Origin of the sequence: Allolucifera butyrica (assembly GCF_900476375.1) — a bacterium.
Classification (GTDB): Bacteria; Bacillota; Negativicutes; order Sporomusales; family UPPP01; genus Lucifera; species Lucifera butyrica.
Genome location: NZ_UPPP01000087.1, coordinates 1 through 41,411, shown reverse-complemented (window position 1 = coordinate 41,411; position 41,411 = coordinate 1). Strand labels below are relative to the sequence as shown.

Here is a 41,411-nt window from a genome sequence, read left to right as displayed (position 1 = left end):
TAACGCGAGAATCTATGTAAATATCTATGGCTAGACGTAAGTAAATGCTGCTATGAAGAGCCGGATGCCTTAATAGGGCAAGTCCGGTTCTGTGAGGGTTGCGCGTCGCAAGGCGCGTTTCTACTCGACCTGACTCGTCCGTCCCCTGACTCGTCCTTGACTCACTGAAAGCAAATCGACCGCTTGCAATTCTGCAAGCGGTCAGATTTTGATATCTTTAAGCAAGTCGGGGGAATGTCGAGAGAATACGAAGGGTAATCTTATGGAAAACTACTTGTTATGGGCGTTGTGTATGAATTCTATTATGACGCAAGCATAATAACGTTCTTTTTATTCCTCTGGGAGGCTATTTATGGCTAAGCCACCGTCGAAAGATTCCATACTCTTGTTCAATAAGTTCTCATTTAAAAGGAAAATTCCAATTTTGCTTATTATTGCATTGATCTGCGTTATAAGCATTGTTCATTTTTATCGTAATTCCCCGGGAATCGAGGTAAAACCGATGTCTCCTACCGTTACTTTACCGGGGCAGTTTTCCGTTACCTTTCCGAAACAAGGAGAATCCGCCATTGGTACGAGCAAATTCGGGGTGATCGCTGCTTCCTCTGACCAAAGTTCAATTCCCATCGCTAGCGTAACGAAAATCATGACGGCTTACCTGGTTCTAAAGGTGCACCCTTTGCGGCCTGGTGAAGACGGCCCTGTCATAACTATGACTGCGAAAGACGTTTCCAATTACCTTAACGATGCAAGTCATGGAGACTCGACTGTAGCAGTTTCGGAAGGGGAAAAGCTAACAGAGAGACAACTCCTGGAAGGTTTGATGCTGCCATCGGGAGATAACATTGCGAGTACTTTAGCACGATGGATTTCTGGGTCGGAAACTGCTTTCGTAACGAAAATGAATGAGACTGCTCAATCCCTGGGTATGACGGAAACTCACTATGAGGATGCAAGTGGGGTAAATCCCGCATCCGTAAGTAATGCAGTGGATCAAATAAAAATTACTCAAGTCGCCATGGAAGATCCGGTTTTCCGCCAAATCGTTGCAACGCCCAAAGTTACCTTTCCTATAGAAGGAACTATATATAACGTAAATAAAATGCTTGGGTATCATGGAATTGCAGGGGTTAAAACGGGTTCTTCGTCGTCGGCCGGCGGCTGCTTCGTGTCGGCAGCCACTATAGATGTTGGAACAGAACCGCATTACATTATTGGAGTGGTGCTAGGCCAGTGGACTGACCATCCATTGGCTAATGCCATAAACGAGAATGCAAAAATGTTAGATGAGGTTAGATCCGAGTTTAAGTTATATCCCATAACACCCCCGCCAGCCGGTTTTGGACAGGTAATAAATGCCTGGCATAGTAACAGTGCCTTATATTCTTCTGAGCCTGTACAGATTTTTGGTTATCCCGGAATGACTGCAGCTCTTTCTATTAATCTTTTGAAGAATCAATTACCAATTCCGCAGGGTGAAAATATAGCAACTTTAAAAATTCAGTCAGGCCAATACGTTAAGGAATTCCCACTGCAAAATTCAGTGCAAATCAATCCGCCGAACGTTCTATGGCGATTATTCCGAAATTGGATTTAAAAATGCAATTTTTTATGAATAAACTTCTGCCCCAATATGTAGAATTTGGCAGGAGTTTTTATTTTTTTATGGGAAATAAAGGGTGTTGTAGGCGTTTTGAGATGAACGGAATGGTCATTCACATTATTATTTAGCGAGCGGGATAAAAATTCATTATGACGGTTTTTAAGATCCCTTTACCGCTATTAAAGTAAGCATGTTTGGTAGAGGCACTAAAAGCAATGGTATCATCAGCATGTAAAATAAAGGTCTCATGGTTTACTTCCAGAGTTAATTCACCTTCTAAAACCATTAAATATTCCTCAGACTTTTCAGAATGTCCGACAGAAGTATATCTGCATCCTTCATTAAGTTCCATTTGAAACAACTCAAAATTACGATGAGGTGTATTGGAATAGTAACAATAAAGACGATATTGTCCATCATCAGTAAATTGAGAAACTATGTCTGACTTTTTTATAACATGAGCATTCTGTTCTTGCTGCTCTAATAATGATGTATAGGGAACATTCAATCCAATCGCTATTTTCCAAATAGTATTAATTGTTGGATTGGTTTCGCCTCTTTCTATTTGAGAAAGCATCACTTTACTAACATCGGACAGTTCAGAAAGCCGGCCTAAGCTCAAATTTCGCTCATTGCGAAGTCTCTTTAGATTATCAGCAATAATCAAATTAATGTCCAATTAATTATTATGCCTCCTTTATTACTGTTGACAATTATATTTAACGATAGTAAAATATGACTAACGTTAAATATACTTTCCAATCGTAAACTACAACTGATAGTATAACGTAATTATTCTAAGGAGGCAAGAATGATGAGAGCAACAAAAAGGAAGTACATATTTTTAGGCAGAAATATTGAACTGTGAGATGATGATAAATGTTTGCAAACATGTACTCAAAACTGCAACTTGAAACATTGAAAGCAGCATTTACGGTAACAATCCCTGTTTTATTTGGTTACATATCTACAGGGATTGCCTTTGGACTTTTACTAAACGGCCTTGGCTACTCCTGGGTCATTGCGCCAATTATGAGTGCGCTCATTTATGCGGGTGCGATACAATTTATTGCCATAAACTTTTTTATAAATAACATTAGTTTTATGGAAATAGCTATCATAAGTTTACTTGTGAATTTTCGACATGCGCTATATGGCCTTTCGTTATTTGATAAGTTTAATGCCACGGGTAATATCAGGCCATATATGATATTTTCACTTACCGATGAAACGTATGCGCTACTTGCTACCCTTAAGGAGCCTGAAGGAATAGATAATAGAAAGTTTTATTTCTATATAGCAATACTAAACCAGTTTTATTGGGTAGCGGGAAGTCTAATTGGGGCCATTGCTGGTAATTTTATTACGATTAGTACAAAAGGACTCGATTTCGCCCTGACTGCTTTATTTATCGTTTTATTATTGGAACAATTCAAGAGCTTTAATACACGCATCCCATTTTTAATTGGTGGTTTTTGTGCGATTTTTTCCAGCCTTTTAATCGGAAAAGAAAACATGCTCTTACTATCCGTGCTTTCATCCATACTGATATTATTGTTATTTAAAAAGAGAGTGGAGAAAAATGAATATAACTGATATATATTTATCAATTTTAATCATTGCGGCAGTAACCTTTTTCACAAGAGCGTTTCCTTTCCTATTCTTTCATAATAGGAAGCCGCCAGAAATCATCCTATTTGTAGGTAAACACATCCCACCCATTATTATAACTATCTTAGTTATATATTGTTTGAAAGATATCCACTGGAATCAAGCACCTTATGGTCTCAATGAATGTATTGCAGTCGCCCTGGTCATAATTCTTCATCTTTGGCGACGAAATTCTCTTATTAGTATTTTTGGAGCTACCATAGTATATATGTTTTTGATACAAAGCAACTTTTTAACAAATCTAATACATTGAAAATGAGTCGGGGGACGGTTCTTCGACTCATTTTGTCCCTGTCATCATTCGGATTGCCCGTAGATGATAGCGGATTTTATTTTGAGGTTGCCGTTTTCGCACAGTCTGACATTCTTGCGCGTCTCCCAAAAGCAGGTATCACAGTAATACTGTTGAATTTAAATATAAATTGTATTAAGACCGGATATTGAAAAGCACTGTATTAACAAAAACAATTCAAGGGGGATTCTTTATGAAAGATCAAAATTGTGCTTACTGTATGAATAATGAATTGGTCGATGCCTTTGGTATTAAGATTTGTGACTTGCCTAGCAGTCAATTATATCTTTTTAAGGAGCAGTCCCATAGGGGACGTGTGATTGTGGCGCACAAAAATCACGTGAGTGAATTAGTTGACTTAACTGATGAAGAGAGAAATGCCTATTTCGCCGATGTTGCTCACGTTGCGAAAGCATTACATAAAGTTTTTCGACCTAAGAAGATAAACTATGGCGCTTATGGTGATACGAGCTGTCATTTACATTTTCATTTGGTACCTAAATACGAGGAGGATGAGTTCGAGTGGGGCGGTATATTTGCAATGAACCCGAATCGCAAATACTTGACAATGGAAGAATATAATGTCTTGCTCGATATGATTCAAAAGGCGTTATAATCTAGAAGATTATCTTCCATGGAATCCGGAAACCAATCAAAATGTACATTGAGCAAATTGAGTATGAGTATACATCATAAATGGATGCCATCCTGTGACAAGCTTACAGGATGGCATATTTTTTGAGGGTGCCATAAAACAATGCTATAAATAAATTTGATTATTGGTAAAAAGCGCTTATTGAAATACCATTGGCCAAAGTTCCCATAACGAAATCTCGTTGATTCAAGAAGTGAAACAATACCGTTTTGAATATCCATTACCAACAGGGCGGTTTTATTAGTTTGTTTTTGCACGGTTGTAAACTCCTTTGCTGTAGGTTATTATTAAGTGGAGAGCTCTCCTCATCATATTGAACGGAGATGTCTCCACTTGTCTGATCTCCTTTTCGAAGATATTAATGAATACTTGGAAGCGAACCGGAAAAATACGCCGGATCAACGATTAAGAGGAATACTTCAGCTATTTATCCGTAATACTACCGGTCAGAATTATCCTAACAGTGTCTTTAGAATGGATATGTTGCTGATGGCTTTAAGTAAAGATTTCTATCAGTTCCAAAGAAATATGCGGGGTTATACGCCGGAAATGTTTTTGGAACAGCTATACTTGACGTTTATTGATTGAGTGGAAAAACGATTAATGATAAATAAAATTTAGGAGGTACAATGACTGTGCGCATCATTACATTGGAAGAGCATTTTGCCTCTCCGGGTCTTATGGATAGATTCGGGCGGCAATCCTTTCATAACAAGGGGGAGCAACTGTGCGATCTCAACGAACGGCGGATCGCTGAGATGGACGCCGCCGGTATTGACATGCAGGTGCTCTCGCTGACCTCTCCCGGTACGGAGTCGTTAGCTGCGGAGGAGGCAGTGAAAATCGCCAGCAGTGCCAATGACTTCCTGGCAACGGCGATAGAACGTCATCCCAGCCGCTTCGCGGGCTTTGCCGCCCTGCCGACAGCGGCTCCCGACCTCGCCGCCGATGAACTGGAACGTATGGTTTGCCAACATGGTTTCAGAGGTGCGGTGATCAATGGTCACATTCAAGGCCGCTACCTGGACGACCAATTCTTTTGGCCCATCCTGGAACGGGCAGAAGCGCTCCAGGTTCCCGTCTATCTGCATCCGGCGCCACCGCCGCAGGCGGTGATCGACGCCTACTACACCGGCAACTTCTCACCGGAGGTGACCCGCATGCTTTCGACGGCAGGCTGGGGATGGCACATCGAAACCGCTGTCCATATCCTGCGCCTTATTCTCAGCGGAGCATTCGACCGCTATCCCAAACTGCAGATCATTATAGGCCACCTGGGCGAGGCTCTGCCGTTCATGCTGCCAAGGATCGATTTAGTCCTGCAGCCGAATCTAACCAAGTTGCAGTGCCCGATGGCGGCCTATCTGAGAGAGAATATTCATTACACGTTCAGTGGCTTCAATTTTACCGCTGCCTTCCTTGAGCTGTTGCTGCAGGTTGGTGTTGACCGCATTATGTTTTCGGCAGACTATCCCTATGGCTCGATGGAAAAAGGGCGTGATTTCCTTACTCAGTTGCCTGTCAGCAGTGCTGACAGGGAAAAGATCGCTCACGGCAATGCCGAACTGCTCCTGCGTTTGTAAAGAAAACTTATTTTAGAAGAAGAGTAGATAATTCTGCTGTTAAAGTGTGCCATATCACGATAAGAAGCAAAGGAAACGTCCCTTTGCTTCTTCTATTTCTTTTAAAAACCGGGTGGATTTGCATGGCCACGGATCGCCGCATCGAACCCTTATCCAAATTACGCGGCAATAAGCGTTTATATCTTGTCTGAGTTTGATATTAATTATTTGGTGATATTATACAAATGAAATTACTATAATTCGACAGGGTTTTTAATAATATCGTCGAATTAATTTTTTTGTAAGTTATTACTTACTTATTATGGAGGTGAAGGATATGAGCAATAATCAAGATAAAAAGTTATCAGTCATACATGCTGCTATGGGACTTATTATTGAAAACGGAATTAGTGAACTTACTACCGCTAAGATAGCTGAACAGGCTGAAACTGCTGAGACGGTAATTTATCGCTATTTTAAAAATAAACAGGACATTCTTCAATACTGCATCCAAGCATGGAAATAATCGTAAGCCATATTTGATACATTAAAATTAATAATAGGAGAGTTGTCGGAATATTTGCAAAGTAACGCATTATAAACCCAAAGGGTAGTCATTGATTGACGCCATAGGCAAAAAACAAGCAGGTTAAGCAGACGGTCTAAATGTTAGAAACATGACAAAGAGGAGCAAGAATAGAATGACCAAACTTAAATACAAACTAATTTTAGCCATTGTTTCTGCAAGCTTTGTATCACTGTTCATATTAAGCTGTTACAATATTTTTGATACCGTTCGTAAAAATGACAGCGACGTGCAAGAATACAGGAAAATTTTATTGCAGCAGTTCGACAGAAATATCAAACTTGAAGTGGAAACAATCCATGCCATGATTCAGACTATTTATAACCAGCAGCAAGCCGGCTTGCTGACAGAAGAAGAGGCGAAAAAGAGAGCGGCGGGTTTGGTTCGAAACATACAATATGATAACGGCAACTACTTTTGGATAGATACGACGAAAGGCGTTACCGTGGCCTTTTTAGGGAAAAGTCAGGAAGGAAAGAGCCGCTTTGACGCTGTTGACTCCAAGGGCGAAAAATATATTCAGAAGATCATTAAGAATGCGATGAACCCTAAAGGTGGCTATACCGACTACTGGTTTCCAAAGCCTGGGCAAACGGAGCAATTGCCGAAACGAAGCTATTCTTTACTATTCAAGCCTTACAAATGGGTTATTGGGACAGGCAACTGGATCGACGATATTGATAAACTTGTTGCAGTGAAAGCCAAAGAGAATCATCGTAAACTGACGATGAATATCGCTTTTGCGGTGTTGATTGGTTTGGCTGGATTAATAATATCGGCTCTGATGGCTATGTATATGAGCAAAAAAATATCCGATCCGGTTGCTGCAATGGCGGTGAGTGTTCACCAATTGGCGGATGGCGACTTCACTCCTGAGGATTTGGCTATTACAACTAAAGATGAAATAGGAGTTTTATCAACCTCATTTAATGAAATGAAAACCAATCTGCGGGATCTTATTAAGCAGGTTGCAGGCATGGCGGAGCAGGTAGCTTCATCAAGTGAAGAACTCACGGCCACATCCGATCAGTCAGCTAGGGCATCTAGCCAAATTGCATCTTCTATCACGGAAGTAGCGGCCGGTGCGGCTGGGCAAGTAAAAGAAGTATTTGAAACCTCGTCGGTAATAGAACAGATGTCCGCAAATATTCAACATGTAACCGATAACGTTAAAGAGGTGGCGGCCGTATCCGATAAAACTGCAACAGCAGCGCAAATAGGGGAAAAGGCGGTAAATACTGCTATTTCTCAGATGGCAAACATAGAGAAGACGGTGACTGAATCTTCACAGGTCATTACCAAACTAGGCGAACGCTCCAAAGAAATTGGTCAGATTGTTGATACTATTTCTGGGATAGCCGGACAAACAAACTTATTAGCACTTAACGCGGCAATCGAGGCGGCACGGGCTGGCGAGCAGGGACGCGGCTTTGCCGTTGTGGCCGAAGAGGTGCGGAAACTTGCCGAACAATCTCATGAAGCATCAAAACAAATTACTGATCTTATTAGAGAGATACAGGTGGATACCAACAAAGCTGTTATTGCGATGGATACAGGGACCCGTGAGGCTAGAGTTGGAACTGAAGTAGTGGGTACTGCTGGCGGAGCTTTCAATGAAATTGCGTCGTTAGTTGACCAAGTATCTACCCAGATAAAAGAGATTGCCGCAGCTGTCCAGGAATTAGCTGCAGGCAGTCGACAGATTGTTTCTGCAGTACGTGAGATTGACAAAATAACGAGAACTACTGCTAGTGAAACGCAAACTGTATCGGCCGCGACCGAGGAGCAGTCGGCTGCGATGGAAGAAATTGCCGCAGCTAGCCAAAGCCTTGCTCATCTGGCGCAAGATCTGCAAAATGCCATAATCAAGTTTAAAGTATGATTTCATGGCCTGTTTTAGTGAGACTAAATCATCCGGATAAACTTCTGCCCCATATGTAGAATGTCGATAACCCCGTCTCCGATGAATTATAATTTACGGTAATTTAATCCGTAAAATCGACGGTTGGTGCATCGCTTTTAATTTGACTTCTCTACGATATATTGATGCTACATTCTCTCTACAATGATAGCTATACCCTGACCGCCGCCGATACACAAAGTTGCAAGACCGCGCTTTAATGACCTCTGTTTCAAAGCATGCAACAAGGTAACCAGAATTCGGGCTCCGCTGGCGCCGATCGGATGGCCTAAAGCAACTGCGCCGCCATGTATATTCACCCGCTTTTTATTAAAACCAAGTTCCTTTCCCACCGCCAAAAATTGCGAGGCAAAGGCTTCGTTGGCTTCAATTAGATCCATATCGCCAATCGTAAGACCTGCTTTTTCAAGGGCTCTGCGAGTCGCAGGCACAGGTCCTATCCCCATAATACTAGGATCAACTCCACCCGAGGCATAAGCACGAATGCGGGCTAACGGCATAATGCCAAGTTCCTTAGCTTTATCAGCCGCCATAATGACCAATGCCGCTGCTCCATCATTAATGCCGGAAGCATTTCCCGCCGTAATTGTGCCATCATTTTTGAATACAGGCTTTAATTTTGCAAGTTTCTCCAGACTGGAATCAGCTCTTGGCCCTTCGTCAACCTCAAAAACATATTCTTTCTTTTTAGTTTTAATGGTAAGCGGTAAAATTTCTTTTTTAAATGCACCGGTTTCAATTGCCTTTAACGCCTTTTGCTGCGATTCAAAAGCCAATTGATCCTGCATTTCGCGGGTAATACCGAATTTTTCCGCAACGTTTTCTGCTGTAATGCCCATATGGTAATCATTAAAGGCACACCATAAACCATCTTTAATCATCGAATCTACAATTCGGGCATCACCCATACGATAGCCCCAGCGGGCCTTATCAAGCACATAGGGCGCATTTGTCATACTTTCCATGCCGCCGGCCACTATAATGTCTGCATCTCCCGTCAAGATAGCCTGTGCTGCCAAAGTTACAGCTTTGACACCCGACCCGCAGACTTTATTAATGGTATAGGCGGGTACTTCAACAGGCACGCCCGCTTTGACGGAAGCCTGCCGGGCGGGATTTTGTCCGAGTCCTGCCTGCAATACGTTACCCATAATGACTTCGTTAACAATGGTTTTCTTTACGTCAGCCCTTTTGAGCGCTTCATCAATTACTGCGCTGCCCAGTTCAACCGCATCGAGCGAAGCCAGTGCGCCATTAAAGGTGCCAATTGCAGTTCTAACTGCACTGGCAATAACTACTTCTTTCACTTGAACACTCTCCTAACTATAATCACCTTGCATAAACAAATAAAAAATTGCTTTATCGGTTCTGCCCAAAGCATACCTGGACCAAACCTCAGCATAATTGCGGAGCGCAATTTCCCGGAGAATCAGGAAATATTGCGCTCCGCAAAAGGATTTGTAAAAGCTATTGACGAAGTACCGCTGTTCTCATGTTATAGTTAACACTTCAGAACGGGAAGACGCCGATTATTGCACAGGTAATTGTCATAATTATTGTTGCACCCCACAAATAAGGAATGGAAAACTTCTGATGATCACCTAATTCAACACCGGTTAGACCTACGATAAGAAAGGTTGCCGGAGTCAGCGGGCTAACCGGAAAACCAACGGTCATTTGGCCCATTAAAGACGCCTGAGCAATCTGGATAGGGGCAACGCCCAACATTTTGCCCACCGTCGCAACCACCGGCATTACGCCAAGATAATAAGAATCCGGATCAAAAATCATACTTAGCGGCATTGAAATAATGCCAAGACCGAACGGGATGTGATGCGCCAAACTCTTTGGTACGAAAGAAACAGCAACCTTAGCCATTGCAGTAGTCATTCCGGTACCGCCCATAATGCCGATAAAGGCGCCGGCAGCCAGCAGTATGCTAGCCATCATCAAGGCGGCTTTCGCATGGGCATCAATCCGGGCCTTTTGTTGGTCTACATTAGGATAATTGGCTATCATGGCAATAACGGTGCCGATCATAAACATCGGTGCCGGATCAACCTTGCCGCTAATCATGATTCCCATGACAATCAAAGCTAGTATACCGTTAAACAGAACCAGTTTAGGACGCCGCAGAACTTTTTCTTCATCCGTAAGTTCACGCTTCAGTATCACATCAACAGTTGCGCCGTTATCCAGCCCTAAGCGCCGCGCTTCTCTTTTTCCTAACAAGTACGCAACGGTGAATATATATATCAAACCGACTATTTGGGGAATTACGAGGGGCGTAAAAATGGCCGTTACGGGCATATGCATTACTAAAGCAGCTCTTATTGTAGGTCCTGTCCAAGGTAGATAGTTCACCCCGGACGCCATCGCCACCATTAAACACAACAACCGTTTGTCCATCCCCAGGCGTTCATAAATCGGTAACATCGCCGGAATAGTAATCAGAAAGCATACTGCACCCGAACCGTCAAGATGAATAAGCAGGCCCAGCAGGGTTGTGCCCATCAGGATCCGGGTAGGTTTGGCGCCAACTGTCCTCAGTATGACATTAATGATCGGATCAAAGAGACCCGCATCGCTCATAATCCCGAAGAAAAGTATAGCAAAAACAAACATGGTAGCGACCGGAGCAACTTCTTTTATGCCATTCAAAATAAATTTACTGGTGGATAGGCCGAACCCGGCAAGCAGCGAAGCTACAATGGGGATAAAAATTAACGCTACCAGAGGAGACAACTTTTTTGTTATTATTGCTGTCAAAAGCACCAGGATAGTGACTAGACCAAGTAAAGCGATCATTTTACTCCTCCTTAAATCTTATAAGTTTGAGTCCAAATCCAATAGTATTACAATCATCATTCTGTGAGCTGAAACATTTCTTTCGATAAATCAGATAATTGGGCAGCCATTACAGCAATGGCCTGACTGGCTTTAGCCATCTCGTCTATCCCGGAGTTTTGGTTGCCAATATTTTTGTCAACCTTGCTAATCTCTTGTGATAAATCCTTAACTATTTGCTGAATATCCTTTAACGATTGACCGATGCGATTTACTGCTTCACTGCTATCAAGTGCAAGTTTGCGGATTTCCTCGGCTACCACGCTGAAACCGCGCCCGGATTCTCCAACACGGGCAGCTTCAATAGCGGCGTTCAGTCCCAACAAGTTAGTTTGGCTTGCCACATTTCTGATAAATGATACGATTTCATCAGTTTGCGTAGTTGACACCAATAATTCCTTCCCAATCTGTTCAAGACGAGTGGATGAATTACCAACTACAGAAGTACTAACGGCTAATTCCTCCATTCCGGCCGAAAGTTCTTCACCTGAGGCCGCCAGTTCATCGGCAGTTCTGGATACCTTTTCCATTGAATTTATGCTTTGTGTGGTTGTTATACAGCCTACAACTTGATCCCCGTCCTTCACAGGCGTGGCGCACGCAACATAAGGAATTCCAAAAGCCGATTTTTCGCGCGATATAATCCTTGCCGTCCGCTTTCCGGTTTCAATCGCCTGCTTGGTAGCGCCGGATAATACCGGCTGACCAACTGGCGTTTTTAAATCAAAGTGTTTACCCGGAACATACGCTGCGTACTTTCCATCCACGGTAATCGAAATACCCACATCCACTGCAAGAAATTCGTTGTAATACGGGGCTAACTTCAGCATCATTTCTAACACTTCGGCTCCGGCCAAATTTTCCAAAAAAGCACTTCCTTTCTGCTTTTATAGGCCGTACGCAGCGACAGTCTGTCTCTTGCCAACCAGCAAAGCTTCACTGAATACTCTGATTCTTATCTGCGGGGCTGATATTTGTTTTGGGTTGCAACAATCTTGCTATATAAGGCAATTATGTCAATTTCCCCATTGTAGAATCATTATTTACCAATGATATAACTGCACTTATATAGCAACATGACATTTTTAAAAGGTACTACTCAAAATGATCAATTTGATCCGAAGACATTTTTAATAGATTTGCCAAAACATCTTTTGTATCTTTTCCCAGAGTCGGCGCTTTGCTATAGTTAAACTGAGCCGATTCCGTAAATTTAATAGGACAACCGGTGATTTTCATCTTGCCGTCGACCGGATGATCGATTTCACAAATCATCTCTCTTGCCTTGGCAATATGTTCATCTTCCACAACATCCGCAACTGTATTAATAGGAGCACAAGGAACACTATTGGACTGCAGCAACGAAATGATTTCTTTAACCTTGTGTTCCCTTGTCCACGCTGTAACCAGTTTTTGCAACTCCTCATGCGCTTGTACCCGGTCTTTGTTAAGTTTATATTTTTCTATTGCAAACCAGTCGTCATGCCCGGTTACTTCGCAGAATCTTTTCCAAAGAGCATCATTACCAACCGCAATTACAACCCAGCCATCGCTTGCCTGAAAAGAATCGTATGGATATATAAACTCGTAACGGTTTCCTATGCGCTGAGGCATTCTATTTTCCACCATATATATTTCGTTAATTGTCTCCATTGCACTTACCGAGCAGTCTACAAGTGCGACATCAATTCTATCTCCATGGCGATGACTAACTCTTCCCTGAAGGGCAGCAAGAATGCCAATGCAGCAATTGAGCCCGGCGAGAATATCCCCGATAGCCGTGCCTGTCCGTGTTGGTGCTGAATCCGGCCAGCCGGTAACGCTCATCATGCCGCTCATTGCCTGTGCAATAACATCATAGCCAGGCAATTTTTTATAAGGACCTGTTTGGCCAAATCCGGAAATGGAAGCATATACAATTTGCGGATTGATGGCCTTAACCTCATCATAAGAAAAACCAAGCTTATCCATCGTACCAGGTTTAAAGTTTTCTACGATGACATCAGATACCTTAATTAAGTCACGCAAAACCTTTTTGGCCTGCTCATCTTTTAAATCCAGGGCAACGCTTTTTTTATTTCTATTGAGATTTGCATAATAAGCACTGATGCCTCTCTCAAAAGGAGGAAAACTTCTACTGTCATCACCGTTGCCAGGCTGTTCTATCTTAATGATCTCAGCTCCCATATCGGCCATTAACATAGTACAATACGGACCCGATAAAACACGTGTCAAATCAAGTACACGAATACCACTAAGCGGTCTTGACATTTTAAATCATTCTCCTTTGAATCATAATATTGCAATCCACTCACGGATTTACATTTCGTCGATTTCAACTATAAAACGTAAAAGTGCCGCCTCCATGGTTTTCCCCAGAGTATCAAGTCTTAATGAGCGGGTGGCTCCGCCATCTAAAGCATGATGCATAACGAAGTTAAAGCCCTCCAGTTGTGGCAAATCATAACGAATAACATCGCCATATACCACACCTTCAAAATGTTTTTTTACCGCTGCAGGCGTTAACTGTTCTCTCATAGCCGGATAGTATTTGGGATTTCTTGCATAAATGCAAATATTTGAAGTATCACTTTTGTCGCCTGATCTTCCATGCGCGATTTCCCTCAACTGTACTCGCATACTATTTAACCTCCTCAACATGGGCTTCTAGTTTTACGGCATCCCTCGGAATCAATGTCGGCCACAAGGCAAATACTTCACTGGGCTTTGTTCTGCCGCCAAAGAAGCAGCCTTGGGCCGGACCATTCAAATTACTTACGGGTGCGATTTCCGGAGTCAATTTCAGTGCTTCTTCTTTTGTTTCTGTTTTTATAGCGTACCGCAATACTACTTCATTCAGGTCAACATTAATTTCATGGGCCATACAACCGTGCAATGCATTCAGACCTAAATAATCAATCCGTTTTTCCAGATACTTCAGATTCTTCATAGCCATTCTCTTATCGAGAATATTTGCCGCCAATTTAGCTTTATCTAAAGCATCGGGCCAACTGTAGGGCAGGTAAGCAATATTCCGGTATCCCTCAAGATAACCTACGCAAAGTTTTAATGTCTCCGGACGTTCACGTCCCGTAACTCCGGCCACTTCCACTCGGTCTTTTTCCAATTCTTTTACCGTTATTTTGCTAAAATCGGCAATGACGTCCGGCGTAAGATACTGGCTCGGGTCATGGATTTCATAGAATAATTGTTCTTTTACAGACTGCGGCGTTACAAGACCGCCTGTATTTTTGGTTTTCGTCATGACAAGTTTTCCCGGTTCGCTGATTTCAGCGATCGGATAACCTAAGATTTCCGGACTCGGAACATTTCTCCAATCGTAGTCATAGTTACCGCCGGTACATTGTGCACCGCATTCTGATAAATGGCCTGCCAAAATACCGGTAGCCAAAGCATCCCACTCACCTGTTTTCCAGCCAAATTCATACTGCAGCGGCGCGACAAAAAGTGCGGTATCAGTAGAGCGTCCGACAATGATGATATCGGCTCCACCCTGCAAGCATTCTACAATCGGTTCTGATCCGTAATACACATTTGCATTGATCATTTTTGGCAAAATTGAATCAATGGATTCCCCTGTATCCATATTATTCATAGATATGCCTTGCTTTCTAAGCTGCGGTATAACATCCTTTACATCGTCGCCAAGAACATAGCCAATCTTTAAATTCAACCCGGATTCTTTAATGGCCTGTTTTGCCGCTTCTACCGCAGCTTTGACATTCATCCCGCCGGCATTTGTCAAAACCTTAATATTTTTTTCTTTAATCATCGGAAGCATTTGCTTTAAAGCGGTAATAAAGTCTCTTGCATAACCTCTTTCCGGATTGTGTTCCTGCTGTCTTCTCATAATGGATAGCGTTAACTCAGCTAAATAATCACAAGCAATGTAGTTAACATTATCGTTTTTTGCCATGGTTATGGGAGCATCATTTAAGTCACCCCAGAAACCCTGACCGCCACCAATTCTTATAGTCTTCACAAATCCACCCTCCTTGGTATTGATAAACAAATCACAATTTATATAACGCAAATTTTATGCCAAAAAAAAATAATGCTTAAAAAAGCATTACAAATATTTAGTATTCTGTTTTTTCAAGTAATTTGTGAGCTAAATACAATGTATACTTAATATACAAATAATATTCTTTGTATACAATTTACTTTGTATACAGCGCGGGATTAATATCATATAATTTCAATTTCCGGTAAAAAGTACGCCGGCTAATTCCGATATTCTCCATCGCACGGGTTTTATTGCCATGTGTATTTTGTAACTCCTTGATTATCTGAGCTTTTTCTACATCAAATATCATGTTTTTTAAAACTTTCCCATTGTGTTTTATTATCTTTTTTCCATCAGGGATATTTGGATTTCGTATTTCATCCGGTAAATTTTCTACCTGTATTTTATCTTTTTGACATACAATCACTGCATATTCGATACAGCTTTGAACCTGTCTTACATTGCCGATCCATTGATTGTTTAACAATAAATCCTTCACTTCATTGGATAGAACTATTTTTTTGCAATATTTTTCACAATATAAGCTCAGAAAATGTTCTGCTAAAAGAATAACATCCTTGCCTCTTTCCCGAAGCGGTGGAATTGTTATTTTAAAAGTGTTAAGCCTAAAATACAAATCTTCTCTAAACGTTCCCTCCCTCACCATGGACTTTAAATTCCTATTCGTTGCTGCAATAACTCGAACATTTACAATATCAATATTATTAGAACCAACTTTCTGAATTTCTCCGGATTGAAGCACTCTCAGGAGTTTTGCCTGCATAAAAAGCGGCATTTCACCTATTTCATCTAAAAAGATTGTACCATTATTCGCTGTTTCAAATTTTCCCGCTTTGCCACCCTTTTTTGCCCCCGTAAAAGAACCGGATGAATATCCAAACAATTCACTTTCAAATAAATTTTCTGGAATGGCTGAACAATTTATATTCACAAATGGATGGTTTCTTTTGCTCTCACCTAGTATTGCATTTACGATAACTTCTTTTCCGGCTCCACTTTCTCCCTCGATTAATACTGTCGCCTCCGTAGGAGCTACGATGCTTGCTAATTTTAAACAATTTATGAACTTTTCATCATCTCCTATGATCTTTGAAAAACTTTCCGGTAAATCCTTATGAAATTTTGTACTGTCATTATAAAAATATCCCGTTAACTTTCTCACTTGCTCCAATTCCTTATTGAGCAAGTATACTTCTGTTACATCTTTAAAAATGGATACAGCACCTAATAGTTCACCGTCAATTATAATTGGATTTATATTTACTAAAATTTCTTTGCCTCTGGTTTTCACCTTAGTAACCGTATTTATTTTCGGCTTTTTTTCTTTTAAGCTATCTAATATGATAGCTCCCGGTTCTATTTCACTTACAAATCGATTCAACACTTTATCTTTCTTTACATTAAGGATTTCTGAATACGCCGCATTAATATAAATTATTTTTGAATTTTTATCTACAATAACTATTCCATCATGAATACTATCAACTGCTGCTAAGACCATATTTAAAATATCCTGGTTCATAATATTATCGGCTCTCATATACCCACCTTCCTGAATAAACGCTTGATTCCTTCGTCTGCTTATACTTCCAAAACTAGGTCAGGTGCCGCCAGCAATTGCCCGACATTCAACCTCATCCGACAATATTTTAGCTAACCGGAACGGTATGTCGTACGCTTTAATTTCCCCCGGAACACACTATATTTACTATAGGTTTTAGCTAAAAAAAACTTTTTTCCTGCAAATATTATAACGCAGGCGAAGTGTATGGTCAGGGGTTCGGCATGCCTCGCCTCCACCAAAATTTGGGAATTAATTAAAAACCTGCCTAATCAGCAGGTTTTTGTTATTGCAAGAGTCTTATATGTCAAGGTGACGGCATTTTCTACGCGTACGCTATTCTTCTAAATTCTTAAAAGTATTACTATTACAACAGAGACCACAACTACATATAGTATCACCAAATTTTAAAGAATAGGCTTGTGCAAGTTCGCCATTTGTTTTAACTACACTTTTAGCAAAATTCTCATTAGCTTCCGATACTTTTGTTAGAACGTTAGCCTTTCTTTGAGTATCTATTATAGCTCCAATCGGAACATAGCTATTAGGAGGAATTCGTACTCCATTTGTTACAATAGCTGCTAAATCAATGTAACAGCCATCTTCCACAATGGCGTTAAAGACAATCGCGTTAAATCCTACAAAAGTATTATCTTCAACAATGCATGGACCATGAATTAGAGCTCCATGAGCAGCACTAACTTTATTTCCTAAATAGATAGAATATTGTTCATTATGCACAGTTAATCGCATATTTTTCAAACCATGTAAAATCACTCCATCTTGTAAGTTGGTTTTATTTCCAATATGAAATGGTGTTCCTTCATCAGCTCTAATTGTCACATTACATCCAATAAACACTTCTTTTTTTATTCGGACATCTCCAATAATGCTAGAAAAAGGACCGATAAAAGCAGTTTTATCAATAGTAGGATATACGCTAACACGATTAAAAGAAGTCGCAGGATTACTAGTAACAAAATATGAATATCTATTATTTATTTCTGCAGGCCTTTGTCCAACAGGTTTTTCTAGACTCATAGCGATATCTCCTTATATAGTAATATTAGGGTTACATAGAACTCTAATATATTCTATGAATTAGTAGTGATTATGTCACATAATTAAAGAGTATATTTAGTAAAGAAATTGGCATGAAAGTGCGCGAAGCTTTCTGATGATTCTCATAAGGAGGATGGCTACAGAAAGACTGGAGATCGTGAAGCTATTTCTTACGAGTTTGTTGAAACTCTATCATTAGATTAATTTGTTCTATGGTATTTTCCGACGTTTCTAAACCGCAGGCAGGATAAGGTTAGTATGGGAAAAACACCAAATTGTCAGTTCCTTGTTGAATGATTTTTGGATGGGTTTTCCCTGAGCCGTTTATACGAAGAGCAGTTAGCTTTTGGTAACAATAGTTTAGCGCGTAATTGGTGTCGGTTCGCCTCCACCAATCAAAATTCGGAAAACATTTGATTAATAAGTTGTCGAATAAAGAACGGTCCTAGGTGTTTTCCATAAAACTTGGGGATGTCGACAACCCCGTCCCCTTGACACTAAAAGATTGTTTCATTAAATTAATAAATTCGACTGCCGCCTTAGATAGATACCTGCTTTTGCAATAAGCAACGATAACAGTTCGTAATGGCATTGGGCAAAGAGAAAAATAGCAGGGGTTTTTGCTGATGTTGCTAGCGCGGATAAGCGTGTCAGGCAGTAAGGCTGCGCCCATTCCTGCACCTACCAATGCCTGGGCGGCATTCATGCTTTGGGTTTCTAATAAAATGCGCGGTTTAAATTCAGCTTTATTGCATAAATCGAAAAAGACATTATGGAGCTTTTGCCCTTTATCCATGAGGATAAAAGGGGTTTCACGGACATCCTGTAGTTTGATTTGCGGCGGATTAAGATAATCTCCAGGTTGACGCTGAAACTTTATGCATAGTGGATGATTTGGCGGTAGAGCAAGCAGTAATTCTTCCTGGAACAATTCTTCATAGTCAAAGAGTTTTGTATTGATGGGTAGCAGTGAGATTGAAAAATCTGTTTGACCATTTAAGGCGAGTTCTTCTAATCGATGTGTGGTATCTTCCTTCAAAATAAGTTCCAGTCCGGGAAATCTTTGTTTAAATATAGGAATAATCTGCGAAAGCAGGTACGTATTACGGAAAGGTGAGCTTCCGATAGTCAGGTGGCCCCGACGTAAATTGGCTACATCATCAACCATTTTCGTGAATTGATCGCTTAAATCCAAAATTTTTTTGGCTGTCTCAATATAAAGCTCACCAATATCGGTGAGCTTTAATGGCGTGCTGCTTCGGTCAAACAGGGGAAATCCAATTTTTTCTTCCAGTTTAAGAATAACTTGGCTTAAAGAAGGCTGGGAAATATAGAGTTTTTTGGCTGCTAAAGAAAAACTTTTTTCTTCGGCTACTTTGAGAACATATTTTAATTGATGATATTCCATTGGGATATATCTGCTCCTTTGTATAGGCAGAAACCTATAATGTTTATATAATTTTACGTATTAGACTTATTTATGAGTATAGCTTATACTTTAAATCGTGTAAAGGAGCGCGCAACTTTGCAAGAAAAAACTGACTTATCTTAATTTACATTAAATTAAGTATATTAAGAAGAGACAAAAGAATTGGTTTAAATTAATCTATCAAAGAAAGGAAAGCTTAGATTTGTGCTAGCAAGTCTATAGGGGTGGACATATGAATGTTGCTAAGGATGTAAAGAAGACGAATGTTCGTTGGATAACCGTGGCCATCTTGTTTCTTATTACCGTAATAAATTACGCCGACCGTGCTACTATTTCGCTCGCTGGTTCGGGGATAGAAAAACAATTTCATATGGGCCCGGTAGCAATGGGCTATATCTTTTCAGCCTTTGGCTGGGCATATGTTATATGCCAGTTGCCAGGAGGATACTGGTTAGATCGATTTGGCTCAAAAAGAGTATATGCATTTAGTATTTTTTTCTGGGCGTTAAGTTCAATACTTCAAGGATTTACCGGTTTTCTAGCTGTAGGAACTGCATTTGTTACTCTATTTATTTTACGGTTATTATCTGGAGCTGCAGAATCACCTACTTTTCCAGCAAATAGTAGAATTGTTGCGGCATGGTTTCCTGCTGCGGAGCGTGGTACCGCCGCAGCTATTTTTAGCGCGGGCCAAGCTGCTGCTACTGTAATTTTTGCGCCTTTAATGGGATGGATTATATTTACTTTTGGCTGGTATTATGCTTTTTGGTTCATGGGCATATTGGCAATGCTATTTACGTTAGTGTGGAAGAAGTTCATTCATAACCCCAAAGATCATCCGATGGCTAATGAAGCGGAGATTCAATATATTGTAGAAGGCGGCGGTTTGGTTGATATGGATCAGACCAATGCTGGAGCTAAGAAGAATGAGTCTATCATGAAATATGTTAAACAACTGCTGCACAATCGGATGATGATAGGTATTTATATTGCGCAATACTGTATTAATGCCACGATATATTTCTTTATCACCTGGTTTCCAGTTTATCTGGTGCAGGCTCGGGGATTGTCAATTCTTAAAGCTGGCTTTGCCGCATCTGTACCAGCGATATTTGGTTTTGCCGGTGGCATTTTAGGCGGTATTTTATCCGACTTCTTATTGAAAAAAGGATATTCCTTAACCGTAGCTCGAAAAGTACCAATTGTGTTGGGAATGTTATTAGGCATGACAATAATTATTTGTAACTATGTGGATAGTGTATTTATGGTTATTGCTATTATGTCGGTGGCGTTTTTTGGTAAAGGATTTGGCCAACTTGGTTGGGCAGTGAATTCTGATACTGCGCCGAAGGCAATCGTGGGTGTAAGTGGTGGGGTATTAAACATTTTTGGCAATCTTACCAGTATTATCACTCCGATTACCATCGGCTATATTATTAAAATAACAGGGTCATACAATGATGCGCTAGTATTTATTGCCGCACATTGTTTGATTGCAATTCTTTGTTACCTGTTTATTGTTGGAGAAATTAAGCGTGTTGAGCTTAAGTAAAGTTCTGGCGCAAAAGTAAATATAAAAGTAGAAAGAGGATGATAGGTATGAGAAAGGACGAAGCGGTATTTCGTTTAACGGATACAATTGCAAAATTTGTGGCTTATACAGGCAAAGTATTACCTGATGATGTAAGAAAAAAATTGCAGGCGCTTGAGGCAGAAGAAGATACTCCGCTGGCAAAGGTTATCTATGAGACGATGTTTAAAAATCAAGAACTTGCCGTCCGGCTAAATCGGCCAAGCTGCCAGGATACGGGTGCTATCCAATTCTTTCTTCAGTGCGGCGCCAATTTCCCCTATATCGGAGCCATGGAAGAAATTTTACGGGAGGCAGTCATTCAGGCTACAAAGGATGCGCCGCTGCGTCATAACAGTGTCGAATCTTTTGATGAATATAATACTGGCAAAAACGTGGGAAAAGGAGTTCCAACAATTTTTTGGGATATTATTCCCGAAGATGATAAACTTGAAATTGATACGTACATGGCTGGCGGCGGATGCAGCCTGCCTGGCAAAGCTATGGTGCTCATGCCGGGCGAAGGATATGAGGGCGTAACTCGCTTTGTGCTAGATGTTATGACAAGCTATGGTCTTAATGCCTGCCCACCACTATTAGTTGGTGTTGGTATTGCAACTTCTATTGAAACGGCAGCTGTACTTTCTAAAAAAGCGTTGATGCGTCCGCTCGGAATGCATAATCCCAATGAACGTGCCGCCTCGATGGAAAAATTATTAGAAGATGGTATTAATAAAATTGGGTTAGGTCCACAGGGACTTACAGGAAAGAATTCTGTACTTGGCGTTCATATTGAAAATACGGCAAGGCACCCGTCGGTTATCGGTGTAGCCGTTAATGTTGGCTGCTGGTCACACCGCCGCGGGCACATAGTTTTTGACAGAGACCTGAATTATGCGATTAATTCTCATACGGAGGTGGAATTCTGATGGCAAAGAAAATTTTAACAACACCGATTAAAGCGGAAGACTTGGAAGATATCAACATAGGCGATATCGTGTATTTGAATGGATACATTACGACATGCCGCGATGTAGCCCATCGCCGGCTCATTGAAGAAGGGCGCAATTTACCGGTTGATATTGATGGCGGTGCCATTTTCCACGCAGGGCCGATCATTAGAACAATAGATGAAAATCAGTACGAAATGGTATCCGTTGGCCCAACAACCAGTATGCGCATGGAAAAGTTTGAAGAGGAATTCATTAAGGAAACCGGGGTCAAGCTTATTGTTGGCAAAGGTGGTATGGGTGAAGGTACAATGAAAGGTTGTCGCGATTATAAAGCCATTCATGCAGTCTTTCCTGCGGGATGTGCAGTAGTAGCTGCGACTTGCGTGGAAAAAATAGAGGATGCCAATTGGAAAGACCTCGGTATGCCAGAAACATTATGGACATGCAAGGTCAAAGAATTCGGTCCGCTCATTGTTTCAATTGATACACACGGACGAAATCTTTTTGAAGAAAATAAAGTGAAGTTCAATCAAATAAAGGAGAAAGTAATTGCTGAAATTTGCAAGCATGTCAGCTTTATCAAATAATGACTGCTGATATTGGCCTATATTTTGCGTTAACGAAAAAGTGGTATATGACGAGAGCAGATTGAATAAAAACAAAAAACAGGCCGGTTGAGGTGAAGTTTGATGTGCACCTTGACCGGCTTTCTGTTTGTATGTCTGATTAATAAAAAATTATCAATTATTAGATTAGTAGTGTCGCGAATGCAGGAAAATATCGAGAACCCCGTTCTTTTGACAAATCAGTGGGACAATGAAACTGTCCCTTGTATGTTCCTGAAGGATGAACCAAAGTATTATTTTTAAGGTGTGAGTACGTAGAAAGCAAAAAGAACGTCCCTTTGCTTCCTAGAGTGTCAGAAATTTGTGTAAAAACATATTATGTAACATATAGTGTTAAAGGAGGAAAGCTATATGTTTAATCCTTACTATAGCAGCGAATGTTGTTTAAGCGAAACGGAAGTTCATTTAAGGGACTGTTTCCGTTTGCTCTGGGAGCAACATGTTTATTGGACCAGAATGGTTATCTTAGGTATTGTGTTTGATTTGCCGGACTTGGAGCAAACTACGGAGCGGCTTCTGCGTAACGCACCTGATTTTGCTAAAGTATTTTGCCGTTTCTATGGAAATGAAATCGCATTCGAATTTGAACGCTTGATAAGGGATCATCTGGTTATTGCGGCGGAACTTGTGAAGGCGGCAAAGGCTGGAGATAGTAGAGCTGCGGTGGACGCTGAAAAAAGGTGGTATGAAAATGCCGAGGAAATCGTATGTTTCCTAAATCAAATTAACCCTAATTGGTCTGTTGAATGTATGAGAGAAATGTGGTTTACCCATTTGGCATTAACAAAAGAGGAGGCTGTCGCGATGCTTAAGGAGGATTATTCCAGAAGTATCGAGACATTTAATAAAATCGAGAAAGAGATATTAATGATGGCGGATGATTTTTCCAACGGCATTATATGTCAATTGCGAACCGTCCCCTGACTCGTCCTCTGACTCGTCTTTGCGGGGCTTTTTTGTGTGGAGGAGGTTGAAAAGGAAGGAAATTCCATACGTATGAAGAAAATAATCGTAGTAAAATGCCTACACGGCTATTGTCCAATAATATACAAGTTATCCCTGAGAGAAATTCCAATTTAGCCAAATTGATGGTTGTAACTATAGAATAACTGGAACGGACGATGGTAATATAGCGTGCATTGATTTAATTCCGTCCAGTTGGGGCTATATATTTGACAAGAAGGAATTGAGAGTATGGATGATCTACAGGATTTAGTAATTCTTTTGATCTGTCTGGCGATAACGGTAATTTTCTGTTATTTTATACTCCGTTTGGCAAGCCGGGATAGTCGGCTGATGAAAAAATTATCTTCGACCGGAGTTGTGGCCTTGGCAAGAATTGATAGGGCGGAACAGACTGGAACAATGATAAACGACCAGCCGCAACTGAGAATTTGGGTTACTGCCTACCCTGAAAACAGGCAACCGGTGCAGCTTGTTATTAAGCAGGTAGTTCCTTTGATTTCGATACCGCAAGTGCAAGTTGGATCTCAAGTGACGGTAGCGTATAACCCAAATAAAATTGAGGAGGCGATCATTTTAAGCCAGGAATACACCAATAAGTTAGAACACTATACCTCCCAAGACAATGAACTAAATCGTCTCCTTGCTAATCTGTATACGTCGATGCCCGAACATCAGGAAAATAATCTTGCGGCAGCAGTTGCTCCTTTTGGCAAAGACAAATATCCGACGTTTACTGAGGTCATCCAAGTAGCGAATAGCGGTCAATATATTAACGGCCATCCAATACAGAATGTTGTGTTTAAAGTCAATGTCCCAGAGAATGGTAGCCGGGAAATCCCATATACCTTACTAGCTCCTTCCTTTGCTCCTTACGAGAGAGGGGAGATGGTAGAAATGGTGTATAGTTATGTTGATGAAAGAGCCACGGGAGTCTTTAGCCGCAGTCCAGAGTATAAATATGAGGCGCGAAGTAAATTCGGCGATATTAGTCAAGCAGTATATCACCTGACAACGGTTAACCCGTCCGGTTATTATATGGGTGACGATGAATTTTTTTTCATTAAGGCCCAAGTAGCCTTTGATAATAGTGTAATTGAAGTGGAGATAGTGGCTCAGATGCCTAAAACAAGTAATTTACAGCCAGGCATGAATATCAGTAATTATTGTTGGCGAGAGAACTACAGTAAAAAAGCAAGGCTGCAAAAACAAAAACGGGGAATTGCCAAAGTCGATTACGTGGAAACATCCAAGGTTTGTTGGGGTCAAAATCCGCTAGTAAAGATCGGAGTAACTGTTGAGGATAATGAAATCAAAGCGTTAATTGAGGAACCGGTTCATACCTTGCGTATACCGGAGGTGGGAAACCATGTTTTTGTGGCATATAGCCCCCTAACAAAGGAAGCAACCCTGTTGGGAGGCAAGGTTTGAAAGAACAGACATAATAATAATAGACCCGCAGACGATAAGGGAGCCGTCATTACGCCGGCAAATGATAGAATAAAGGAAAAACAAAGAAATAAATGGCAAGATGTGCGAGGGAGGTATTCTAATGAATGACATTATTGCCCGGTTGCAGCAAGGTGGGGATTTGAGGTCTATCGGTCAAGTAATTCACTGCAGGCGATAGCCGAAATTGCAGATAGACATATTGATTATAGAAACCTTGCACTTGGAAAGATTGAACAAGGAATATTATCAGGAAGCCCAGCAGTAAAAAAACGAGCCGAAAAATTGGCAGAGTTATCAAAGAGGCGGTATAACAATGCGAATATCACTTAGACCAGCATGTACTACTGACAGTAAAGCCGTGACTGGAGGGCTTGGTCAGGCCGGGAACAGGTATTGGATAAAAAGCTTGATTTTCTATCATCATTAAACTTCTGCCCCAATATGTAGAACTTGGCAGGAGTTTTGTTTTTTATGGGAAATAAAGGGTGTAGGCATTTTGAAATAAACGAGAAATGGTCATAGTTTTTCGGAAAATAGGTATAGTTCAAAGGGGTGTCGACAACCCCGTCCCCTTGACACTGTTTTTATGTGCATTTCTAGGCGTCTTTATTGCCTTGCAAAGGGGTGGGATTATTGTGGATAAGATCGCTAGAGTGTCAATTACCACTATTATAACTATTTTTTTAGCGCATCATTTGTCAATGTTACTTCATGAATGGACACATAGCACAATAGCATGGATCTACGGATATAAAGCAAGTCCGTTTGATATTTATTATGGAGACTGGACATTGCTATCTGCTTGGGAGCTAATTGATTACAAGTCGATTTTGGCTGAAGGTAAAGGAAAAATTGTGTCAATAATAGCCATTAGCCCAATTATTTTGGGTGGAATTCTTTACTTGCTTGGCGTAATGCTTTTATCAAAACGGCAAATAAAGAACAACAAGATATTATGGTACTTTCTATTCTGGTTTACGTTATCTAATCTTGGTCAAGTTTTGGATTACATACCCATCAGAACTTTTACCGCTTATCATGATGGGCTTTTACGCGGGGATATTGGCCATTTTATACAAGGCTTGAATCTATCACCATGGATTGTCTTTATTCCTGGTACATTATTCGTTGTTATGGGAGTATGGGAAGTTTTAAAATTTGAAGTTTCCAGAGCGTATGTGGTAATGGGGGTCTCCGATTTACGAACCAGAAAGCGGTTATTATTCCTCGTATTGGCATATTTGTTCTTCTGGTATGGTTCATCTGGTTTCCATGTATCTTTTATTTCAGACGTTTTCAGCTGTATATCAATTTTAGCTGTACCGGTGCTATTTTATTATTACAATCCGGCTCGTGAAGGGTTAGAAAAATAAAATTGAAAAGTTGCATTAGGATTAACATAGGAGCCTGGGAAGATTTGAGGGAAGGTTAGAAAGCTAAAGGGTAAGAAAATAGATCGCAGAATATTGACTGACTGGCCACTCTCTGATAATATAATAATATATTTAGTAATACAGCTTAGGGAGAAAAAGTATGGCCAGACCAAGAAGTGACGATAGACGGAATGCGATAATGTCAGCGGCGATACGCATAATCGCCGCACAGGGGCTAGGGGGAGCTACGGCAGCGATTGCAAAGGAGGCTGGCGTCTCTAATGGGTCACTCTTCACCTACTTTGAGACGAAAGCCGACTTGTTGAACCAGCTTTACTTAGAACTTAAAGCAGAGATGGCCACGGCCGCCTTAGATGGACTCCCGAAAGAGAGTGACATACGCCAACAGGCGTTCTATATGTGGTCCCACTTGCTGCGCTGGGCAACGTCCTACCCCGAAAAACGCAGGACGCTCGCGCATTTATACGTATCAGACGATATCACCCCGGAGAGCCATCAGGCTGCGAGCCGCGCGTTCACTAACATCAGTGAGCTTCTGGAACGGAGCCGCGAGAATGGACCGATGCGTGATGCTCCGCTAGAGTTCATCGTCGCCTTGATGAGTGCGCTTATTGACACGACAATCAACTTCATGATCCATGACTCGGCCAACGCAGACAAACATTGTATGGATGCGTTCGATGCCTTTTGGCGAATGATTGCATAATTTTTTACTCATAAATGACTAACTAGACACTCATTTAAAAGAGGGGTACAAACGATGCCATTTGTAAATTGTAACGGAAAATAAAGGACAAGAAATGAAGTTTCAATAGAAATGTGCAAAAGCCTGAATGATTAGCCTTATAGGGGAACTGGTTTATAAATTTAAATAACATCAATGGTGAGGTATGTGAACATGAAGAAAACGATTTTTTACTTTTCTGCAACAGGAAATAGTCTGCAAACCGCCCTTGATATCGCCGCTGCTTTAGGTGATACTGATGTGTTACCAATCTCCAAAGTCGGAATGAATTATAAATGCAATAGCGAAGTAATCGGTTTTGTATTTCCTACTTATGCATTTGGACTGCCCAATATGGTACAAGGATTTATTAAAAGCGGTGATTTCAATAAAAATGCTTATTTCTTTTCGGTGGTCACCTGCGGGGGAGCTATTGGTACAAGCTTAGCTGATGTCGATAATATCCTGAAAGAAAAAGGGGGATATTTACATTACGGATCTAAACTGCCTATTTTGTCAACTTACATACTGATGGTTGATATAAAGACCGATAAACTGCCCAAACTGCTCTCGAAGGCTGACACTCGGCTTAGTGGCATCATTCAAGCCATTAAGAGCAGAAAGGAATGTAAAATAAAAGGCGGTTCGGGACCTCTTGCTTTTCTTTTTAAGACGATGCATAAAAAATCAGTTGCCAAATACAAGTTTACTGATAAAAATTATAGCATTTCAGAATGTTGTACAAAATGCGGCATTTGTGTTTCGGTTTGTCCAGTAAAAAATATTGAGATTGTAGATGAAAAAGTAACATTCAAGCATAACTGCGAACGTTGCCTTGCGTGTATTCATTGGTGTCCGCAAAAAGCCATCAATTATAAAGACATAACTCAAAGCAAGCAACGGTATCATCATCCTAAAGTAAAATTATCTCAATTACCGTAATTATTAAATAGTCTAGACTTGGATCTAGCGCAAGGAGGAATTTATTATGCGTATTTTTGTCACAGGTGCAACAGGCTTCATAGGATCTGCGGTTGTTCGCGAACTTATCGATGTGGGTCATCAAGTCGTCGGCTTTGCCCGTTCCGACAAGAGTGACGCAGCGTTAACGGCTGCCGGGGCTGCAGTACATCATGGTTCATTGGATGACCTCGACAGCCTGCGCAGAGGAGCAGCCGCTGCGGACGGTGTCATTCACCTGGCATTCATACATGACTTCAGCAACTACGCCGGCGCCGTCGCTGCTGATTTGCGTGCCATTGAAGCGATGGGTGCCGCTCTAGACGGGTCCGGCAAGCCCTTCGTAATTACCTCCGGAACATTGGCGGTCCCGTCACTAGGGCGTTTGGCAACGGAAGAGGACCAGGGGGCGGCTGAATTTCCCCGGGCCGCGTCGGAGAATGCGGCAATTGCGCTGGTTGAGCGCGGAGTACGATCCTCGGTCGTGCGGCTTGCGCCGTGCGTACATGATTTCAATCGGCATGGCTTTGCTTCGGTACTCATCGACATTGCCCGCAGGAAGGGGGTGTCAGCCTTTGTCGGCGAAGGTTCGAACCGCTGGCCCGCCGTACATCGGCTTGATGCGGCGCATCTGTTTCGGTTAGCCGTGGAAGCCGCCCCGGCCGGCTCACAGTTACACGGAGTTGGTGAGGAGGGCGTATTGTTCCGGGACATTGCCGATGCCATCGGACGCCGACTGAATCTACCGGTGGTAAGTATTTCCCGGGGAGAGGCAGATGCCCACTTTGGCTGGCTTTCCGCCTTTGTGACAACCGATAATCCAACGTCAAGTGTGCTGACCCAGGAACGGCTGGGCTGGAGGCCAGAGGGTCCTGCATTGACCGCGGACATCGGTTCTGCCTAGGTATGCCCTTAAAAGCCTGATTATGTATATTCTCAGGGAAATCCAAACGCCCAGGCTTTTAACACCTTGTATTTTTGCGAATGGAATAATAAACTTCTGCCTCAATATAGAATTTGGCAGGAGTTTTGTTTTTTATGGGAAATAAAGGGTGTAGGCATTTTGAGATAAACGAGAAATGGTCATAGTTTTTCGGAAAATAGGTATAGATTTAATACTTTCATACATTTTTGTGCCTTGAGCGGCGGGCCGCTTGCGGTACATAGAGAAAGGAATGAAAATTTTTATGAAAAGTAGTGTGGAAAGTGCTAGTAACAGAACGGGTAACCGAATATACTTTTTAGATAATTTACGTGCTTTTATTGTTCTGTTGGTTATTGCCTTTCATGTCTCAATTACTTATATGGCGCATGCCCCTCAATGGTGGTATGTCGTGGATACGCAGAACAGTTCCTTGTTTACTTTATTTGTTATGGCAACAGATGTTTATATTATGCCTATTATGTTTTTTATTGCCGGTTATTTTGCAGTACCTGTCCTGCAGAGAAAGGGAACCATAGTATTTCTTAAAGACAAATTTTTCCGTATTGTTCTTCCCTGGATAGGTGGTGTGTTGTTTCTGGCTCCGGTTATTACTTATATGATTTGGTATAGCCGGTCTAGTACACCACCAGAGTATTTTCTTTACGTAAAAACGATGTTTTTTACGCCCGTTATCTTTAACCATGCTCATTATTGGTTTTTAGGTGAATTAAGTTATTTCTTTTTAGGTGTGGCGATATTATATACTATGAACCCGGCTATTTTTGAGCGAAAAGCCATAGCGCAAGCGCCTTCCGGATATTTTTTCCCTTTGTTTGGATTCATTATGGCAGTCAGTTTCTTTATTCCTAGTCTATTCTTTCTTCCGGATACCTGGTTTAATAAACTATATATCATCTCTCTGCAGCCATCTCGGTTTGGGGCCTACATTGGTTATTTTGTTTTAGGGATATATGCCTGGAAAAATTTATGGTTTACAGATGGAGGCTATATGCCGCGATTGGGGCGATGGTTCAGCGCCGCAATTATATTGTTGATAGTATTTCTTGTTTACCGAGTTACTTTTGCAGATACCACTCCTCTTTTATTAAAAGTAGGGAATGCAGCACTCCATTCCTATTTCTGCCTTGCTGCTGTGTTTGCTTTTATAGCCTTTTTTCATCGATATGTGGATAGCAGTGCATATCTGTGGCGCAGACTTTCGGCCAATTCTTATACCATGTACTACATTCACCAACTGATCGTAATATCTGCTACTTATATGGCACTAAAAATACAGTTACCTGTTTTCTTTAAATATCTTTTAGTGGCAGGTTCATGTATGGTACTATGTTTCTTACTTTCAGAATATGTAATAGGAAAACTAAAAAGATTGCCTCCTGCCTCTAGCGGCAATAAGCAAACTATATAATGACGGCTGTTAATATACTGTTTTAATCCAGCCACTTTATTATTAGATACGGAGAACCGTATCACTGATAACGGTGTAAAATGGGCTTCAATCCTTGTGTAATGCAAGGGTTGGGGCCTTGTTTTGTGTGTTTCTATATCTGGGAGACCGTTGCCATCATAGCCCTGAAAATTTAAAAACTCCATATTAGGTGTAGCAAAGCTTTTTATACACTTTAAAATACACCCATATTGCATTTATCAGCAGCAATGCGCTGGTTGCAAAAAAGACATATGAAATACCTAAATAGGCTGCCAGCTGCCCGCCTAAAACAGAGCCACCAAATACGCCCAGATATCCGGCAGACATGGTAAGACCAAAAACTCCACCTACAAGTGAATCTGGTGTAATTTTCTTAACAAGGGTATTAATAGAAGGGTTCAACCCAGCTATCGCTAAGCCCAATAAAAAGCGCAGCCCTATCAATTGCCATGGATTTTTTACAAAGGCTTGTGGTATATAAATGATTCCGGCAACAATGAGCGCAATTAATATAACTTTATGCGCACCTATTTTATCAGAAAGTCTGCCCAGCCTTGGAGCTGAAATTATGTTTGCCAGCCCTGAGGCGGAGAACGCTAATCCGGCCAACAGTGCGACATGAGCAGTAGCAGTACCTTTGGTTAATTGGGTGACGTAAACAGTTACGATGGGTTCTATAGAATATAACCCTAGAGTTAAAATGAAAAAGGTTACAAGCAGAATAATAGTCAAACTCTTTTCAGGGACATCTTCCCATATCTTCTTGATACTATTTGCTTTTTTATCCTGACGGACAAAAGATTCTTTTACAAATAAGGCGGTCATAATAAATGCAATCAGCAGTAAGGCACCTGTTATGAAAAATACAGGTTGAAAGCCAAGGGTCTCTTCTATAAATCCGCCAATTATTGGGCCAAGTAGAGAACCGGCAATACTTCCAGTTGAAAGTGTGCCTAAAGCATATCCCGCGTGTTCCTTATCCGTCTGAGTGGCAATTAAAGCGGTACACGCTGTACTAAAACCTGTGATAACACCCTCCAACAATCTTAATCCTATTAGTATATATATATTCGGCGCAAATCCCATACAAGAGATAACCAATGCCATACCCAGGCTTGCCCGCAGAATCATTGGCTTTCGCCCAACTTTATCGGCAAAATGCCCCCAAATTGGTGAGAAAATAGCTGAAATTAAATAGGTAACACCAAAAGCAACGCCTGAAAGTTGGGCGATGGAAGATGTACTATGAACACCCAAATGCTGTATATAAAGCGGCAATACAGGGGCGATCTGACTCATTCCGATAGCTGCTACGAAAATTCCAAACCAGCAAACGATTAAATTTCTTTTCCAAAGCGGCATGAATATAACTCTCCTTATGTTCAAAGCTGTCTGATCTCAATCATATTGAAGGATAACAATCTCTTTATCTTCTTTGGATTCTTTTATATCGGCTTTGTCAATGTCCAGTTCCTCACACTTTTTCGTCTTTAACCCCGAAGCAGCAATGAACTTATCGACCTTTTCAAATAAAAAGCCAAGCAGCCCGAACGCCTTTGTCCGGTAATGCATCGGGATCACAATTGCCGGATTCAGCTGCTTCATGACTTGAACAGCATCCAGTGCACCAATGGTGGCGCGTCCGCCAGTGGGGAGCAGGAGTATGTCTACGGTTCCTATTTCGTTAATCTGAGTATCTGTTAGCACGTGGCCCAGATCGCCGCAGTGGCAAACATTGATTCCATCAATACTAAAGTTATATATCGTGTTTTTTCCTCTCTTGGTCCCCAAAGCCTTATCATGAAATGTTGCTACCCCTTTTATAGCAATACCATTTACATCAAAAGTACCCAGTTCGTTGAAATGGGTAAAGCTGCATTTGACTGCATTAATATTATTATGGTCGCTGTGATTGTGACTGGTAGATACGATATTCGCTTCAATTTCAGGTAACTTATAACCCAACATATTTTTGAACGGATCAGTGAGTATTTTTGTTCCATTTTCCGAAGTTATCAGAAAGCATGATTGGCCTAACCATTTGATTTTCAATTTACGCACCCCTTTTTATAGCTCTCAATATATTTACCGTATGCAACGGCATTTGGCGTTTGTGTATACGGCAACCTGTTTTTGTGGAGTGATTTGCCAATCTCCATTAACACCCGGTGAACTTCCGGATCTGCGTCCAGACAGGCGTCGGAAAGTACGATTAGACCGTAATCTTTGTCGGCGGCTTCCCGCAGAGTGGAAAGTACGACCCCACTTGTGGCAATGCCGGTTAAGATTAATGTATCGATCCTATGGGAGCGGAGAATAACCTCGAGATCACTACCGGCAAATGCGCTCACCCGTAATTTGGTCACCACGGGCTCAGCGGGACGAAGCGCCAGCGAATCGTGAATTTGCGACGAATCTTCGGAAATCGTCATTCCACCGCGTTTTGTAATGGTTGAAAACGACTTATTTTGGGCGCTTATTTCGGGATAGCCTTCCCGGAATGCGACTCTCACAAAAATAACTGGAATAGAATGTCGGCGAGCGGCCTCGACAGCTCGTTGGAACGGAATCAGTACTTTCCCATCTTCTGCAAAACGCGATACAATACCATTTTGTAAATCCATGACCAACAGAGCAGCTTTATTAGTTTGATTTTGCATTATTGTAAAATCCTCCTCAATAGATTATGATTAAGCGGAGAGTTCTCCTTTTATACTAAACGGAGATGTCTCCACTTGTCAATGGAATATCGAAATAAATGTCAGGAGTGAAAAACGAATGGATGAAAAAAATATAGAGCATACCCGTCCTGAACGCCGTGATGCTGCTGAGAACCGTCAGCGAATATTGGATGCAGCACTTAGACTGTTTGAACAAAATGGTGTCGAACAAGTTAGTATGAATCAAATTGCCACGGAAGCACAGATTGGTCCGGGAACGCTATATCGCCGCTATCGAAATAAAAGTGAGTTATGCTTGGATTTAATTAAGGATAATATTGTTCTTCTTTTCGATGATATTGATGAATACTTGGAGGCAAACCGGAAAAATGCGCCAGATCAACGGCTTAGGGGGCTGCTTGATTTATTTATTCGTTTCAGAGAAAAAAAGGCACAATTGCTTACCGGGGTCGAGGAATCAACGCCGATAAATTCATTTAAGTCTCGAATGCAGAGCCCTTTACATGACGACTTGCATCAATTATTTGTTGAACTATTTGACGAAATGCATGCAAACGAACAAAATTATCTTAACAGTGTCTTTAGAGCGGATATGTTGTTGATGGCTTTAAGCAAAGATTTCTATTCATTTCAAAGGAATGTAAGGGGTTATACGCCTGAACTACTTTTGGAGCAACTCGGCTTAATATTTCTCAATTGAAATTACACCTATACGATAAACGATGTCATAAAGGATACTAGGCGATCAATTTTGGCGCGTGAGTGTGAGTCAGGGGACGGTTCGAAACCACTGAAAAAGCCCTATTCTAAGCAGACCTCGATAATTCACAACGAAAATTTCTTAAAAATATATTTATCCAGAAAAAACTTTGCTTAAAACAAGCAAAATAAGAGGATACCAGAGATGCTATTCTTTTCAAATTAACCGCTAACACAGTTAGTTTGGCTTGAATGGTCATGCTCCGCAGACCATACCCTCGAGCACGGTCTAAACCATGAAAACGCTTCATTTCACCATTCTTCCATTCATGGCTGGCACGTTTTTTATACTTTTCCTGAAACTCAGCCGTTTTGGATCGTTGACTGTATTCGTAATATTCTCCAGCGTTGATTCCTACCGACAACTGCTTTACTTTAGATTTTCCATTAATACACTGGTTTATATTGGGACAGTTTATGCACACTTTTTTATCAAACGTATAGGTTAACATGGCCGCTTTGTTTTTTTGCCGCCGACATTTCTTTGAAATTGTATAATTACCCCTTTCGCAAAACCATTGATCGCTATCTTTATTATAGCTGAATTTGCTGTCATCAAGTTTATACACGGAAGCACTTACTGGAATAATGGTTTCCACTTGGTCTTCTTTTAAAATATCCAATATTGGTTTGCGAAAATAGCCTTTGTCGCCATAAAATTCTTTTATATCAAAGCCGCTTGTTTTTGTGCGTTTATATAAATCTTCAAATTTGCTGCCATCTACATAGGCTCCATCACTTACTTCTATAGCCGTTATGATCCGTTCTTCTGGAATCATGGCAAATTCTACTTTATATCCAAAAAAACTGTCCGTTTTTGATTTATAACCAACCCGTGCATCTTGGTCGATAAGTGAGCGAATTCCCTTTTGCAATATAAACTTTTCATCACTAATTATATTCGTCGCTTCGGTAATCGCATCTTGTGTGCATGGCATATCGGAAAATTCATTGCTTTCTTGGACTTTAGCAATCACTTCTTCTAAATAGGTTTTCATTACAGTCTTCGCTTCTTCATGATTTTCCATTGCTTTATAGTCGGGTATATTGGTATCCATTTCGGAAAGTATTTTTCCGTTTTCTCTATCCAATGTTTTAAATATTTTTTTCGCCAGATGCTTCATAATTCGTTCTGGCACTTTTTTTGTGGTATTAGCTGCTGTATGTGTAGCATCTATGCTAAGTCCATGGCTCTTAATAATGCCTTTCTCAATGCATTGGTGAACTACTTCCTGAATAATATCATCCATACTGGTATCTTTAAGTCTTTGCGTTCTGAATTTTGCAAGCAAGCTTGCATCTGGCAGTTCTTCATCAGGATTTATGCCGACAAACCACATATAGGCCAAGTTGAGTGACACTTCTTCAATTACCCTGACATCGGATAAGTTGTACAAATATTGGAGAATCAGGAGTTTAGCCATCATTTCTGGTTCTTTTTCCGGGCGTCCTATTTTTTTGCTATATGAATCTTCAAGAAGTTTATTAACAAAGCTAAAGTCTACCGTTTTATTAATGACTTTCAGTATATGATTTTCCGGTATTTTATCGTATAGAACGGAATATAGGCTTAATTGTTTTGGTGTTGTCTTTAGCATTTAGATTCCCCGCATTACAATTTGATCTATTATTATTATATCGATATATTCGGGGGGTTTCAGACTTTTTCAGTGGTTTCGAACCGTCCCTTGACTCCTTTTGGTTAACTTGGTTTATTACGGGCATATTGCCGACAGCTGTAACATCCAAATGTATGGAACATGGGGACAGTTCCATTGTCTCACTATATTCTATCAATCACTTTTAGGATGAAGAAAGAAGCAAAAAGAATATCCCCTCGATAGTAACATTTCCATCTCAGTTTATATAGGATAATATTAGATAACTATGCGGTCACTACCTTGATGTTAATTCAGATGGTCCATATTTCAGATAAATGCAATTGAATTCCTCCGGCCAAATTTACCGGTATGTCCCGGATTGCTCAGGCAGATGAGTAGCAGTATGATTTCATATTATCCTAATATTTTTAAGAAAGGAATTATATATATGTTTGTCTCCGGCGCAGAAAATAATTTTAATAGTGAAGATTCGATATTACTTGCCGCTATGAGCTATCAAACATATCCACTCTTTCTAGCGGAAAAGCTCATCTTACCAAAAGGTTTTGAACTTCGATATATAATTCGTGCTTTTGCCGACGTAGAGCATCCTAAAGAAGAAATATTTGGTTACATTACAGAATCGATATATAATATCGTTATCGCATTTAGGGGATACGCTTCGTATCCGGCAGACCTTATTTCAGCATATGACATACTTCAAGTACCATATCCTTTTGTTAGGAATGTCGGAAAAACCTCACGCGGATTTACATGCATCTATCAATCAACAAGAAGCAAATTAATCAGAAAATTAAACAAACTATCACCAGCCAAAAGTCTGTTTATTACCGGTCACAACTACGGAGGAGCATTAGCAATATTGGCTGCTTTAGATATTGCGGTAAATACCCGGTTTGAAAATCCTATCGTCTATACCTATGGTAGTCCTCGTGTTGGCGACCCAGAATTTGCTTTCCGGTTCAACCAAGTGGTAAAAAGCAGTATACGAATTGTAAATATTCACGACTCTTTTCCTACTTTCCCGGCCCAAATATATCCGCCTCCGTTTACGAAGGAAGGGCTATATTATCAACACGTGAAAACAACGTATCCACTCTCTTTTCAACTGAATGATACGCCCCGTAATGATTCGATCGGCTGCTATTTTAAAAACCTCAGTAAAAAGAATCCTGATTTTGCCAAAGTATTGTGCTATGAAAATCCGGGTTTTTGTCCTAATACAGAAATGTGCGTTCCCTTTCAGGGAACATGCAAAAGTCTGATTCCTTGTAATAGGAGAGGAGAGCTTCCTTAATGGATATCCCAGGCGTAGAGAATATTTTTAATAGTGAAGATGCAATATTACTTGCGGCAATGTGTCATCAGTCAAATCTGCTTTTTGAAAAGGAAGAACTTACCTTGCCAAAAGGCTTTGAACTTCGATATATCATTCGCGCTCTTGCCGGTGTTGAATATCCGGAAGCAGAAGTATTTGGTTTTATTACAGAGTCACGAGCTGAAATAGTTATAGCTTTTCGAGGAACCGATTCATTTAGGGACAATGAGTCGGACCAAGACCTCTATCAGGTTCCCTATCCATTTGTTAGCAATATGGGAAAAACACATCGCGGATTTACATGTATCTATCAATCAACAAGAGATATATTAATCAGCGAGTTAAACAAACTTTCTACAACAAAAAGACTATTAATCGCCGGGTACAGTTTAGGAGGACCTTTGTCAGTGTTAGCTGCCTTGGATATCGCAGTGAACACCAATTTTAAATTTCCTATCGTATATACTTACGGCTCCCCGCGCACCGGAGATCCTGATTTCGCTTTCCGGTTTAACCAAGTGATCAAAAATAGTATTCGCATTTTTAATGTCCACGACATTATTCCTACTTTACCGGAGAAAGCGTATCCACCTCCATTTACCAAGGAAGGATTATACTATCGACATGTAAATAATAACTATCCACTTTCTTTTCAACTGAATAGTTTAGCCCGTAATCATTATATTAACTGCTACTTTAACAATCTCAGTCAAATGAATCCTGGTTTTGCCAAAGCATTATGCTATGACAATCCAGGTTTTTGTCCCGATACAGGATTATGTATTCCATTTGAAGGAATATGTAGTGAGAATAGTTCAAGTTAGATGAAAAATTGTTAGGGGACGGGGTTAGTGACAACTATGTGTCGACAACCCCGTCCCCCTAACAATTTTCATGATACCTTCTTCAATCGCATTGCTACTTCATCGATATGTGGCAGCACATACTGAAGAACTGCCTGATAACCGCAAAAATCATTCTGTTCATTCACATACATAGCCTCTGCCATCCTGCGGCAACCGCCCCGGCACATCCTGCCGAACGGGCAGCTTGCGCAATATGCAGGGGGTTTTGTCCGGCATCTTAAGAACTCTTGCGCTGCCGAAGACTGGAAAAGCTCCTGCAGCCCCATCTCGCAGATATTTCCCATCCTGTATCTATCGATAGCATAGAAATCACAAGGATACACACTGCCATCCGCCTCAACGACATATTGGATCCGGCAGCTGCCAAGCATACCGCAGGCCGTGATACGGCCTGCGGCAAAAAGATTCAGTATACCGTCAAAAAGTCTGATGCTCATATATGTACCCTGGACAAGTCCAGAAAACCACAAATCATAGATCCGGCGATAGAATCCGGCGAACAGCTCCGGCGTCAGGACATATGCTTCCCTCTTCCCGCCGGACAAACCTGCCAGACAGGGAATGAACTGGACATATCCTATCTGTTCCTGCCGCAAGAACGTATATACATCGTCCGGTTCCTGAGCCAGTGCAGCTGTCAGGACACATAAAACATTGTATTCGATACGATATGCATCCAGTAAACGCTTTACTGCGAGGACACGCGGAAAGGTACCCAGGCCTTCGGCATCGACCCGATATCTGTCATGCAGACTCTCGCAGCCGTCCAGGGACAGCCCGAGCAGGAAGCCATGCTGTTTCAGAAACTCGCACCAGGAATCATCGAGCAGTATGCCATTCGTCTGTAGTGTATAATGCACAGTGACATCCTTATCCTGTGCTTCCACGAAGGAAACGATATCCTTGAAATATTCCAATCCTGCAAGCATCGGCTCACCTCCTTGGAACGCCAGCGTAAGATCATCTCCATCAGACAGTGACCGATAAATATTTTCCAGCATCTTCTCCGCCGTTCCATGGCTCATGCGCCCGAACGAAGGAACTTCCCGGTGTATGCTGATATCCTCATAAAAGCAATATCTGCATCTCAGATTGCACTGCGATGACATCGGCTTGACCAAAACCGAGACATACTCCACTCCGGCGCCTCCCTTTTCACATAATCCCCAATCCTACCATAACGGCCGCAAACACCAGGATGCCGAGCATGAGTTTATTCGTGCTCCAGCCCCTCCTATCGACCAAGAGATAGCTTGCCACAGCTACGAGCAGCGGCACAAGGTTTGGCATGATCTTATCGCAGATAGCCTGGATATTGATGACCATATCTCCGGAGGTATACTGAAATTTTATCGGCGCCTGTACCGTCATAGAGGCGACACCTCCGATAACAATCAGCCCGACAATCGTCAATGCCGTAGTAATCTTTACCTTGAGCTCTTCATTCATCAAGATCTTCACTGCATCCAGCCCCAGCGAATACCCCTTCATAAAAAGATAATATTTCATAGGAACCACAAGAAGAAGCCAGGACAAAAGGAAAACGATGGCACCAACCGGTGAGCCGTCCGCCGACAAACCGATGCCGATGCTCAGCAGGATAGGATTGAGCGTCCCTACCAGGATGGAATCGCCGATGCCGGCCAGCGGCCCCATGAGTGCATTTTTCGTGCTGCTGATGATATCCGGGTCAAAGTCCGGGTCATTCGCGTAGGTCTCCTCGAGCGCCAGGGATATGCCGGGAATGATTGCTCCCAACTGGGGCTCCGTATTGAAGAAGGACAGATTCCGCTTCAGGGCCTCCGCCAGCCCTTTTTTATCATTCGCATACAGCTTCTCCAGGCTCCCGGACAGGCTATGTGCAAAGCCAGTACCCATCATACGCTCGTAATTATGGGAGCTTTGATGAAAAAACAGCCACCGCCAGGAAGCTTTCGCTACATCTTTTTTTGTAAGCCCCACATTATTCTTCATAGTCACCCTCCTCGCTTTCGTAAACCATCTTCTGCGGCTGCGTCGCCACAGCGTTAGCCGAAACCGTTCGTACATTATTATAGCGGGCCATAACGTAGATCAGGGACAATGCAATCGCAATGAATACCAGGGATGTCGTGGTAAGCTTGAACGATGTCGTGAACACCCAGCCGAAGATGAACAGGAAAATCATCCATCTCTCATTGATGATCTGCTTCAAAAGGATAGCAAAGCCCAGGGCCGGCAGCATTTTTCCACCGACAGCCAGGAAGTTCAGCACGATACCCGGCATAGCCTTCAGCAAGCCTTCCGCGAACGGTGCACCAAAATAGCAGGTAAGCCCGACAATGAAGAAGCGTTCAAAAAAAGATATCGAGGTGCCTGCAATATTAGCAATCCTTACACCGCTGGCATCCGCTCTTTCAGCACACCGGTCGGCACGATGGGCGAAAACAGCCTGCACCGTCATCGTGAAATTATGGAGAGCTACGCCCAACGCTCCCAAAGGGACCGCAAAAATAACAGCCGTTTCCGGCGTACCGCCACTGACGATGGCGAGCGGGATACCGATGTATGCCGCCAGATTCAAATCGGAGGGAACCGCCCCGCCCGGCGTAATTTGTCCGATGAAGATGGCCTGCACAGCCACGCCACAAAGCACGCCGGTCTTTACATCTCCGAGTATAAGACCACAGATGAGTCCGGCTGCCAGCGGCCGCCCGATTCCATACCAGCCACCTGTCGTGCCGAAGAGCCAGGGAACCTGGTTTCGGCCCAGATAAGCAAACAATCCGATCAATAATGCCTGCCAAATTTCCATTTCATATCACTACTCCTAGCTTATGCTTTCGGGTTTACAAGATTTTTATTTTCTAAAGCCTGTCCAGCTCCATCTAAACAAAGCAATTCGCCGATTTTCGCCCCAATCGGCACATCAAATTTTGAACTTCGCCGGTCCCTTTTTTGGTAAATTCAGCATTTTCTTTAATCGACAGTGTTGAACCGTCAATCATTGGAGGTAAGCCCAGTTCCAGGGCTTCTTTGCATATGGCGAAACTATCGCCGTGATCCAAATGAATCGATACCGGGACAGGCACTTTTTGGGACACCAAATTGCCATCTGGACATTCCATCCAGCTATAATTTATTAGCGCAAAAAACGTGCCATATTAATTATTCAATAAACTTAATACTGAAAACTCCGACGCATTGAAAGATAACAAAAAAACAAAATTTCAGAAAATGTCGGCCTTACCGCTTTACTGTCCTTGTATAGGGTTCCTTTACGGACAAGTCATTTTTCTCAGGGCTCACTACTATTAAAAATTCAGATTCAATACAGCGCGGAAGAAATGGTTGTCAGCGCCGGAGACGCTTTCCCCTGCGTTTTCCGGAATAACCCGGCTGTATTGAAGAACGGTATTGAAGGTTTTGCTGAAGGCATAGCCGTACTGAAGATCCCAGTTAACAAAGTTTAAGCCGTTTGCAGCATCACTGTTGCCGGTGGAATCTCCCATAGCCGAGAACTGGTTAGCGAAAGCGTTAGCGCCTTTATTGACATAGTTGATCGAGAAATTATGGGCTGCCGGCTTGTCAAGGTTCTGATCACCGATCGTTACTTTTATGGAATAAGCATCGCTTTTCTTGCCTGGGAACGGAATCACGCTATCGCTCGCGCTGTTTTTAATGTATTCGCTGTTCAAGCCGATATTATGGCTGAACAGATAGTTGGTGTTTACTACCGTCCATTTGAACGGATCGACTCCGAGTGATGGATTATGCAAGTCATAATATCCTAATGACCAGTCGAACTTGCCCGCTTTGGATCCTACTGACACGCTTCTTACATCCAGGGTGTTGGCGTATTTTTGCAGATTGCCTGTGGCAGAAGCGCCGTCAAAGGTAACTCCGTTGATCCAGTGGCCGAACGTTGTGGT

The 41,411-nt window shown here is 41.6% G+C and carries 41 protein-coding genes; 21 read left to right on the top strand and 20 right to left on the bottom strand.

Translation table 11 applies throughout. From position 1 onward, the window contains the following. Nucleotides 1-352: 352 nt before the first annotated feature. Nucleotides 353-1,597 carry a D-alanyl-D-alanine carboxypeptidase family protein gene (locus LUCIF_RS17835; protein WP_122629240.1) on the top strand — a complete coding sequence of 415 codons (1,245 nt, stop codon included), beginning with the start codon at nt 353-355 and terminating at the stop codon, nt 1,595-1,597. Nucleotides 1,598-1,727: 130 nt separating this feature from the next. Here the strand turns inward: LUCIF_RS17835 and LUCIF_RS17830 are convergent, their stop codons facing one another. Continuing rightward, nucleotides 1,728-2,282 (bottom strand): helix-turn-helix domain-containing protein, encoded by a 555-nt coding sequence (locus LUCIF_RS17830; protein ID WP_122629239.1) that lies wholly within the window; start codon nt 2,280-2,282, stop codon nt 1,728-1,730. Nucleotides 2,283-2,482: 200 nt separating this feature from the next. On the opposite strand from LUCIF_RS17830, the gene LUCIF_RS17825 reads away from it, so the two are divergent. From LUCIF_RS17825 to LUCIF_RS17815, 3 genes are all read left to right on the top strand, one after another. Then, the gene (locus LUCIF_RS17825) at nt 2,483-3,199 is read left to right on the top strand and encodes an AzlC family ABC transporter permease (RefSeq protein WP_207857998.1); all 717 of its coding nucleotides are present in this window, start codon (nt 2,483-2,485) and stop codon (nt 3,197-3,199) included. Beyond that, nucleotides 3,186-3,527, top strand: a complete 342-nt coding sequence (locus LUCIF_RS27365; RefSeq protein ID WP_122629238.1) for a branched-chain amino acid transporter permease — start codon at nt 3,186-3,188, stop codon at nt 3,525-3,527. Before LUCIF_RS17825 ends, LUCIF_RS27365 begins: the two co-directional genes overlap by 14 nt. Nucleotides 3,528-3,759: 232 nt before the next feature. Next, nucleotides 3,760-4,182 carry an HIT family protein gene (locus tag LUCIF_RS17815; RefSeq protein ID WP_122629237.1) on the top strand — a complete coding sequence of 141 codons (423 nt, stop codon included), beginning with the start codon at nt 3,760-3,762 and terminating at the stop codon, nt 4,180-4,182. A 74-nt stretch (nt 4,183-4,256) separates the two neighbouring features. Here LUCIF_RS17815 and LUCIF_RS17810 read toward each other — a convergent pair whose 3' ends face one another. Beyond that, nucleotides 4,257-4,478 (bottom strand): hypothetical protein, encoded by a 222-nt coding sequence (locus tag LUCIF_RS17810; RefSeq protein WP_122629236.1) that lies wholly within the window; start codon nt 4,476-4,478, stop codon nt 4,257-4,259. 76 nt (nt 4,479-4,554) lie between these two features. On the opposite strand from LUCIF_RS17810, the gene LUCIF_RS17805 reads away from it, so the two are divergent. The 4 genes from LUCIF_RS17805 (at nt 4,555) to LUCIF_RS17790 (ending at nt 8,251) form a co-directional block, all read left to right on the top strand. After that, nucleotides 4,555-4,809, top strand: a complete 255-nt coding sequence (locus tag LUCIF_RS17805; protein ID WP_122629235.1) for a hypothetical protein — start codon at nt 4,555-4,557, stop codon at nt 4,807-4,809. A 47-nt stretch (nt 4,810-4,856) separates the two neighbouring features. Continuing rightward, the gene (locus tag LUCIF_RS17800) at nt 4,857-5,804 is read left to right on the top strand and encodes an amidohydrolase family protein (RefSeq protein WP_122629244.1); all 948 of its coding nucleotides are present in this window, start codon (nt 4,857-4,859) and stop codon (nt 5,802-5,804) included. A 316-nt stretch (nt 5,805-6,120) separates the two neighbouring features. Further along, nucleotides 6,121-6,309, top strand: a complete 189-nt coding sequence (locus LUCIF_RS17795) for a TetR/AcrR family transcriptional regulator (protein WP_165866054.1) — start codon at nt 6,121-6,123, stop codon at nt 6,307-6,309. Nucleotides 6,310-6,484: 175 nt separating this feature from the next. Then, on the top strand, nt 6,485-8,251 hold the full coding sequence (locus LUCIF_RS17790) for a methyl-accepting chemotaxis protein (protein ID WP_122629233.1): 1,767 nt from the start codon (nt 6,485-6,487) through the stop codon (nt 8,249-8,251). A gap of 167 nt (nt 8,252-8,418) precedes the next feature. On the opposite strand, the gene LUCIF_RS17785 is transcribed toward LUCIF_RS17790, so the two are convergent. The 9 genes from LUCIF_RS17785 to LUCIF_RS17745 all read right to left on the bottom strand — a co-directional run bounded on the left by LUCIF_RS17785 (nt 8,419) and on the right by LUCIF_RS17745 (nt 19,216). Continuing rightward, nucleotides 8,419-9,597: an acetyl-CoA C-acetyltransferase gene (locus LUCIF_RS17785; protein WP_122629232.1), complete on the bottom strand. Its 1,179-nt coding sequence runs from the start codon at nt 9,595-9,597 to the stop codon at nt 8,419-8,421. A gap of 202 nt (nt 9,598-9,799) precedes the next feature. Next, nucleotides 9,800-11,098 (bottom strand): CitMHS family transporter, encoded by a 1,299-nt coding sequence (locus LUCIF_RS17780; RefSeq protein WP_122629231.1) that lies wholly within the window; start codon nt 11,096-11,098, stop codon nt 9,800-9,802. Nucleotides 11,099-11,154: 56 nt separating this feature from the next. After that, nucleotides 11,155-12,003, bottom strand: a complete 849-nt coding sequence (locus LUCIF_RS27175; protein WP_122629230.1) for a methyl-accepting chemotaxis protein — start codon at nt 12,001-12,003, stop codon at nt 11,155-11,157. Between the two features lie 229 nt (nt 12,004-12,232). Continuing rightward, nucleotides 12,233-13,408 (bottom strand): CaiB/BaiF CoA transferase family protein, encoded by a 1,176-nt coding sequence (locus LUCIF_RS17770; protein ID WP_122629229.1) that lies wholly within the window; start codon nt 13,406-13,408, stop codon nt 12,233-12,235. A gap of 48 nt (nt 13,409-13,456) precedes the next feature. Then, entirely contained in the window at nt 13,457-13,777 is a 321-nt protein-coding gene (locus tag LUCIF_RS17765; protein WP_122629228.1) for an AtuA-related protein, read from the bottom strand. Between the two features lies 1 nt (nt 13,778). Then, on the bottom strand, nt 13,779-15,140 hold the full coding sequence (locus LUCIF_RS17760) for an acyclic terpene utilization AtuA family protein (RefSeq protein ID WP_122629227.1): 1,362 nt from the start codon (nt 15,138-15,140) through the stop codon (nt 13,779-13,781). 178 nt (nt 15,141-15,318) lie between these two features. After that, nucleotides 15,319-16,725, bottom strand: coding sequence for a sigma-54 interaction domain-containing protein (locus LUCIF_RS17755; protein ID WP_122629226.1), 1,407 nt, complete (start codon nt 16,723-16,725; stop codon nt 15,319-15,321). Between the two features lie 357 nt (nt 16,726-17,082). Beyond that, on the bottom strand, nt 17,083-17,787 hold the full coding sequence (locus tag LUCIF_RS17750) for an LbetaH domain-containing protein (RefSeq protein ID WP_207857996.1): 705 nt from the start codon (nt 17,785-17,787) through the stop codon (nt 17,083-17,085). Nucleotides 17,788-18,253: 466 nt separating this feature from the next. Beyond that, nucleotides 18,254-19,216, bottom strand: a complete 963-nt coding sequence (locus LUCIF_RS17745) for a LysR family transcriptional regulator (RefSeq protein ID WP_122629224.1) — start codon at nt 19,214-19,216, stop codon at nt 18,254-18,256. 253 nt (nt 19,217-19,469) lie between these two features. Between LUCIF_RS17745 and LUCIF_RS17740 the strand changes: the two genes are divergently transcribed. The 10 genes from LUCIF_RS17740 (at nt 19,470) to LUCIF_RS17690 (ending at nt 30,233) form a co-directional block, all read left to right on the top strand. Then, nucleotides 19,470-20,789 (top strand): MFS transporter, encoded by a 1,320-nt coding sequence (locus tag LUCIF_RS17740; RefSeq protein ID WP_122629223.1) that lies wholly within the window; start codon nt 19,470-19,472, stop codon nt 20,787-20,789. Between the two features lie 47 nt (nt 20,790-20,836). Beyond that, complete coding sequence (gene ttdA / locus LUCIF_RS17735) at nt 20,837-21,736, top strand: L(+)-tartrate dehydratase subunit alpha (protein WP_122629222.1); 900 nt, start codon at nt 20,837-20,839, stop codon at nt 21,734-21,736. Beyond that, nucleotides 21,736-22,347 (top strand): L(+)-tartrate dehydratase subunit beta, encoded by a 612-nt coding sequence (gene ttdB, locus LUCIF_RS17730; protein WP_122629221.1) that lies wholly within the window; start codon nt 21,736-21,738, stop codon nt 22,345-22,347. The genes ttdA and ttdB overlap by 1 nt, the downstream gene beginning before the upstream one ends. Before the next feature lie 369 nt (nt 22,348-22,716). Then, nucleotides 22,717-23,310, top strand: coding sequence for a hypothetical protein (locus LUCIF_RS17720; RefSeq protein ID WP_207857993.1), 594 nt, complete (start codon nt 22,717-22,719; stop codon nt 23,308-23,310). A 270-nt stretch (nt 23,311-23,580) separates the two neighbouring features. Continuing rightward, the gene (locus LUCIF_RS17715; RefSeq protein ID WP_122629219.1) at nt 23,581-24,780 is read left to right on the top strand and encodes a hypothetical protein; all 1,200 of its coding nucleotides are present in this window, start codon (nt 23,581-23,583) and stop codon (nt 24,778-24,780) included. A gap of 656 nt (nt 24,781-25,436) precedes the next feature. Then, on the top strand, nt 25,437-26,174 hold the full coding sequence (locus tag LUCIF_RS17710) for a hypothetical protein (protein WP_126720610.1): 738 nt from the start codon (nt 25,437-25,439) through the stop codon (nt 26,172-26,174). Nucleotides 26,175-26,373: 199 nt separating this feature from the next. Then, nucleotides 26,374-26,901 (top strand): TetR/AcrR family transcriptional regulator, encoded by a 528-nt coding sequence (locus tag LUCIF_RS17705; RefSeq protein ID WP_207857991.1) that lies wholly within the window; start codon nt 26,374-26,376, stop codon nt 26,899-26,901. 192 nt (nt 26,902-27,093) lie between these two features. After that, entirely contained in the window at nt 27,094-27,861 is a 768-nt protein-coding gene (locus LUCIF_RS17700) for an EFR1 family ferrodoxin (RefSeq protein WP_122629216.1), read from the top strand. Nucleotides 27,862-27,907: 46 nt separating this feature from the next. Then, complete coding sequence (locus LUCIF_RS17695; RefSeq protein WP_122629215.1) at nt 27,908-28,783, top strand: SDR family oxidoreductase; 876 nt, start codon at nt 27,908-27,910, stop codon at nt 28,781-28,783. A 295-nt stretch (nt 28,784-29,078) separates the two neighbouring features. Continuing rightward, nucleotides 29,079-30,233, top strand: a complete 1,155-nt coding sequence (locus LUCIF_RS17690) for an acyltransferase family protein (protein WP_207857989.1) — start codon at nt 29,079-29,081, stop codon at nt 30,231-30,233. Nucleotides 30,234-30,419: 186 nt separating this feature from the next. Here the strand turns inward: LUCIF_RS17690 and LUCIF_RS17685 are convergent, their stop codons facing one another. Genes LUCIF_RS17685 through LUCIF_RS17675 form a run of 3 tightly spaced genes read right to left on the bottom strand, consistent with a single transcriptional unit; the run spans nt 30,420 to nt 32,914 of the window. Then, nucleotides 30,420-31,616, bottom strand: a complete 1,197-nt coding sequence (locus LUCIF_RS17685; protein ID WP_122629214.1) for a multidrug efflux MFS transporter — start codon at nt 31,614-31,616, stop codon at nt 30,420-30,422. Nucleotides 31,617-31,652: 36 nt separating this feature from the next. Continuing rightward, on the bottom strand, nt 31,653-32,306 hold the full coding sequence (locus LUCIF_RS17680) for an MBL fold metallo-hydrolase (protein WP_122629213.1): 654 nt from the start codon (nt 32,304-32,306) through the stop codon (nt 31,653-31,655). Beyond that, complete coding sequence (locus LUCIF_RS17675) at nt 32,303-32,914, bottom strand: cysteine hydrolase family protein (RefSeq protein ID WP_122629212.1); 612 nt, start codon at nt 32,912-32,914, stop codon at nt 32,303-32,305. Before LUCIF_RS17675 ends, LUCIF_RS17680 begins: the two co-directional genes overlap by 4 nt. A gap of 118 nt (nt 32,915-33,032) precedes the next feature. On the opposite strand from LUCIF_RS17675, the gene LUCIF_RS17670 reads away from it, so the two are divergent. Continuing rightward, a complete protein-coding gene (locus LUCIF_RS17670; RefSeq protein ID WP_122629211.1) occupies nt 33,033-33,635 on the top strand; it encodes a TetR/AcrR family transcriptional regulator in 603 nt (200 codons plus the stop codon). 106 nt (nt 33,636-33,741) lie between these two features. Here LUCIF_RS17670 and LUCIF_RS17665 read toward each other — a convergent pair whose 3' ends face one another. Continuing rightward, complete coding sequence (locus tag LUCIF_RS17665) at nt 33,742-35,292, bottom strand: IS1182 family transposase (protein ID WP_243638755.1); 1,551 nt, start codon at nt 35,290-35,292, stop codon at nt 33,742-33,744. A 394-nt stretch (nt 35,293-35,686) separates the two neighbouring features. On the opposite strand from LUCIF_RS17665, the gene LUCIF_RS17660 reads away from it, so the two are divergent. Both LUCIF_RS17660 and LUCIF_RS17655 read left to right on the top strand, forming a co-directional pair. Then, entirely contained in the window at nt 35,687-36,613 is a 927-nt protein-coding gene (locus tag LUCIF_RS17660; RefSeq protein ID WP_207857988.1) for a lipase family protein, read from the top strand. Continuing rightward, nucleotides 36,613-37,458 (top strand): lipase family protein, encoded by an 846-nt coding sequence (locus tag LUCIF_RS17655; protein ID WP_122629210.1) that lies wholly within the window; start codon nt 36,613-36,615, stop codon nt 37,456-37,458. Before LUCIF_RS17660 ends, LUCIF_RS17655 begins: the two co-directional genes overlap by 1 nt. Nucleotides 37,459-37,526: 68 nt before the next feature. Here the strand turns inward: LUCIF_RS17655 and LUCIF_RS17650 are convergent, their stop codons facing one another. From LUCIF_RS17650 to LUCIF_RS26200, 5 genes are all read right to left on the bottom strand, one after another. Further along, a complete protein-coding gene (locus tag LUCIF_RS17650; RefSeq protein ID WP_122629209.1) occupies nt 37,527-38,639 on the bottom strand; it encodes a radical SAM/SPASM domain-containing protein in 1,113 nt (370 codons plus the stop codon). A gap of 16 nt (nt 38,640-38,655) precedes the next feature. After that, complete coding sequence (locus LUCIF_RS17645) at nt 38,656-39,474, bottom strand: PTS system mannose/fructose/sorbose family transporter subunit IID (protein WP_122629208.1); 819 nt, start codon at nt 39,472-39,474, stop codon at nt 38,656-38,658. Then, entirely contained in the window at nt 39,464-40,294 is an 831-nt protein-coding gene (locus tag LUCIF_RS17640; RefSeq protein WP_122629207.1) for a PTS mannose/fructose/sorbose/N-acetylgalactosamine transporter subunit IIC, read from the bottom strand. The genes LUCIF_RS17645 and LUCIF_RS17640 overlap by 11 nt, the downstream gene beginning before the upstream one ends. 73 nt (nt 40,295-40,367) lie before the next feature. Next, the gene (locus LUCIF_RS17635) at nt 40,368-40,583 is read right to left on the bottom strand and encodes a class II fructose-bisphosphate aldolase (protein WP_207857985.1); all 216 of its coding nucleotides are present in this window, start codon (nt 40,581-40,583) and stop codon (nt 40,368-40,370) included. Nucleotides 40,584-40,793: 210 nt separating this feature from the next. Further along, nucleotides 40,794-41,411 (bottom strand): hypothetical protein (locus LUCIF_RS26200; RefSeq protein WP_165866053.1); only part of this gene is annotated, 618 nt, incomplete at its 5' end.

What these genes read in the sequence shown, in the direction of transcription:
- LUCIF_RS17745 (WP_122629224.1), bottom strand. Translation starts at nt 19,216, where the DNA reads ATGGAATATCATCAATTAAAATATGTTCTCAAAGTAGCCGAAGAAAAA.
- LUCIF_RS17670 (WP_122629211.1), top strand. Translation starts at nt 33,033, where the DNA reads ATGGATGAAAAAAATATAGAGCATACCCGTCCTGAACGCCGTGATGCT.
- LUCIF_RS17795 (WP_165866054.1), top strand. Translation starts at nt 6,121, where the DNA reads ATGAGCAATAATCAAGATAAAAAGTTATCAGTCATACATGCTGCTATG.
- LUCIF_RS17815 (WP_122629237.1), top strand. Translation starts at nt 3,760, where the DNA reads ATGAAAGATCAAAATTGTGCTTACTGTATGAATAATGAATTGGTCGAT.
- LUCIF_RS17750 (WP_207857996.1), bottom strand. Translation starts at nt 17,787, where the DNA reads ATGAGTCTAGAAAAACCTGTTGGACAAAGGCCTGCAGAAATAAATAAT.
- ttdB (WP_122629221.1), top strand. Translation starts at nt 21,736, where the DNA reads ATGGCAAAGAAAATTTTAACAACACCGATTAAAGCGGAAGACTTGGAA.
- LUCIF_RS17780 (WP_122629231.1), bottom strand. Translation starts at nt 11,098, where the DNA reads ATGATCGCTTTACTTGGTCTAGTCACTATCCTGGTGCTTTTGACAGCA.
- LUCIF_RS27365 (WP_122629238.1), top strand. Translation starts at nt 3,186, where the DNA reads ATGAATATAACTGATATATATTTATCAATTTTAATCATTGCGGCAGTA.
- LUCIF_RS17665 (WP_243638755.1), bottom strand. Translation starts at nt 35,292, where the DNA reads ATGCTAAAGACAACACCAAAACAATTAAGCCTATATTCCGTTCTATAC.
- LUCIF_RS17700 (WP_122629216.1), top strand. Translation starts at nt 27,094, where the DNA reads ATGAAGAAAACGATTTTTTACTTTTCTGCAACAGGAAATAGTCTGCAA.
- LUCIF_RS17685 (WP_122629214.1), bottom strand. Translation starts at nt 31,616, where the DNA reads ATGCCGCTTTGGAAAAGAAATTTAATCGTTTGCTGGTTTGGAATTTTC.
- LUCIF_RS17755 (WP_122629226.1), bottom strand. Translation starts at nt 16,725, where the DNA reads ATGAGAGCCGATAATATTATGAACCAGGATATTTTAAATATGGTCTTA.
- ttdA (WP_122629222.1), top strand. Translation starts at nt 20,837, where the DNA reads ATGAGAAAGGACGAAGCGGTATTTCGTTTAACGGATACAATTGCAAAA.
- LUCIF_RS17695 (WP_122629215.1), top strand. Translation starts at nt 27,908, where the DNA reads ATGCGTATTTTTGTCACAGGTGCAACAGGCTTCATAGGATCTGCGGTT.
- LUCIF_RS17645 (WP_122629208.1), bottom strand. Translation starts at nt 39,474, where the DNA reads ATGAAGAATAATGTGGGGCTTACAAAAAAAGATGTAGCGAAAGCTTCC.
- LUCIF_RS17715 (WP_122629219.1), top strand. Translation starts at nt 23,581, where the DNA reads ATGGATGATCTACAGGATTTAGTAATTCTTTTGATCTGTCTGGCGATA.
- LUCIF_RS17675 (WP_122629212.1), bottom strand. Translation starts at nt 32,914, where the DNA reads ATGCAAAATCAAACTAATAAAGCTGCTCTGTTGGTCATGGATTTACAA.
- LUCIF_RS17770 (WP_122629229.1), bottom strand. Translation starts at nt 13,408, where the DNA reads ATGTCAAGACCGCTTAGTGGTATTCGTGTACTTGATTTGACACGTGTT.
- LUCIF_RS17705 (WP_207857991.1), top strand. Translation starts at nt 26,374, where the DNA reads ATGTCAGCGGCGATACGCATAATCGCCGCACAGGGGCTAGGGGGAGCT.
- LUCIF_RS17640 (WP_122629207.1), bottom strand. Translation starts at nt 40,294, where the DNA reads ATGGAAATTTGGCAGGCATTATTGATCGGATTGTTTGCTTATCTGGGC.
- LUCIF_RS17790 (WP_122629233.1), top strand. Translation starts at nt 6,485, where the DNA reads ATGACCAAACTTAAATACAAACTAATTTTAGCCATTGTTTCTGCAAGC.
- LUCIF_RS17655 (WP_122629210.1), top strand. Translation starts at nt 36,613, where the DNA reads ATGGATATCCCAGGCGTAGAGAATATTTTTAATAGTGAAGATGCAATA.
- LUCIF_RS17765 (WP_122629228.1), bottom strand. Translation starts at nt 13,777, where the DNA reads ATGCGAGTACAGTTGAGGGAAATCGCGCATGGAAGATCAGGCGACAAA.
- LUCIF_RS17835 (WP_122629240.1), top strand. Translation starts at nt 353, where the DNA reads ATGGCTAAGCCACCGTCGAAAGATTCCATACTCTTGTTCAATAAGTTC.
- LUCIF_RS17825 (WP_207857998.1), top strand. Translation starts at nt 2,483, where the DNA reads ATGTTTGCAAACATGTACTCAAAACTGCAACTTGAAACATTGAAAGCA.
- LUCIF_RS17740 (WP_122629223.1), top strand. Translation starts at nt 19,470, where the DNA reads ATGAATGTTGCTAAGGATGTAAAGAAGACGAATGTTCGTTGGATAACC.
- LUCIF_RS17660 (WP_207857988.1), top strand. Translation starts at nt 35,687, where the DNA reads ATGAGTAGCAGTATGATTTCATATTATCCTAATATTTTTAAGAAAGGA.